We start from the raw sequence: 57,671 nt of genomic DNA on the forward strand, positions 1-57,671 counted from the left end.
TTGCCGACGGTGCACAGCGCGGTATTGCCCGCCGTCACGCCCGACAGCGCGACGGATTTCTTCGGCTTGAATGCGCCCGCGCTTGCGGTGCTGTTGTCTGCTTCGCTCATGAATTTGTCTCCTGAAACAAGGGTTATTTCTTCGCTGCGAACAATTGGTCGAGCTTGTCTTCGTAGGCGTGATAGCCGAGGTATTTGTACAGGTCGGCGCGCGTCTGCATCGTTTCGACGGCGGCCTTTTGCGTGCCGTCGCGCTTCACTGTCTCGTAGAAGTTCAAGGCCGCTGCGTTCATCGCGCGATACGCGCCGCAACAATACAACGCGATGTCGACGTTCGCATCCTTCAGTTCATCGACGGTGAAGAGCGGCGTCGAGCCGAACTCGGTCAGATTCGCGAGGATCGGCACGCGCACCGCAGCCTTGAAGCGGCGATAGTCATCGAGCGATTTCATCGCTTCGGGGAAGATCATGTCCGCGCCCGCTTCGACATACGCGACGGCGCGCTCGATCGCCGCGTCGATGCCTTCGGCGGCGGCCGCATCGGTGCGCGCCATGATGACGAACGAATCGTCGGTGCGCGCATCGACGGCGGCTTTCACGCGATCGACCATTTCGCCGGTCGGCACGACTTCCTTGCCCGGACGATGCCCGCAGCGCTTCTGTCCGACCTGATCTTCGATATGTACCGCCGCCACGCCCGCCTTGATGAACGAGCGGATCGTGCGCGCGATGTTGAATGCGCCGCCCCAGCCGGTGTCGATATCGACCATCAGCGGCAGCGACGAGGCGTCGGTGATGCGGCGCGCGTCGATCAGCACGTCTTCCATCGTGCTGATGCCGAGGTCGGGCATGCCGAGCGAATTCGCGGCCACGCCGCCGCCCGACAGATAGAGCGCCTTGAACCCGACGGCTTCGGCCATCTTCGCGGCGTAAGCGGTGATCGCGCCGACGACCTGCAGCGGCGATTCCTCGCGGACGGCCTGGCGGAACCGCGCGCCGGCGGTCTGTGCGGACTGGATTTCGGAACTCACGTTTGTCTCCTGAAAAAGTGCTGCATATAAAAGCAACTACCTTGCCAGCTTGCGATATTTTTCTAACTCGTTGATTTTTAGTGATTTAGACGTTTCGGCTCCCAGCGCTTGATTTCACGCCTGAAATTTCCTGTTTCGAAACTGAAATCCGTAGCGCATACTGGATTTTTTTGCGCAGACGATCATGCAAACCGAAACCGGGTCGCGCCCGCGCATCTGGGCGGTCGGCATCAGCCGGCTAAGGGATTTGTTCATCGATCTCGTCGACACCTACGCCGATCGCGCCGAACTCGATGTCGTGGCGCTCGGCTTCGAGGATGCCGCGAACAGCATCGAATCGGCGCGCGACGGCCGGCCGGATGTCGTCGTGGCGGGCGGCTCGAACGGTGCTTATCTGAAGAGCCGCGTGTCGGTGCCGGTCGTCGTCATCAGTCCGACCGGCTTCGACGTGATGCATGCGCTCACGAAGGCGCGGCGCGAGGGCGCGAGCGTCGCGCTCGTCACGCACGGCGACACGCCCGCGGAAATTCGCCGCTTCCTCGCCGTGTATGGCATCGACGTGATTTGCGCGTCCTATCGCTCGGCGCAGGACGCCGAAAACCTCGTGCTCGATCTGCGCGATCGCGGCGTCGATGTGGTCGTCGGCCCCGGCCTCGTCGCGGATCTGGCGGCGGACGCGGGCATGAGCGCGGTGTTTCTGTATTCGCGCACGTCGGTCGTCGCCGCGTTCGAGACGGCGCTCGAAGTCGCGCAGGCGATGCGCCGCGAAGTCGCGCGGCGCAATCGGCTCGACAACCTGTTGCAGCATCTTCGCGATGGCGTCGTCGCCGTCGATGCGCTTGGCCGCATCGAAGCGATCAATCGGCGGCTCGCCGCCGCGCTCGGCATCGCGGATGCGTCGCGCGCCGTCGGACAGGCGTTGCTCGATGTCGCGCCCGAACTCGACGGCGTGCTGCCTTCCGCCGACGGCGACGTGTTCGGCGCGGTGCGCGGCGTGAGCTACGCGATCCATCGCGGACCGCTCGCAAGCGATGGCGCGTCGGGCGGCACGATCTTCACCTTCCAGGAATCGCGCGCGGTCGAGCGGCTCGACCGGACGCTGCGCTCGCGGCAGGGCGCGCAGGAATTCGTCGCGCGTTATCGGCTGGAGGATGTCGTCGGCGAATCGGAGTCGATCGAGCGCGTGCGTTCGCTCGTGCGCCGCTACGCGAAATCCGACGCCACCGTGCTGATTCTCGGCGAAAGCGGCACGGGCAAGGAGATGGTCGCGCAGAGCATGCATCGGCTGAGCCGCCGCAAGGACTTTCCGTTCGTCGCGATGAACTGCGGCGCGTTTCCCGAAGCCCTGCTCGAAAGCGAGCTTTTCGGTTACGAGGAGGGCGCGTTCACCGGCGCGCGCAAGGGCGGCAAGGCGGGGCTGATCGAGGCGGCGCATCGCGGCACCTTGTTTCTCGATGAAATCGGCGAGATGCCGCCGTCGCTGCAAAGCCGGCTGCTGCGCGTGCTGCAGGAGCGCGAAGTGATACGGCTCGGATCGACGGAGCCGACGCGCGTCGATATTCGCGTGATCGCGGCGACGCATCGCACGCTCGCGCAAGGCGTCGCCGATGGTTCGTTTCGCGCCGATCTTTTTTATCGCATCAATATTCTGAGCATCGCGTTGCCGCCGTTACGCGCACGTTCCAGCGACGTCCTGCTGCTGGCGACCGCGCTGCTGACACAGGCCGCGCGGCGCGACAAGGCGCTTGCGTCGCGCGTGCCCGATCGCGAAGCGGCGGCGCGCGTGCTCGCGCCGCTGGAAGATGCGCTGTGCCGATATCCGTGGCCGGGCAATGTTCGCGAGTTGCAGAACATCGTCGAGCGTATCGCGGTGGAGTTATCGGATCGGGATGCGCCCCTTGCACTCGCGCTCGACGAACTGGAAGCGATCGCGCCCGAGCTGTTCGAGGACAAGTCCGACGCAAACGCGGACCGCTCGCTGCGCGATCTCAGCCGATCGGTGGAAGCCGATCAGGTCCGCGCATCGCTGGCTGCGTTCGGCGGCGATCGCGATGCCGTCTGCAAGGCGCTCGGCATCAGCAAGACGACGTTGTGGCGAAGGCTCAACGCGAAGCCGAAAAGCTGACGAGCCGCGTAAATGTGTCCGTAAGCTCGCGCTGCTAGCATCTCCTCTCTTTCCCAATCCAGAACCTAACGAACTCATGAAAAAGGCTGTCATTGCTGTGTTTGCCGCTGGTGCGGCATTTTTTTCCGTCGCTCCGGCTTTCGCCGCTTCGCACAATCACCATCAGGTTTGCCACAAGGTCAAAGTGCATCATCACTGGGAACGCCACTGCAAGTAAGCGCGTTCCGCAGCCGAAGGCGATGAGCCGCGTTCGCATCTTCCGACGGGGCTTTTTTTCGTCTCGCGACGCCGCGATCGCGCCGTGAAAGCGCGCTGTTAACAGTCGCCGTCGCCTATACTTTTTTCGAAGTCAATCGATATCCATACTGCGGCTTTCCCGAACGGAAGCGCTGTTGCTCATGCGCCATTGCCGCCTTGTCCTGCTTCCTCTCTGCCTCTTTATGCACGCAAAGAAAACGCGGCGCGTCAATACGTGCGGCCGCTTCACTTTCATTCGATGAGGACACCATGGCTACCTACATCATGCTGCTGAATTGGACCGATCAGGGCGTGCGTACCGCGAAGGACACGGTCGATCGCGCGCGCGCATTTCGCGAAGCGAGCAAGGCGATGGGCGCGACCATCGGCGCACTGCACTGGACGCTTGGCGCATACGATCTCGTTACATCGTTCGATGCACCCGACGATGAAACCGCGACGCGCCTCGGCCTCGCGCTCGGCGCACTCGGCAACGTCCGATCGACGACGATGCGCGCGTTCGGCGAAAGCGAGATGGAACGCATCGTCGGGGGATTGAAGTGAATCGGATAACTTAATAACGCATCGACCTCTGCATTTCGTGTGCCCGGGCGCGGCACGGTCATTGCGCAACTCATGATCGAGCAGACGGAAACGCCTGCGTCCTAATTTCCAGTCCGATCAAGGAGGGACGGATCATGAACAAGGCAATTGGCACACTCATCGCGGCTTTAGCCGCGGCGGCACTGTCGAGCGGCGTTTATGCGCAGACGGCGGGAGGATCGAGCGGCTCGACGGGCAGCACCGCCAGCCCGGCGAATCAGGTGAACGGCGCGACGGGCGGATATGGCACGCCGGGCACCACCCATTCCGGCAGCGGCATGGCCGCCAAGCCCAATAGCGGCTTGCCGAGCAGCACGAACAGCACGACGAAGTCCGACGCGCCCGCGCCGAAGAGCAACAACACGCTGGCAACGCCGAGCGTCGTATCGCCGGCAGCCGGCCAATAACGCCGTATGAAAGACGGCGACCCATGCATCGGGTCGCCGGGCGTTGTGCGCTGCAATGCGTAGCAGGCGGATGTCGCAAGTTGCGACATCCGCATGGACAGGACTTCGGCAGGGTGTCCGATTTTGCGACAAACCCTGCCGATGCCGTCATCACAGAACGCGAAGGCCATCCACGCAGGCTCACGCGATGCCCCCGCTCGCATCGCGATTGGCGTGGTCCTTGCTCTTATCCCGGCGCATCGCTTCGGCGAAGCATCGACGATAACGAACAAGGAGACATCACGTGAAGGCTGCCGTGCTGCATGAGTACGACGAAACGTTGTCCCGCGACGAATTCGTCCGCTATCAAGACGTCCCCACTCCCGAAATCTCGCGGCCCGACGATGTGATCGTCCGGATCGGCGGCGCGGGTGTGTGCCGGACCGATCTGCATATCGTCGAAGGCATCTGGCGCAGCAAGGTCGATATCGCGCTGCCCTACATCATGGGCCACGAGAACGCCGGCTGGGTCGAGGCGGTCGGGCGGGGCGTCGAAAGCGTCAAGGTGGGCGATCCGGTCATCTGCCATCCGCTCGTCACGAGCGGCCACTGTCTCGCGTGCCGGCGCGGCGACGACATGCACGCGACCGAAAGCCGTTTTCCCGGCATCAACGCGAACGGCGGCTATGCCGAATATCTCGCGACCGGCGAACGTTCGCTGATCCGCCTGCCGTCCACGCTCGCGCCGAAGGACGTCGCGCCGTACACCGACGCGGGCCTCACTGCCTATCGCGCCGCGAAGAAGGCATCGCGTCATCTTTTGCCGGGGCAGTTCGCCGTCGTGATCGGCGCGGGCGGTCTGGGTCACATCGGCATTCAGGTGCTGAACGCGCTGTGCGCGGCGGAGATCATCGTCGTCGACCGATCGGAGACCGCCCTCGCGCTCGCGAAGGAATGCGGTGCGCATCATACGGTTCAGGGCGGCGACGACGCCGTCGAGCGCGTGCTCGAACTCACGCAAGGCAACGGCGCGGAAGCCGTGATCGATTTCGTCGGCGAAGGCAACGCGATCGCGCAAGGTCTCGCGATGACGCGCAACGCGGGCTTCTATTACATCGTCGGCTACGGCGGAAAGATCGACATTCCGACGATCGACATGATCACGAGCGAAAAGACCATCGTCGGCAATCTGGTCGGCACGTATCCGGAACTCGTCGAGCTGATGGCGCTGGCCGATCGCGGACTCGTCCATCTCGCGACGCGCGAGTATCGACTGAGCGAGGCGAATCAGGCGCTGCGCGACCTGCATCACGGCAAGGTGAAGGGACGCGCGGTCCTCATTCCGTAACGACCGGCCGGCCTCGCGACAGACGAGGCCCGCAAGCCAGGCTTTCAGCGGAGAACGCCATGACTGCGCAGGGCCAACCCACGCCCATATCGGAGCGCGTGCGGCTCGTGATCGAGCTCACGTGGATCAATTCGGAGCATCTGCGAAGCAAGAGCCGTTTCGCGGGCGTCGAAATCGAACTCGAAAGCGCGCTGGCCGCGAGCCGGCCCGAAGCGCGCACGTCGCTGCAATTGTTGCGCATCGAAATGCTGCGCGATCAGCTTTGGGAGGCGGACCGGGCGCTGAGCGCGCTGGAGGAAGAGCGCGCGCGTCTGGAGGCGGCGCTCGCGAACGCGGAGGCGGCGACGCGCACCGCGCATGGCCGCGATCCGCGATGAACGTAAGCGCGCCCACGCCGCTCGTCGAGCTGCTCGGCGCGTGCTGGACGGCGCACGCGAGCGTGACGGCGGCGACGTGGAATGTAGGCGGCACTCACGCGGGCTTCACGCTCGGCGATGGAACGCTCGTGCTCGCGTCGGGCGAATGGGAAGGCGGTCCGCAACTCAAGGCGCACGAGACGCGCGGCGTCGAGTTGATCAAGGCCACCGCGCCGCCGCCGCCGCTCGCGCGCTTTGCGATACACGATGGCGCGAGCCTCGGGCTCGCCGCCGATGCCGATGGCGGCTTTCTGAGCGCGGGCGATGACGGCAGGCTCGTGCAGATGGACATCGATGGCAATGTGCGCCAGCTCATAGCGCAGCACGGCCGACGAATCGATCACGTCGCCGTTTCGCGCTCGGGCGTGCGCGCGTATGCGAGCGGCGCGCTGGTGCGGCTCATCGGCGCGATGGAAAGCGAGTTGACGCTGCCCGCTTCATCGACCGCGCTGATGTTCGCGCCCACCGCGCAGCGACTCGCCATCGCTCACGCGGGCGGCGTCACGCTGTGGGATACGCGCGCCGCGACGTCGCGGCTCTTTGCGTGCGCCGGATCGCCGCGCGCGATCGCGTGGAGTCCCGATGGCCGGTATCTCGTCGCGGGCACGGAAGGCAACGCGCTGCACGGCTGGCGTCTTCCCGATGGCGACGATATCGAACTCGGCGGCTATGCGCTGCAGCCCGGCTCGCTGTCGTTCTCGGCGGACGGCCGCGTGCTCGTCACGAGCGGCGGACCGCGCGCGGTGTGCTGGCGCTTCGATCCGCCCGATGCGGATGATCGTCCGCGCGAATGCGGCGTCGCGGGCAGCGCGCCGGTGAGTGTCGTCGCGTGTCATCCGTCGTTGCCGCTGATCGCGGTCGGTTATCGAAGCGGCGCGGTGCTGTTGTGCCAGCCCGGCGGCGCGGACGTGCTGTTCGTCCGGGCCAACGGCGGCGCGGCGATATCCGCGCTTGCGTGGGCGCCCGACGGCGGGCGTCTCGCCTATGGCACCGAAGCCGGCGAGATCGCGCTCGTGTATTTGCCGCACGCGTTATTCCGCATTTCAGGTTCGCATTAGACGCTCGAGGGAGACGGAGATGACGACCGATGCATCCACGAAGGAAGCGTTTTTCGAGCCGCTCGGCGCGCTGTCCGACGACATGATCGCCGCGCATGGCCGCGACTTCGCGATGGGCGCGCTGATACTCGCCGCGCGTTTCATCGCACAAGGTCAGCCGGTCGCGGATGCGGCAAATGCAAGCGCGAGCAAGATCATCGTCGACCATTGAGTGATGTCGCAATTCGGGACACCGTAAGAAATTCGATCGTCGCGTTCCACGACACAAGCGCATCGAAAACCGATGAAACGGCGTATTCGCGGATGGCACGCTTGTCGCTCTTCATGCTGCCGTGCCGATGCAAACGGCGCAATCGCCCTGTAACCGGACAAGGAGAGCTCGATGTCAGAAGCATTAACGCTCAACAAGATCACATCCCAGCGAGGCATCAGTATCGGCGAGGCGGCAAAACGCGTCGCCGATCTCGGCTGGACACCCAGTTACGTTCAGGAAGCGATGACCTTCCCGACGGACTACAAGATCAGCAAGGCGCCGCGCGATCCGATGAAGCAGGTGCTGCGCTCGTATTTCCCGATGCAGGAGGAAAAGGACAACCGCGTCTACGGCGCGCTCGATGCCGCGCTGCGCGGCGACATGTTCCGCAATGTCGAACCGCGCTGGGTCGAATGGATGAAGCTGTTCCTCGCGATCATTCCGTTCCCGGAAATCTCGGCCGCGCGCTCGATGGCGATGCTGGGCCGTCTCGCGCCCGGCGAAGAACTGCGCACGGGCTTCACGATGCAGATGGTCGACGAGTTCCGCCACTCGACGATCCAGATGAATCTGAAGAAGTGGTACATGGAGAACTACATCGATCCGGCGGGTTTCGACATCACCGAAGCCGCGTTCGGCAAGTGCTACGCGACGACCATCGGACGTCAGTTCGCTGAAGGCTTCCTGACCGGCGACGCCGTGACGGCCGCCAACGTGTACCTGCAAGTGGTCGCGGAAACGGCGTTCACGAATACGCTGTTCGTCGCGATGCCGTCGGAAGCCGCGCGCAACGGCGACTACGCGCTGCCGACGGTGTTCCTTTCCGTGCAATCGGATGAGAGCCGTCACATCGGCAACGGCCATTCGCTGATGATGTCGGTCATCAACGACCCCGACAATCATCTGCTGCTCGAACGCGATCTGCGTTACGCGTTCTGGCAGAACCACGCGATCGTCGATGCGGCTATCGGCACGTTCATCGAATACGGCACGACGGACCGCGACAAGAAGAAAGAGTCGTATGCGGAGCTGTGGCATCGGTGGATCTACGAAGACTATTACCGCACCTACATGCTGCCGCTCGAAAAGTACGGCATCAAGATTCATCACGACGATGTCGCCGCCGCGTGGGATCGCCTCGTCAAGAAGAACTACGTGCACAAGGTCGCGCAGTTCTTCTCGGTCGGCTGGCCGGTGAACTTCTGGCGCATCGAGGCGCAGACCGAGAAAGACTTCGAGTGGTTCGAGCACAAGTATCCCGGCTGGTATGCGGAGTTCGGCGAGTACTGGAAGTGGTACGCGAAGAAGAGCGTGCCCGGCCAGACCAACATGCTGTTCGATCAGGAGAACGGCTACGTGTATCCGCATCGCTGCTGGAGCTGCCTCGTGCCGTGCCTGATTCGCGAGGACTTCTGCGTCGATGAAGTCGACGGCAAGCTCTACACGTATTGCTCCGAGCTATGCCGATGGACGCACAAGGTCGCGTTCGCGTCGGAATACGAAGGCCGCCCGACGCCCGCGATGGGCCGTTTCAGCGGGCGCCGCGAATGGGAAGAGGTCTATCACGGCTGGAACCTCGCGGATTGCATCAAGGATCTCGGCTTCGTGCGCAGCGACGGCAAGACGCTCGTGCCTCAACCGCATCTGCGTTTCGACAACCGCGACATGTGGACGCTCGATGATGTGCGCGGCCACACGATCCAAAGCCCGATCGTGCTGATACGAGAGATGACGCCGGAGCAGCGCGAGAAGCACATCGCGGAGTATCGCGCGGGCTTCACGATCAATCCGTGCAATTGACCGATGCGAGGGAGGCGCGTATGAGCGGCGATGAGTCTGTGACGCACACGGTCCGCTTCGAGCCGGTCGGTGTGGAGATGTCGGTCGAGGAAGGCGAAACCGTGCTGGAAGCGGCGTTCCGTCAAGGCATCGCCGTCATGCACGGATGCAAGGAAGGGCAGTGCAGCAGTTGCAAGTCGTTGCTGGTCGAAGGCGACGTCGAGATGAAGAAGTATTCGACCTTCGCACTGCCCGACTACGAGAAGGAATCGGGTCACGTCTTGCTTTGCAGGACGCTGGCCTACAGCGATCTCACCGTCGAACTGCTCAACTACGACGAAGACCTGATGCGCCGCTCCATACCCGTCGCCGAATACGACGCGACCGTCACGAGCATCGCCGCGCTCACGCACGACATCAGGCTGCTCGAAGTGGAACTGAGCCGTCCGTTGCGTTACTGGGCGGGGCAGTACGTCGATCTGACGCTGCCATCGGCGGGCATCACGCGCTCTTTCTCGATGGCCAATCCGCCCGATGGCGAACGGCGCCTCTCCTTCATCATCAAGAAGTACCCGAACGGCGCGTTCTCGTCGCGGCTCGACGAAGGTCTCAAGCCCGGCGACCGGATGATCGCGAAAGGTCCGTACGGCACCTGCTTTCGACGCGAGGATCAGCCCGGCCCGATGGTTCTCGTCGGCGGCGGATCGGGGATGTCGCCGCTGTGGTCGATCTTGCAGGACCACGTCGCGAGCGGCGAAGAGCGGCCCGTGCGCTTCTTCTACGGCGCGCGCACGCGCCGCGATCTGTTCTATCTCGACGAGTTCGCGGACTTCGCTGACAAGCTGCCGGACTTCCGCTTCATTCCGGCGCTCTCGAACGCCGAACCCGCCGACGAGTGGACGGGCGAGACGGGCTTCATCCACGAAGTCGTGAGCCGCACGTTGCGCGACGAAGCGCTCGCAGGCGATATCGATGCCTACACGTGCGGTCCCACGGCGATGATCGACGCCGTGATCCCGGTGCTGCAAATGGCCGGCGTAGAACCGGAACGGCTGTATTTCGACAAGTTCACGCAGGCGGTCCGATGACGGCCCGTCGCCCTGATATTCGCTGATCGGAAAGGAGACATGACATGAGTACGTCGACGGAGCAGTCATCGCCGCTTAAGTCGGGCGCTGCGGGCGCGGCGCAGTTCGTGGGCTGGGACAGCCGCAAGTACAACTATTTCGAACCGAAAGGACGCAAGGCAAGCCATTACGAAGACATGACCGTCGACGTGCAGCCAGACCCGAAGCGCTATCTCATTCAGGACTGGATACTGCAATTCGCCGACGGCACGCCGACCTATTCCGAAACGTGGACCGCCGCGCAATGCTCGGACTGGCACACGTTCCGCGCGGTCGATGAAGAATGGGAGCGCACGCACTATCAGCGCCAGTCGACCATCGTCGGAATGATTACGAACGCGATCGGCAATGCGCGGCGCTCGGGCGCGGTCAAGCGCTTCGACAAAGCCTGGGTGAAGGTGCTCGAACATCATCTCGGCGCGTACAAGCACGCGGAATTCGGGCTCGGCACGGCGACCATGCACGCGCAGCGCTACGGCTACACGCAGATGATCAATAGCGCGATCCTGACCAATGCATCGTACAAACTGCGCTTCGCTCAGGACTTGACGTTGTATCTCGGCGAGATCGCGCTCGATCTGCCGGGCTTCGATCTCGACGCGGGCAAGGAGCACTGGCTCAACGATCCGATGTGGCAGGGCACGCGCCGCGCGATCGAAACCATCGGCGGCGCGACCGATTACCTCGAAAAGTATTTTGCGGTGAACGTCGTGTTCGAGCCGCTCGTCGGCGATCTCTTTCGCAGCGGCTTCATCATGCAAGTGGCTGCCGCGCAGAACGACTTCGTGACGCCGACCGTGGTATCCGCCGCCGAAGGCGACTACGAGCGCAATCTCGCCAACGCGGTCGAGCTGTTCCACATGCTCGCCAACGATCCCGCGCATGGCGATGCGAACCGCGCGCTCTTCGGCGCGTGGCTCGACAAGCATGGCGCGCTCGCCGCCGATGCCGCGAAGCATCTTCAGCCGATCTGGTCCATTCCGCACGCGAAAGCCGCGCAATACACCGACGCCCTGAGCAGTTCGGTCGAGCGCGCGCAACTGATCGCGAAGGAAGTCGGCATTCCGTTTTCGCTCTCCATTCAAGCCTGAATCCACCGCGAACAGGAGCCGCTCATGTCAGTGCATACCGACAACATCTTCAAGCCGATCAAGGATCTTCGCTTCGATCAGACCATCTCGCATCAATGCGGCGTCACGATGAACGACAGCGTCGAGGCGCGCGCGATTGCGGAACTGATGGCGACGAAGCCGGGCATCACCGTGACGTATCTGCCCGCGATGATCCGCATCGACGGACAGGGAAAGATCGAGTTCAAGATGGGCGAAATCAGCGACGTGCTGGGCCGCGAGATGACGCCACATCTGTTCGAGATATCGACATCGACGCATTACGGACGGATGGTGATGATCGACGACGATACCGTCGTGCTGTTCGGCAACATGGAAGACGCAATGGCCTACGAATGAAAACGTTCGCGGGTGCGCCCGCGAGCGACAACCCCACGGAGACAGCAACATGTTCAGAACCCAGGACGGCGAGGACATTTTCATCATCGACGGGCACGTTCATCTTTGGGACGGCAGCAAGGCGAACGTGAAGAACGTGCATGGCCAGCAGTTCATCGACTGCTTCTATGCGTATCACAAGAACCTGAGCCCGAAGGAATACCTGTGGCCGAAGGAAAAGTTCGACCAGTACGGCGAAGCGGTCATGTATGAAGACCTTTTCGTCACCGGTTACGACGACATGGCGATCTGCCAGCCGACCTATCTGACCGACTTCTACAAGAACGGCTTCAATACCACCGAAGCGAACTATGTGGTGAAGAAGAAGTATCCGCATCGGTTCATCGTGAACGGCGCGTTCGATCCGCGTGACGGCGAAGCGGGGCTCGAACGTCTCGAGGAGCTGGCGCAGTTGTACAAGATTCAGGGCGTGAAGCTCTACACGGCCGAATGGCGCGGCGACAGCAAGGGCTACAAGCTCTCCGATCCGGGCGCGTACCGGTTTCTCGAACGCTGCGAGAAGCTCGGCATCAGGAACATTCACGTTCATAAAGGACCGACGATCCTGCCGCTCAATCGCGATGCGTTCGATGTCGCCGATATCGACGACGTGGCGACGAGCTTCCAGAACCTGAACTTCATCGTCGAGCATTGCGGCTTGCCGCGTCTCGATGACTTCTGCTGGATCGCCACGCAGGAGACGAACGTGTATGGCGGCCTCGCGGTCGTGCTGCCGTTCATCCACACGCGGCCGGAATACTTCGCGCATGTGATTTCGGAGCTGCTGTTCTGGATCGGCGAGGACCGCATTCTCTACGGCAGCGATTACGCGATCTGGTCGCCGAAGTGGCTCATCGACAAGTTCATGGCGTTCGAGTTGCCCGAATCGGTCGCGAAGGAAACGGGCGCGAAGCTGTCGCTGGAGGCGAAGAAGAAAATCCTCGGGCTGAATGCGGCGCGTCTGTACGGCATCGATATCGAGGCGCAGAAGAAGCTGCTCGAACAGACGCCGCAAAGCGCGGTCGCGCACGCATGAGCGCCGCGAGCGCGGTGAGCGAACCGGCGGCGCAAGTGTGGGAGCGGCTCGCATCCGTCATCGATCCGGAACTCGACGAGTCGGTGACGGAGCTCGGCTTCGTCACGTCCGTCGATGTCGATGCCGATGGCGGCGTGAGCATCGCCTTCCGGCTTCCGACGTACTGGTGCGCCGCCAATTTCGCGTATCTGATGGCGGCGGACATGCGCGCGGCGATCGCGGATCTGCCGTGGGTGACGGGCATCGGCATGACGCTCGACGAGCACATGTACGCCAACGAGATCAATCGCGGCATGGCGCAGAACCTGTCGTTCCGGCAGGCATTCGGCGATGCCGCGAACGACGATCTCGACGCGGTGCGGCAGACATTTCTCGTCAAGGCGTTTCAGCGCAGGCAGGCGGCGTTGCTCGCGCATCTGCTGGCGAGCGGGCGCGAAGCGGAGGCGCTCGTGCGGCTCACCATCGGCGAGCTTGCATCGCTTGCCGACGAGCCGGAACGCGCGCATCTGATCTCGCGTTACATGGAACGGCGTCACGTATGCGGCGGCGCGATGGACGAAGCGCAGCCCGCGTTCATCGACATGCACGGCGCGCCGCTCGATCCTGCGACGCTCGGCGCGTATCTGCGCGAGTTGCGGCGCGTGGGCGTCAACGCCGAGTTCAACAGCGCGCTATGCCGCGGTCTTCTTGCGGCGCGTTACGACGATGTCGAAGAGAAGCCGGTTCGCTTCTATCCGCGAACGCGCGATGCATCGACGATACGGACATAAATCGAAAGACAGGAGACAGGAGCACACGATGCCGAACATCATGTTGCATGACGAAGAAGCGCGCGCGGCGCTCGGCCGGGGCGTGGGCAAGCTCGCGCGGGCGGTGCGCGGAACGCTCGGGCCGAAGGGCATGAACGCGATCATCGACCGGCCGATCGGCTCGCCGATCATCTCGCGCGACGGCGTGAGCATCGCGAGCGAGATCGAGCTGGAAGATCCGTTCGAGAACATCGGCGCGCAGGTCGTGCGGGAAGTGTCGAAGCAGACGAACGACGTCGCCGGCGACGGCACGACGACCGCCACCGTGCTCGCCGATGCGCTCGTGCAGCAGGGCCTCGAATGTCTCGCGGACGGCGCGAATCCGGTCGAACTCGTGCAGGGCCTCGAAGCCGCGGTGTACGAAACGATCGACGCGCTCAAGCGTTCCGCGACGCCGCTTTCCGGACCGGAAGAAGTGCGCGCGGTCGCCGTGGTGGCCGCCAACGACGAATTTACCGGCGGTCTCGTCGCCGAGGCGCTGGAGCGCGTGGGCGCTGACGGCATCGTCGATGTCGAATACGGCTCGACCGTCGAGACGCGGCTCGAAGTGGTGGAAGGCATGGCGTTCGACCGCGGCTATCTTTCGCATCACATGGTGACGGATATCGAACGCATGCAGGTCGTGCTCGACAATCCGCTCATTCTGATGACGGATCAGCGCCTGCAAAGCCAGAACGACATCGCCGCGATTCTCGCGCTCGCGAACGAGCACAAGCGCGCGCTCTTCATCATCGCGGAGGAAGTCGCGCCCGCGTGCGTCGTCACGCTGCTCGCCAATCGCGACAACGGAGGCTTCGGCGTCGCGGCGATTCATCCGCCCGAATACGGCCACTGGCGGCGCGCGATGCTCGAAGACATCGCGATCGTCACCGGCGGGCGCGTCATCGCGCGCGATCTCGGCGGCCGGCTCGACGCCATCGACATGCGCGACTTCGGCAGCGCGCGCCAGGTGCGCGTGTCGTCGAATCAGACGATCATCACGGCGGGCGCGGGCGACCCCGCCGCCGTATCGGCGCGACGCCAGCAGGTCGCGCGGCAATATGACATGGCGCCGGAGAACGTCGAGCGCGACAAGTTCGAAGTGCGCCTCGCGAAGCTCTCGGGCGGCACCGCGATGATCCTCGCGGGCGGAGCGACGCCCGTCGAGCAGAAGCGCCGGCTTCATCTGATCGAGGATTCCATCAACGCGGCGCGCGCGGCGATTGCCGAAGGCGTGGTGCCGGGCGGCGGCACGGCGCTGCTGCGGGCATCGGCGCAACTCGACGGATTGATCGCGCGAAGCCACGGCGCCGCGCAACTCGGCGCGATGCTGCTCAAGCGCGCGCTCGCGAAGCCGTTGTTCACGATCGCGTCGAATTGCGGACTGGACGGCGCGTCGATCGTCGCGCAGGTGGCGAAGGCGGATCGCGCGACCGGACTCGACGCGCGCACCGGCGAGATCGCCGATCTGGCCGCGCGCGGGATCATCGATCCCGTGAAGGTGAGTTACAGCGCCGTGCGCAACGCGGCCTCCGTCGCCGCGCTGATCCTGACGACGCAGACGCTCATCGCGAAGAAGCCCGACATCACCGATCCGACGGCGGGCCCGGCGCTCGGCGCGGGCGCGGAGCTGCTCGGCCGCAAGTAGCGCGCGCTGCTGCGCTGCGACACAGCGCGCGGCGCCAACGGGGGCGTTTTCCCCGAGAGGATGGGAGACGCACGAGGTCTATACTCAGCGGACTGTGCTGCGCAATCGCCGGGCCAAGCCGGCGAATCCCGATGCAGCAGCCCCCGCGAGTCGCGCCGACGCCCGCCGCAAGAGCGGGCCGCGCTCCACCTCGCACGGAGGAGACACATGACGAGGCGCCTCATCGGTATGCCGGCTGGCGGCGGTCGCGCGAGCGACCCCTTCGTCGCCGGGTGGACGCGGCCCGACGCAAGCGCCGCCGATCACTCCGACACCGACACCATGCTCGCCTGGGAGCGTTTTCTCGCAGGCGAGATCAGCACGGCCGCGCCGACCGAACTCATCGCATCATGGAAACGAAGTCTGCAATCGGGCGTGAATCCGACCTCGGGGGCAGCGCCGTTCGCCGTGCATGGCGATGCGATCAACACGCTGCGCTGGCGGCATCGCGAACTGCTCGCGGCGTCCGACCGGCTTTTCACGGCCACCGCCGATCTCTTCGCGGATTCGTATTCGATCCTTCTCTTGACCAACGCCGACGGCGTGATTCTCAAGGCGGCCGGCGATCTGCGCACGCTCGACGCCGGCGAAAAGATCCATCTGATGACGGGCGGCGACTGGCGCGAGGCATCGGCCGGGACCAACGGAATCGGCACGGCGCTCGCCACGCGTCAGCCGACTTACGTGCACGGCTCCGAGCACTTCTGCGAAGGCATCAAGGCATGGAGCTGCGCCGCCGCGCCGATCTGCGAACCGGGGACCGGCGCGGTGCTCGGCGTGCTGGACATATCGGGGCCGCCATCGACGTATCAGATCAACAATCTGACGCTCGCCGTCACCGCCGCGCGCCAGATCGAAATGGTGCTCGCGGAGCAGGTGGCGCGCGAGCACATGCGTCTGCTGGCGTTCTGCTTGCAGCGGCTTTCCTCGACGGATGCCGCCGGGCTCATCGCCATCGACCGGCACGGACGGCTCGTGCACACGACGGCGCGCATCGCGTTGCCGGTCAATCCGGGCGAGCGCTTTCCCGGCATGGGCGAGCATTTTCCCGTCGAGGACTGGGCCAATCATCTGCCGCAAGGACTGCGGCCCGAGTGGTTCAATCCGGTCGTCGCGGACGGCGAAGCGATCGGCGCGATGCTGATCGTGCCGCAGCCTTCCGGCCTCTCGAATGCGTCGCGTCTTGCGGGCGGCGCGCGCCGCGTCGGGCCGCAAGTGCAGCCGCGCGGCGAAGCCGACCCGCAACGCAACCGCTTTGAGCAGATCATCTGCCAGAGCGCGGCGATGCAGCGCGCGATCGAACGCGGACGGCAGCTTGCGCGACGGCGCGTGCCGGTGCTGATCGAAGGCGAAACGGGCGTCGGCAAGGAGCTGTTCGCGCGCGCGATCCACGGCGAGGAATCCGACGAAGGACCGTTCGTCGCCTACAACTGCGGGGCGGCGTCGAAGGAACTGATCGGCGCGGAACTCTTCGGCCACGTGCGCGGCGCTTATACGGGCGCGACGGCGGAAGGACGTCCCGGACGATTCGAACTCGCGCATGGCGGAACGCTGTGCCTCGACGAGATCGGCGAATTGCCGCTGGAACTGCAGCCGGTGCTGTTGCGCGTGCTCGAAGAAGGGGTGATCTATCGGCTCGGCGATACGCAGGCGCGTCGCGTGGATGTGCGCCTGCTCGCCATGACGAATCGCAATTTGCGCGAGGAAGTCGAGTGCGGGCGATTCAGGGCGGACCTTTACTATCGCGTCGGCGTCACGCGGATTCGCATTCCGGGCCTGCGCGAGCGCGATGGCGACGTCGATCTGCTGATCGATCACTTCAACCGCTCGCTCGCGCTGCGTCACGGCGTGCCGGCGCGGCAGTTTCCCGACATCGTGATGGAAGTGCTGCGCGCCTATTCGTGGCCGGGCAACGTGCGCGAGTTGCGCAACGTGGTCGAGAACCTGTTGCTGACATCGAATGACGAGCGCGTCGCGCTGGTCGAGCTGCCGCCGGAAGTGCTCGATGAATCGCCGACCGTGCGTGACACGGTCATGTCGAACGCGACGCCCGGCGCGGGCAGCCTCGAGGAAACCGAGCGCTTCGCGATCGCGCGTGCGTTGCGGCATGCGCAGGGCAACATGGCGCAGGCGGCGCGCGCCCTAGGCGTGTCGCGCAGCACGCTGTATCGCAAGATGGAGCAGTATCGGCTTGCGGTCGACGAAAAGCGTTCGTAGCGCAAGCCGTTCTCGGATATCGCCAGCGCGCCCCGCCCTTACCGCAGCGAATAAAAAGTAACACCCGGTAAGGTTTGACGCGAAGTGTGCATTCATCGGGCATTCGATCTGTCGAGGCATGCCATATCGTTCGATACGGCGACTCAATCCGCCGACGCCCAATGAACGAACACATCTCCGAGAACGAACCAAACATGAATACACAAAAGAAGCTGCACAGCCCATCCATCGACTTGCGGCGCTGCGCGCGTCTCGTTGCGTGCGTGATGTTGACGTCGCTCGGCGCGATGACTGCATCGCATGCCGCGAGCTTTCGCTGTCCGCATGACGCGTCCGCGTCGGAGCGGCTCGTCTGTGCGGACCCGGAACTTTCATCGCTCGACGATAAGCTGGCCGCCGTTTTCCGCGAGGCGCACGACGCGACGACCGACGCGACCGCGCTCGATGCGGATCGCGTGGCGCAATGGCAATGGCGTCAGCGCAACTGCAAGGACAAGGCGTGCGTGACCGACTGGTACACGCGCCGCATCTCCGAGCTGCAAGCGGACGTCGCGCACGGAAAGAAGCAGACTGCCGAGCACATCAAGTACGGCATCGCCGAACAGCGGCTTGCGCCGTCGGCGGAAGCGGCCGTGCTTCGGATGAAAGGGCTGGACGGCGGGAAGGATGAACCGGCCGGCGCTGAATCGAAGACATCGGCCGATGTCGAAAAGAAGAGCGCCGTCGTCGGACAGGTGAACGTCGAACGGCTTCGCGCGGCGTCATCCGCACACTACGAGACCGCTGCTGCCGCTCCGTTGATGAACGCGAACATCACGCACAATCCCGCGCTTTCGACGCCATGCAAGAGCGACTGCGCGCAGCGGCAAGTGCGTATCGCTTTCTAGTTTCGGCTTGATCCGGTGAAGGGCGACGTGGAGGAACGCGTCGCCCCGAGCGCGTCAGCAGGCCAGCGCGCAGTAGATTCCGCCGAGCGTGCCCGCCGCGCCCAGACCCATTCCCAAAGCGATGTTTCCTACGGTGGTGGCGCATCCGCCGAGCATGAAGGCGAGCAGCAACGCGATGAGGGAAGTAATGAGTTTGCGCATGATGTAGCGATTCGGTTTGCGGTAGGCGGGAGAGACGTCTTCGACGTGCGGCATACGAGGCACGAGGCCGGAGCCGATCGTAGCAACGGCCAGTCGCATCCATTGCGCGGAAAAGACGTGGAAGCAGCGCGGCTCTTACCAACTATTTCGTGTTCCGCATTGACCGATGACCGCACCGCTGGCGGATAGGAGCCGTCGGCTTCTGTCATCATGGAGTCGCTTAGGCGAATCCAGGGGTGTCATGTCAGATCTCGAGCATGAGAACGAAATCCGCGAAAATGCGATGCACGAACGCGCCGCGAGCGAGGAGCACGACGAATCGGCGGTCGGCCGCACCGGCCCGCTGAACGAAGCGGCGCTCCTCGGGCGCAAGACGCCGCCGTGGCCGGATTCCGCGGCGGCCAATCCCGGTCAGCACGCGCCCGCCGGCAAGCCCGGCACGATGCGCGCATTGGCCGGTCTGCTGTTCGGCCTCGCGCTGCTCGTCGCGGGGAACGGCCTGTTTCAGACGCTGATTCCCTTGCGCATCCTTCAGTCGGGCTATTCGACGTTCGTCACGGGGCTGATCCAGTCGAGCTATTACGCCGGATTCATATTGGGCGCGGTCGTCAATCGGCGGCTGATCGATCGCATCGGTCAGCATCGGACGTTCGTCGCGTTCTCGGCGGCGGCCTCGATTCTCGCGCTCGCTTTCGGCGCGGCGCAGTCGCCCTGGGTGCTGGGCGGCGTGCGCCTTCTCACGGGCGTCGCGTTCATGGGCTTGTACACGTCCGTCGAAAGCTGGCTCAACGGCACCGTCGACAACGAGAAGCGCGGCCAGGTATTCGGTCTGTACGCGGCGATCAACTATCTGGCAGTGGGCAGCGGCCAGTTCCTGCTGAATGTGGGCGCGGGGTCCGGCGCGCAGCAGTTCTCGATCAGCGCGGCGCTCTTTGCGGCGGCGGTGTTGCCGGTCACGTTGATGGAAGGCTGGCCGGTGAAAGTGAACGATGCGAATCTCGATCGCGTGCCCGCGCGAAGCTGGGGAGAGAGCCTTCGCGAAATGATGGCCGTGGCGCCGCTCGGCGTGCCGGGCTGCATACTGACCGGCTTCATCTACAGCAACTTCTATGCGCTGATGCCCGTCTATCTGCAACGCTCGGGCTTCACGACGGAGGAACTCGCGACGTTCATGGGCGTTGCGCTGATCGGCGCTTTGCTGCCGCAGTTCCCGATGGGACGGCTGTCTGATCGCATCGACCGGCGGCGTCTGGTTCTATGGACCTCGTTGACATCGGCGGTGTTGAGCCTCGTGCTGTTCTGCCTGGATTTTCGCATCGTCACATGGTGCGCGACGCTGGCTTATGTCGCCGTGACGTTCACGCAATACGGGCTGATCGTGTCGCATGTGCAGGACCGCACGGAGTCGCATCTGCGCGTTGCAGTGTCGGCGATGCTGCTCGTGCTCTTTTCTCTCGGCGGCATGACGGGACCGACGCTGGCATCCGCGTTGATGACGCTCATCGGGCCGAGCGGACTGTTTCTCTTCAATGCGCTGTCGTGCGTATTGCTGGCGCTGAGTGCAAGGCACGCGCTTAGGCTATCCGCGCGGGCGGCCGGATGAAGCTCCCGTTATTTCCGCCCGGTCGTTGCTTCGCTCAGTCATAAACGATAACCTTGATTCGTTCGTGATCCGTCGAATGCTGGTCAACCGGAGACAACCGTCCCGTGAAGCGAGCCTGGTGTTTCTCCTGCATCGTCGCGTTGAGCGCGGTCGTCGGCGGTTGCAACAAGGACGGATCGCAAAAAGCCGCATCGGAAGCGGGCGCATCCGCGAGTCAGGCGGCGAGTCAGCCCGCGTCGGCCGCGAGCGGCGCGGCAGCGGCATCGGGCGCGCAGCCGCACGGCGCGCTCGCTGCCATCGCCCGCGCGCAGTTGCCCGCGGAAGCCGCCGAAACGCTCCGTCTGATCAAAGCGGGCGGCCCGTTCCCTTTCAGCGAGGACGGCGTCCTGTTCCGCAACAGCGCGACCTTGCTGCCGGAACATCCGCGCGGCTATTACCGTGCATACACGGTTCGCACGCCGGGTTCGGCGGATCGCGGGCAGCGCCGGATCGTATGTGGCGGGCCGCGCAAGCAGACCCGCGACTGTTACTACACCGACGATTACTACTCGAGTTTCAAGCGCATCACCGAGTAATCGAAGACGTAGTCCAATGCGCCCGTTGGATCAAACCGAACGCTTCGCCGTGGCGCGCGAGGTCTTCGCGACTTCGCCGCTCGCATCCAGCACGGCGCCGCCCGTTTCGCGCGCGGCGTCATTCGTCGCATCGGCCAGATTCGTGATGAGCTCGCCGGACGATTGCGCCGCCGTCTGCGCGTCATCGGCGGCGGCGTTCGCCATGTCGCCGAACTTGATGCCATTGCGCTCGTACTGATTACGCACTTCGCTCAGGATGTCGTCCTGCGTCGATGTGATGATCGACAGCACATGCTGGCCATACGATGCGGCCTTCTGAGGAAACTGCGCCAGCATGACCGATTGCCATCCGAGGACGTCGCCGGCGCCGGCTTCATCGCCTGCGCGCAGAAGCGCATTGCTTTCGTCGATGACCGTGCGAACCGTCTGCACGTTCAGTTCACCGAGCGCCTGCATGCCGCTTGCGAAGCGCCCCGTCATGTTGAGGAATGCCTGCAAATTGGCGCGCGCCAGCGACGGAACCTGATACGCGAAATAACCGGGATACTGAAACATTGACCGCTCCTTTTCAAAGTCGAATGTAAATCGGTAAAAGGAAATGCGGCGGCCGGACGCGGGCGATTCCGCGCGTTCCTGCACGCGCGGAATCGATGGGTTTGTACGTTGCGTCTGACCGGCTGACCACGATATGACAGTTACGTGCATATCCGATGAAAATACGGCGAGAAACGCCGATGTCATGCAGCCGTATTTCCCGTCTCAGACGTGAGCGATGCGCGGTGGTTCCCGCTTCAGCCAGTCGCGCAGCGGATCTGGTCCAGCGGGAAGCCGAGTTCGTTGGCGGCGTCTTCGAGGTCGCTCAATGCCTGGCCGAAGACTTCGCCGATTTCTTCCGTGCCGACGAATAACTTTCCCGACCATATGTGTCCCTGCGATGCCGGAATGGCCAGTAGCGTGATCTTGTCGTTGTCGTCGTGCATCGCGGTTTCTCGTGACCCGTGAGAGGAGAAGGCCTTGGTCGATAGCAGATGCATTATCGATCCGGCTGTGGGCCGAAAACTTAGCGGTCGGTCGTCCGTAACCCGTCCTTATGGAACACGACGCGTCGATGCTTTCGCGGAATGCTCGTTGCTGAAAGGAGCACGAGACTTCATTCATCCGAGGCAAGCATGGACGACTCCCAAACCGTCTATATCGGCAGCGAAGATCCGGACTCGCTCGACGCGCGCATTCTGTGCGACGAACGCTCGGCCTATCACGCGGCGCTGACGGGCGAAAGCGGGCAGCAGTGCGTGGCCGATGACGATCTGCGGAGCATCCGCGCGCGCTACGTGGTGGCGCGCAACGCGATGGGCGAAGCAATGGGATGCGGCGCGATCCGGCGGCAGAGCTATCACGCCGCCGAACTGATGCGGCTCTACGTTCGCCCGCAGTATCGCGGGCTGGAAGCGATCATCCTGTCGTATCTCGAAGAGGAAGCGCGTCTGCTCGGCTATCACACCGTCTGCGTCGTGACGACGCCGGGCGAGTCGAATGCATCGCGCTTTTGCGAAGCCAGCGGGTATCGCCGCACGCCGGCCGATGAGCGCGGCGCCGTGTGCTTCGAAAAAACGCTGCTCGATTCCGTCTGACTTTCAAAAGATGCATGCGGCATGCCGGTTGCTTTGCCGGTGAGCGCACATGCGCAACGCAAGCGCGAGCGGCGTAAATCGCGCAACCGGGAGGGAATCGTGGACGAACAGAAGGAGCAGGACCGCATCCGTCGACGTGCGTATGAGATCTGGGAGCGCGAAGGCAGTCCGGATGGTCGCGCCGAAGAGTTCTGGCAACAGGCGCAGGCGTCGATCGAAGCAGAGGATGGGCCGGATCAGTCCGGGCGCGAAGCCGAGGCACACGGCGACGCGACGATCAAGTAGCGTCGCGTCGCAAGCGCGCGCTCATTTCAGCAACGTCATCTGCAGCACCTTGAAGATCACGAGCCCGACGGCGATCACCAGATAGCCGCGCAGCACGCCCATCCAGATGCGCGTGGCGAGCGTCATTTTCTGCGGGGCGAGCGTGTCGAGCGGCGGCATGCGCCATGTGTCGCGTTGCGCGCGATCGACGCTCGTGTGCGTCGCTTGCGCCGTCTTCGTCGTTTGTGCAAAGGCGCCCACGCGACGCAGCAGCACGCTCGCCGCGAAGCCGGCGATCGCCAGAACGGTGCCGCCGGCGAGCACGCCGATGATCGTCTCGCCGCTGATGTCCGGATACATCACGGCGGCCGTCAGGATGATCGACAGCATCACGAGCACCCAGATGACCGAGCCCGTGAACAGGTTCAGCTTCTTCGAGTTGACCCACGGACCGAGCACGGCGCGGTCGTTGCAAAGCAGCAGCAGGAACACGGTCGCGCTCGGCAGCAGCACGCCCGCGAGCGTCTGCACCGCTTCGGTCAGCAGGCCGAGCGGGCTGCCCGGAATCAGCACGATCGCGGCCGCGAGCGCGACGATGCCGAAGTAGACCAGATAAAAGCCCTTCGCGTCGGCCACGCCGCGATGCAGCGAGTGCCGGATCTTGAAGACGTCGCCGATGGCGTACGCGGTCGACAGCGACACGGCCGCCGCGCCGATGATGCTCGCGTCGAGCAGCGCGACCGCGAACAGCGTCGCGCTCGTGCGGCCCGCGTACTTTTCGAGGCCGGCGATGACGCCGCCGGCATCGGTGAAGCTGCCGAACTCGGGATGCCCGGCGAACAGCGCCGCGGTGAAGCTCATCATCGCGACCGAGCCGATCAGCACGAACGCAATGCCGATCCACAAATCGGCCTTCTCGTACTTCATGAAGCGCGGCGTGATGCGCTTGTCGATCACGTAGCTCTGCTGGAAAAAGAGCTGCCACGGCGCGACCGTCGTGCCGACGATGCCGATCACGAGCAGCATCACGTCCGACAGCTTCGCGTGCGCGGGCCAGTTGGGCACGAGAAAATCGCGCGTCATCTGCGACACCGGCGGATGTATCGCGACGAGCACCGGCACGAGCACGAGGCTCAGCACGCATAGCACGACCGCGAAGCGCTCGAAGCGGCGGAAGTCGCCGGTGCTGACGGCGGCCATCGTCAGCGCGGCCGCGACGCAGACGCCCGCGACCTTGGGCAGCCCGAAAAAATCGAGCACGAACGTGATGCCGATGAACTCGGTGACGATCGTCAGCGCGTTGAGCAGGAACAGATCGATGACGCTGAACGCGCCCCAGAACTTGCCGAAGCGCTGGAAGATCAGCCGCGCATGGCCGACGCCCGTCACTGCGCCCAGACGCAGCACCATCTCCTGATTCACGTACAGCACGGGCACGAGCAGCAGCATGGTCCAGAGCAAGCTCGTGCCGTAGTTCTGGCCCGCCTGCGTGTAGGTGCCGAACGCGCCTGCATCGTTGTCGCCGACCATCACGATGAGGCCCGGCCCGAGTATCGCGAGAAGCGTGCGCAAACGCGCCCGCCAAGACCCGCGCGGCGCCGTGTCGTGATGCGCGATCGAGCCGAAGGCGCCGCGAATATCGCCGACGTGCGCATCGTCGAGCACGGCGCTGCGTGGCGGGACGCCCGGTGGAGAGACGTTGGTTGGCGTGGACATGATGCACCCCGTGGCAAATATTGTTTATCTGACTTCCGCCGTCCGGCCCGCGGATGACCGCATGCGCGCGCTTGGCGACAGGCGCGCGCGCACGGCCGACTGCGAGGCGGCGGCAGAACCAGACGGCGGACGCACGGCGGCATCACGCCATCTGGGGCGGATCGAGGTGCACGTTTGAGTGACTGGGAAGTACTACGGCGCGCACCGCTTGCCTGGGTGACAAACGGCGGCGTTGAAAAGGCGCGGACGTGAGTCGCTCAGGCGGAGATTTCGTTCGAAGGTCGACTACTGCAAGTGTCCAAGGCATTTGCCCAATCGTTGAAGATTGTGGATTTTATGGACCGCTTCAAAACCGCGTCAAGCGATGAATGTCCGTTGCGCGAAAATAATTCCGGCTCGCGTGGCGCTGAAATGTTTGCCCTTGAAGGCACGCGCGCGAACCTTTCAACGCGCGGCGTCGCCGTGCATACGGAAGCGCGGACTTCAAAAACCTCAGGCGCGTTTCGTTTATTCGGTGGATCGCACGCACGAGGCGCGCGACGGATGCGGACCGGGACGGAGGATCGTATGGTGACGGACATTTCGCTGCGCGGCGCTGCGAAGCGCGTCGGCTGAACGCGAGGCCGGTGCGCCGATGGCCAGCAACGATGCCGTAGCGCAGAAGCCGCTCGCGAGCGTCGACACGCCGCTCGGCGACGACCTGCGCTTTCTGAGCCTTTCCGCGTGCGCGGAACTCGGGCGCATGCCACGCATCGAGTTGACGCTCGTCTCGAAGCGCGCGGACCTCGACTTCAGCCGCATCCTCGGCAAGCGCGTGAGCGTGTCGCTCAACGTGCCGAAGGCGAAGCCGCGCGTGTTCGCCGGCTATGTCGTGGGCTTCCGGCAAACCGGCATGCGCGGACGGCTCCACATCTACGAGGCGGCGGTGCGGCCGTGGCTGTGGCTGCTCTCGCGGCGCAGCAATTGCCGCATCTTTCAGAACAAGACGGTCGAAGAGATCGTGAAGGCCGTGTTCGCCGATCCCGTCTACAAAGGGCTCGAATTCGGCGAGATCAAATGGAAGGCGAGCGCGCGCGCGCATCCGCCGCGCGAATACTGCGTGCAGTATCGCGAATCGGACTTCAACTTCGTGAGCCGGTTGCTCGAAGACGAAGGCATCTACTACTGGTTTCAGGACAAGGATGGCAAGGAGTCGCTGATCCTGACCGATACGCTCGCCGCGCACGAGAGCGTCGCGGGCTGCGAATCGCTGCCGTACGGCGCGGTGCAGGCGGCGGCGCCCGACATCGAATTCGTCAGCGAGTGGCGCACGCATCACGCGATCGAAACGCATAACTGGCTGCTCACCGATTACGACTTCAAGCACCCGTCGCGGCCGCTGCAGAAGCAGGCCGCGAAGCACATGCAGGGCTTCGACGCGTTCTCCGGGCTCGAACATTTCGACTATCCGGGCGGCTATGTGGAAGCGGATCACGGCGAGAGCCGCGCGAAGTCGCGTGCGGACGAATGGCGCATCGAAGGCAGCGTGCCCGACGATCCCGGCATCAACTGGCATCAGGTCGAGGCGCGCACCAACAGCAAGAACGTGCGCGCGGGCGCGCTGCTCAAGCTGACGCGGCATCCGCGCGCGGACCAGAACACGCAATATCTCGTGACGCGCACGCGTTACGAGATCGAACTCGCCGATTACGAAGCCTTCGACGGCGCGCAGGCGAATCGCTGCGAATGCTGGTTCTCCGCGATCGACGCGAAGCAGGCGTTCGCGCCCGCCCGCACGGCGCGCAAGCCGTTCGTGCAGGGACCGCAGACGGCGGTCGTGGTCGGGCCGGGCGGCGACGAAATCTACACCGATCAATATGGCCGCGTGAAAGTGCAGTTTTTCTGGGACCGGCAGGGCAAGCGCGACGAGAACAGTTCGTGCTGGATCCGCGTATCGCAGCCTTGGGCGGGGAAGGGCTGGGGCGCCATCGCGATTCCGCGCATGGGCCAGGAAGTGATCGTCGATTTTCTCGAAGGCGATCCCGACCGGCCGATCATCACGGGACGCGTCTACAACGCCGAACAGATGCCGCCTTACGATCTGCCCGCGAACATGACGCAGTCGGGCATCAAGAGCCGGTCGAGCAAAGGCGGAAGCGGCGCGAACTGCAACGAACTGCGTTTCGAGGACAAGAAGGGCGCCGAGCAGGTGCTCATTCATGCCGAGAAGAATCAGGACATCGAAGTCGAGAACGACGAGACGCACTGGGTCGGGCATGACCGCAAGAAGAACATCGATCACGACGAAACGACGGTCGTCAAGCACGACCGCACCGAAACCGTGGGCAACAACGAGAAGATCGACGTCGTGATGAACCGCACGGAAACGGTCGGCGTGAACGAGAGCATCACGATCGGCGCGAACCGCACCAAGACCGTGAAGGCGAGCGAGACCGCGACGGTTCTCCTGCAACGCACGCACAGCGTGGGCATCAACGAGACGATTACCGTCGGCGCGGCGCAGGAGGTGACGATCGGCGCGTTCCAGGTGGTGACGGTCGGCGCGTATCACACGGAGACGATCGGTGCGAGTCAGACGGTCAGCGTCGGCTCCGGCCAGACTGTCACGGTGGGTTCGGATCAGACCGTGAGCGTCGGCGGCAACCAGGCGACGAGCGTAACGGGCGATCAGTCGCTCAGCGTCGGCGGCGGGCAGACGGTGTCGGTCGCGAAGGACGCGAGCGAGTCGATCGACGGCGCGCAGTCGAGCACGGTGGCGAAAGGGCGCACGACGTCCGTCGGCGAGGATGACGCGCTCAAGGTGGGCAAGAACCTCACGATCAACGCGGACGAATCGATCAGTCTCGTTACGGGCGATGCCAGCATCGTCATGAAGAAGGACGGCACGATCCAGATCAAGGGCAAGGACATCAGCGTCAAGGGCAGCGGCAAGATCAGCGTGACGGCGGATAGCGACATCGTGATGAAGGGAAGCAAGATTCTTCAGAACTAGCGCGCCATGGTTCCCGTTTCGAGCGGCGATGCGATGACCGTTCGACATGGCCCGACACGACCGGCCTTCCCGCGTCCGGCAAGTCTTATATAAGACATAAGACATAAGACGTTTGACGCAACGCAGCGTGGCAATTAGAATAGCGGGCAACGCAGTGCCCAGAACATCCCGGCTTGTTTGCAAAGCCTTCACTGAAACGCAAAGGCAACGGTCCCCCCATGCTGGAAAACTTTCGTGCTCATGTAGCCGCGCGCGCCGCGCTCGGCATTCCTCCGCTGCCGCTGACGGCGCAGCAGACCGCCGAACTGGTCGAGCTGCTGACGAACCCGCCCGCAGGCGAAGAGCAGGCTCTGCTCGATCTCATCACCAACCGCGTGCCCGCCGGTGTGGACGAAGCCGCGCGCGTCAAGGCGGGCTTTCTTGCCGCCGTGGCCAAGGGCGAGACCGCCTGCGCGCTGATCTCGCGCGCGCGCGCCACTGAGCTGCTCGGCACGATGCTGGGCGGCTACAACATTCAGCCGCTGATCCAATTGCTCTCCGACGCCGAAGTCGGCACGGTGGCAGCGAACGCGCTGAAGAAAACCCTGCTGATGTTCGACCAGTTCCACGACGTCAAGGAACTGGCCGACAAGGGCAATGCCAACGCGCGCGCCGTGCTGCAAAGCTGGGCCGACGCCGAATGGTTCACGAGCCGTCCGGAAGTGCCGCAGAGCCTGACCATCACCGTGTTCAAGGTGACGGGCGAAACCAACACCGACGACCTCTCGCCCGCGCCGGACGCCACCACGCGCCCCGACATCCCGCTGCATGCGCTCGCCATGCTGAAGAACGCGCGTCCCGGCATCACGCCGGAAGAAGACGGCAAGCGCGGTCCGGTCAAGTTCATCGAATCGCTGAAAGAGAAGGGCCATCTGGTCGCGTATGTGGGCGACGTGGTCGGCACGGGTTCGTCGCGCAAATCGGCCACCAACTCGGTGCTGTGGTTCACGGGCGAAGACATTCCGTTCATCCCGAACAAGCGTTTCGGCGGCGTGTGCCTGGGCGGCAAGATCGCGCCGATCTTCTACAACACGATGGAAGATGCCGGCGCACTGCCGATCGAACTCGACGTGTCGAAGATGGAAATGGGCGACGTCGTCGAACTGCGTCCGTACGAGGGCAAGGCGCTGAAGAACGGCGAAGTGATCGCCGAGTTCCAGGTCAAGTCCGACGTGCTGTTCGACGAGGTGCGCGCCGGCGGCCGCATTCCGCTGATCATCGGCCGCGGACTGACGGCGAAGGCGCGTGAAGCGCTGGGTCTGGCTCCGTCGACGCTGTTCCGCCTGCCGCAGCAGCCGGCTGACAGCGGCCGTGGCTTCTCGCTCGCCCAGAAGATGGTCGGCCGCGCGTGCGGTCTGCCGGAAGGCCAAGGCGTGCGTCCGGGCACGTATTGCGAACCGAAGATGACCTCGGTCGGCTCGCAGGACACCACCGGCCCGATGACCCGCGACGAACTGAAAGACCTGGCGTGCCTCGGCTTCTCGGCCGACCTCGTGATGCAGTCGTTCTGCCACACGGCGGCTTATCCGAAGCCCGTCGACGTGAAGACGCATCAAACGCTGCCGAACTTCATCAGCAACCGTGGCGGCATCGCGCTGCGTCCGGGCGACGGCGTGATCCACTCGTGGCTGAACCGCATGCTGCTGCCGGACACCGTCGGCACCGGCGGCGACTCGCACACGCGCTTCCCGATCGGCATCAGCTTCCCGGCGGGCTCGGGTCTCGTCGCCTTCGCGGCCGCCACCGGCACGATGCCGCTCGACATGCCGGAGTCGGTGCTCGTGCGCTTCAAGGGCAAGATGCAGCCGGGCGTCACGCTGCGCGATCTCGTCAACGCGATCCCGCTGTACGCGATCAAGGCGGGCACGCTGACCGTGGCCAAGCAGGGCAAGAAGAACATTTTCTCGGGCCGCATCCTCGAGATCGAAGGTCTGCCGGATCTGAAGGTCGAGCAGGCGTTCGAACTGTCGGATGCGTCCGCCGAGCGTTCGGCCGCCGGTTGCACGGTGCATCTGAACAAGGAACCGATCATCGAGTACCTCAACAGCAACATCACGCTGCTGAAGTGGATGATCGCGCAGGGCTATCAGGACCCGCGCAGCCTGCAGCGCCGCATCAAGGCGATGGAAGCATGGCTCGCCGATCCGCAACTGCTGCAACCGGATGCGGATGCCGAATACGCCGCCGTCATCGAAATCGATCTGGCAGACGTTCACGAGCCGATCGTGGCCTGCCCGAACGATCCGGACGACGTGAAGACGCTGTCGGACGTGGCCGGCGCGAAGATCGACGAGGTGTTCATCGGTTCGTGCATGACGAACATCGGTCACTTCCGCGCGGCGTCCAAGCTGCTCGAAGGCAAGCGCGACATTCCCGTCAAGCTGTGGGTCGCGCCGCCGACCAAGATGGACCAGAAGCAACTGACGGAAGAAGGTCACTACGGCGTGTTCGGCACGGCGGGCGCGCGCACCGAAATGCCGGGCTGCTCGCTGTGCATGGGCAATCAGGCGCAGGTGCGCGAAGGCGCGACGGTTATGTCGACGTCGACGCGCAACTTCCCGAATCGTCTCGGCAAGAACACGAACGTGTATCTCGGCTCGGCGGAATTGGCGGCCATCTGCTCGCGTCTGGGCAGAATTCCGACGAAGGAAGAGTACATGGCCGACATGGGCGTGCTCAACGCCAATGGCGACAAGATCTATCAGTACATGAACTTCGACCAGATCGAAGACTTCAAGGAAGTCGCCGACACCGTGCAGATGTAAGCGTGCTGTCGGGCTACGGCGAGCGGTTTCGTCGTAGCGTCGCGCAATGGCGCCGCGGGCTGAATGCCCGCGGCGCTTTTTTTTTGCGCGAGGGTCGTCGAATGGATTACCTCATATGTGCGCGCCCGTTTTCTACGCGCGTTCACTTGTTCGCCCCGTATGTCGGCGACGCCAGAGTTTCATGATGACCTTATAGGCGACGATGGCCACAAGCAGGTCGACTGTCGTCATGGACAGAATGTAGAGCATCTCCGCATCCTCGACGCCCACTGAGTCAGCGATGACGAGCAGGACGTGCTGTTGCGATTCGGTCATCGGCAACGGATAAGTGTGCACGTAACGCACCGCCAATAGAAACAGGCCGCTGAAAAGCGCTACCTTGATTAGCTTACGGACAAGTGTTGCCAACAGTGATCACCTCGATCCAGCCATACGCTTGCAGTCCGGAAGTGCCTGCCGCAATGGATGTCGTCTGTAAAAGGGCTTGGCGAAGTCGTTGAAAATCTGCCCGGCTCTTTAGCGTAATGCAACCATATGAAACGCCTTGGCCACCGATCGGGTGAAGGCGAAAGTTGCCGCGCTTGATTCCATTTACCCAAGTCCAGTCATCGATCAGCCCGTCATCCCGGTAAAGAGCAAACCAGTCGCCGTGGCTGGATGGATTCCCGGTTACAGTGTTCCATGCGTCTTTCGCCCACGCTTGAGCTTGAGATTTGATCCCGCCGGCCGGACGCTCCACGATCCAATATTTGCCGGCAGGGATAGGGCCTGCTCCGCGCATCGCAGTGCAACCCCCGCGGTTGCGATAGTTATCGTTCCCGGAAAACGCCTGAAACGCCCCGACACCAGCCATGACAAGCGTCAGCATCGGCGCATTATCGACCACGAACTTTCCCCGCAGAGCCATCTCGTTCCCCCGAGCCTAGCGTTCCGTCCACGCGTCGGAGAACTTGATGTTGCCGTCCAGGTAGTGCCAGGTGATGTTGTCATACATGAGCGATACGGCCTCGACGTGATTGAGCGGGCTCATGCTGGCGATCTTCGTGTTCGCGAAACCGGGATGAACGCCGGCCACTTTCACGCCCTCCAGCAGCATCGTGAAGTAGTTTTCCTCCCGGCCCGCGTCATTGATCCGATAGAACCTGATCTCGGCAGATCGAAGGGTTTGCCCTTTGGCAACCGCTTTGTACAGATACGGGCTGGCCGCATCGAACTCTTTTTCGATCGACATGGGCGCGTGTATGCGCGTGCCGGTAATCCTGCCGGCGTTGCCATCGACCGGAAGCGTCAGGCCGTGTCCAAAGCCGATGATCTCGATGCTGCCCTCGCGCCCTTGCACGGAGACACTGCCCTTGATCGGCGAACCGCCATCGTCCTTCAGCCACATGTATGCGGGAATCGGCATGGTTGTTTCGCTTAATTCGTTTGGAAGCCGAAACAATGGAGTAAGACACATCAACAGCGCAATACGCTTATTCCTAACAAGGTCGATTGAGTGGCGAAGTAGACAGCGCATGATTTTGTCGCCGTCGCGGACGAAAACGAGCCGCCCCGATATCATCCCCAATCCATCAGCCCAACCCTGCCGACATCCATGGAAAAAGCTTTCAGCGACGCCGATCGCGAAGCCGTCTACCGCGCGATCCGCGAGCGTCGCGACATGCGTCACTTCGTCGGCGATCCGGTGTCGCCGCAGGTCATGCAGCGCCTCATCGACGCCGCGCTGCACGCGCCGAGCGTCGGCTTCATGCAGCCGTGGCGCATCCTGCGCATTACCTGCGCGAACCTACGCGCGCGGTTGCGCGATGCGGTCGAACGTGAACGCGTGCTGACCGCCGATGCGCTCGGCGAACGCCGCGATTCGTTCATGCGGCTCAAGGTGGAAGGATTGCGCGAGTGCGCCGAAGTGCTGGTGATGGCGCTGATGGACGGCCGCGAGCATCATGTCTTCGGACGGCGCACGCTGCCCGAGATGGACCTCGCTTCCGTCGCGTGCGCGATCCAGAACATGTGGCTCGCCGCGCGTGCCGAAGGGCTGGGAATGGGCTGGGTCTCGCTGTTCGATCCCGTGGAAGTTGCCGCGCTGCTCGACATGCCCGGCGGCGCGCGGCCCGTGGCCATTCTTTGCGTCGGGCATGTCGAACGCTTCTACGATGCGCCGATGCTCGAAAGCGAGCGTTGGGCGGCGCGCCGTTCGACAGAGGAATGCGTCTTCGAGAATACGTGGCCGTCTCGGAAGGACGGATGAATTTTTTCGCGATATCTGTCCATCGGCGCACGGCCCGCGCGTCATCGTGATGGCGCCCGGATGATCCGGCCGCATCGACCTTGTGACGGAGGCTCACATGCACTATCTGCTGATGATCTATTCGGACGAAAACCGCTGGAACCAGATGACCGACAGCGAGCGGCAGCAGGGCGTCGCCGCGTATCAGGCGTACACGGAATCGTTGAAGAAGGCGGATGCGCTCGTCGGCGCGAACCGCCTGCAGCACACGAGCACGGCCACGACGGTGCGGCTCGTCGACGGGAAACCGCAAGTGCTCGACGGGCCGTTTTCCGATACGAAGGAGCAGCTCGCCGGCTATTACCTGATCGACGTGCCCAATCTCGACGCGGCGATCGCGTGGGCGTCGCGCTGTCCCGGCGCGGCGCACGGCCTCATGGAAGTGCGTCCGGTGTGGACCGCGCCTTACGATGCGCCATCCGCCGGATGAGCGAGCCCGCTGACGGCGCGAGCGCGGTAGCGGAATTGGTCGCGCGACGCAGCTACGGCAAGCTCGTCGCGCTGCTGGCGATGCGTACGCGCGACGTCGCCGCAGCCGAGGACGCGCTCGCCGACGCGTTCGCGGCCGCGCTCGCGGACTGGCCGAAGCGCGGCTGCCCGGCGAATCCCGAAGCGTGGCTGATGACGGTGGCGCGCCGCCGGGCGATCGACGGCGCGCGCCATCGCCGGGTCGGTGAAGACGTCGCGCATCAACTGACGATTCTCTCCGGCGAAATCGACGAGCACGAAGCCGGCGCATTGCCCGACCGGCGGCTCGGGCTGCTGTTCGCGTGCACGCATCCCGCGCTCGAGGCCGCGATCCGCACGCCGCTGATGCTGCAAGTGGTGCTCGGGCTCGAAGCGAAGACGATCGCTTCCGCGTTTCTCATGTCGCCCGCCGCGATGAGCAAACGCCTCGTGCGCGCGAAGAACAAGATCCGCGAAGCCGGCATTCCGTTCAGCGTGCCGGAGCGCGAAGACTTGCCGGGCCGTCTCGACGCGGTGCTCGAAGCCGTGTACGCGGTGTATGCCGAAGGATGGACGGATCCGCTCGGCGGCGATGCCGCGCGGCGCGATCTGACCGGCGAGGCGCTGTTTCTCGCGCATCTGCTCGTCGACTTGCTGCCCGATGAACCGGAGACGCTCGGCCTTCTTGCGCTGATGCTCTACGCCCAGGCGCGATGCGACGCTCGACGCGATGCGGCCGGCGACTACGTGCCGCTGTCGGCTCAGGATCCGTCGACATGGAACGCGCCGATGATCGACGCAGCCGACAGGCTGCTGCGGCGCGCGAACGCTTTCAACGCGATCGGACGGTTTCAGCTGGAGGCCGCGTTGCAGTCGGCGCATGTGCATCGCTGCCGCACGCATCGGCCGAACTGGGACGAGATCGTGCAGCTCTACGATGCGCTGTTCGGGATCGCGGCGTCGCCGGTGGTGGCGGTGAACCGCGCGCTCGCGCTGGCGGAACGGGACGGCGCGCGGGCGGCGCTCGATGCGCTCGCGCCCTACGCGGACGATCCGCGCCTCGCCGACTATCAGCCGTATTGGGCGGCGCGCGCCGATCTGCTCGCTCGCGTCGGCGCGACGGACGAGGCGCTCGCCGCCTACGATCTCGCGATCGGACTGGAGCGCGATCCGGCGGTGCGCCGGTTCTTGCAGCGCAAGCGCGCCGCGGTGTCAGCGGGCGGGCGATGAACGCTCGGTTCCAGGCGTCGCGGGCTGCGCCGCGTTTCGCACATGCGTCAGATCGACCACGTTGGTTCCGTCGCCGTGATCGTATCCATCGATGTGGGGCAGCGCCGGCACGGTGTCGTCCTTCTCCAGCCAGTTGTCGCTCTTGTACGTGGCCGAGCGCGCCTGCATGTAGCCGTAGCGATCCGCGGCGATCGCCTGAAGCTGCGACGCGTCGCGAACGATCACCGGCCTCAGGAAGATCAGAAGGTTCGTCTTCTGCCGGCTTTTCGTCTCGTGCCTGAATAGCGATCCGAGCACCGGAATCTTCGAAAGCCACGGGATTCGGGAATTGCCGTTCGTGTAGTTGTCGCTGATCAGTCCGCCGAGCACGACGATCTGGCCGTCGTCCGCGAGAATGGTCGTCTGCAGCGAGCGCTTGTCGATGCTGTAGCCGCCCGCCTGATCCGCCGTGCCGTTCTGCACGCTCGAATCTTCCTGATAGACCTGCAGCGTCAGCGTTCCGCCCTGATTGATCTGCGGCTTGACGTTCAGCATCACGCCGACATCCTTGCGGTCGTACGTGTTGAACGCCGATACCGATGACGAGCTCGTCGTGTTCGTCGAATAAGACCCGGACTCGATGGGAACATTGGTGCCGACGAGAATGCGCGCCTCGTGATTGTCGAGCGTGACGAGGCTCGGCGTCGACAGCACGTTGACATCCGAGTTCGACTGCAATGCGCGGAACAGGCCCTTGGTGCCGAGGATATTGCCGAATCCCGCGACCAGGCCGACGTTCGTCGTGGTCGCGGCGACGGACTGCAGCCCCGCAGCCGTCAGCCATTCGATGCCGAATTCGCCTTCCTTGTCGGAAGCCACTTCGATGATGAGCGATTCGATATACACCTGAACCTTGCGCTGATCGAGCCGCGCTATCACGGTGGCGAGGTTTCTGAACACCGGTTCGGGCGCGGTGATGATGAGCGAATTCGTGGACACGTCCGCGACGACTTCGCCGCTTCCTTGCTCGTCCTTGTCATCGCCCGAGCGCGATTGCATCCCGCCGAAAGGGCTTTTCGAGGAAGACGCCGACGATGACGTCGCGCTCACCGACGATGCCGAATCCGTGCCGCCCGGCAGCGGCGGCAGCGTGCCGTTGCTGCTCGGAAGCCCCGACGAGCTTTGATTGCCGCCGCCGTTGCCCGAGCCCGATTGCGAATCGCCGCCGCCTGTCTGGCCGAGAATCCGTCGCAGCGTCTTGGCGATATCGGTGGCGTCGGCGTTGCGCAGGCTGACGATATGAATGTTGCCCGGCGCGCGCGTCGGCGTGTCCAGCTTGACGATCAGCGATTCGGCGTCGGACAGCCGCGCGGCGCCGCTCGACCGAAGCACGACCGCGTTGCTTCTCGCGTCCGGCGTGACGACGACCTTCTGCGTCGGATCGCTGTTGCCGATGCCGTTCAGATCCAGCAACTTCTGCGCTTGTTGCGAGACGGCCGTCGCATCCGCGAAATTGAGCTGCACGACCGCGATATGCGGGCTCGACGCCCCTTCGATGCCCGCGATGATCGACGCGATCCTGCGCACGTTATCCGCATAATCGGTCACGATCAGCGTGTTGTTGCTCGGGTTGGCGGCAATCGTGTTGTTCGGGGAAATCAGCGGCCGCAGCGTCGGCAGGATACTGTTCGCGGACTCCCTGCGAAGCTGAAATACCTGCGTGACGATCTGATCGCCCTTCGCGACAGGCTGATTGCCGACATAGGTCGGCACGCCCTGAACCTTCGCTTCCGATTCCGGCACGACCTTGAGTACGCCGTGATCCTGCAATAGCGCGAAGCCCTGCATACGCAATGCGGATTGCAGCGTCTTGAGCGCTTCGTCTTCGGGAACCGGATTCTCGGAGACGAGATCCAGTTGTCCCTTCACGCGCGGATCGACGATGATCGTCTTGCCCGTGGCGAGTCCGATCGCGCGCACGACCTCGTTTATATCGGCATGCGAAAAATTCATCACGACGGCGGCGAACGGCACACGCGGATACGCAACGAGGAAAGTCATCCCCGCGACGAATGCGGTTCTTGCAAGAGATCGCGACAGGGCGCGGCGAAAACGGTCTTGGATCGGGAGAGTTGTCAAATCGGCGGGCGATGTAGTTGGCTTCAGCGCAGACAGGAAATACAGGCAAAAAAGCGCGCTGCGGGGACTATACGTGCCGTTCGATGACTAAAGGACTACAGGTAAGGTTTCGATAGGATTGCAGATCCGTTCAAGGCGCGCGATGACGTTCCACTATCACAAGATGTTTCGCAATCCTTCTTTAGAGCGAAGGCACTCGCACCGATCGACGACACAACCTGTTTCCCGGAGAAATAGTTGGTAAGAAGATCGTCGCGTGCGAGTGCCGGGCGCGCTTACTTGGCCGCGCCGACGAGCTTGAACGAGTCGAAAGCGGGATCGATGGGCGTGTGGCCGATATGCGTCAGCGCTTCCGCGACGAGCGGCTCGCACGCGCTGTAGTCGGAGTTCATGCTGTCGACGTGCGCCTGGGGAAAGTTCACGGACAGCACCTTGCCGCCCCAGCGCTCGGTGGTCGCGGTCATGCTGCACTTGCCGGCGCCGCCGATCTTCAGATCGAGCAGGATCACGTTCATTTCGAACGCCGCATCCGAATTCGAGAAGTTCCACTGCATCACCATGCGGTCGCCCGGCGTATTCGTATCCACGAGTTTCATCGTCTTGTCGGGAATGCCGACCGCTGCGACGAGATCGAGAACATTCGATCCGATGAGCGCGCCGGAATCGCTGCGCGCCTCATGTGTCCGGTAAGCCGCGCATCCGGAAAACAGCGTCACGAACACCAGAAAAATCAGGGTAAAAGGCCGCACGACAACTCCTCCGTCGAAGTAGATGGAATCCCGCAATTGGAAGAAATGCAGAGTGGGCGCCGTGAAAACGGGCGCGCAGACGGGAACCAGCAAGAAGGCGACCCAGGCGGCCGCGCGGCGCGTTTGTCTCTCGCCGATTGCCTTTCGGAATATTTCGCGGCGGTCCGCGTGAGGTATTAACTACCGCTTCATCAACGTCCATCGGGCAAAGTCGCCGCGACGGGCATCAAGAATCCGTTTGCGCCGCCGACATATCGTGCATGGCCTCCGGTGCCACACACGAATAGCCCCCGCGAATTGCGAGGCTCATCACCGCCGGACGCCGCAACGTCAAAGATGCGCGCGCAGCCAGTCCCATGCGAGCGGCCCGCAGATCACGCCCCACGTAAGCAAGCCGATGACGATGGCCACCGTGACCGCCGCGCTGCCGCAGTCCTTTGCGCGTCCGGAGAGTTCGTGACGTTCGAGCGAAATGCGGTCGATCGCCGCCTCGATGCTCGAATTGATCAGCTCGACGAGCAGCACGAGCAGCACCGAAGCCGCGAGCAGCACGCGCTCGGCGGCGCCCACGGGCACCGCGAACGCGATCGGCAGCAGCACGGCCGCGACGCACACCTCCTGGCGAAACGCGCTCTCCTCGCGCCAGGTCGCGGCGATGCCGTCGCGCGAATGGCGCAACGCGAAAAGGCCGCGCAGCAGGCCGCTGCGCTTGACTGCGGGCTTCGCGATCCGCTCGGCGTGGCCGGATTTTTCGGATGCGGAAGACGTAGCGGATGAAGAACGGGATCGAACCATGTCGCGATGTGGCGCTTTTTTTGATGAAGGACGGCTGAGGTGATACAAATTGTCACAAATTATGCTACTGTTGCGTCCGCTTTTCAGCGGCAAAGGCGCGTCATCGCACAGACCGGCGCGATGAACGCAGCAGCCGCGCGACCGCACCCGCGTCGCGGATCACGCACGCCCCGACGCCTCGCTTCGTGCATCGCACGCTTGCCCCGACTCTTTCCCGCTCTTGCTGCATTCGTCCCGGTTGCCGCGCGCGCCGCTCGCCTGGCGATCCGATTGTCGTTGCGCCTCCGTCACGATGCCATAGCGGGCAGCGCGGCGCGCGGCCGTGAATTCCGTAGCTGACTCGCCGATGAAACCAGTCGTCTCGTTCTGCCTCTCGCTGGCGATGGCCGCCAGTGCGCTTTTCGCCGGCGTCTGCGCCGAAGCGGCGCCGCCGGCCGTCAATCCGGACGCCGCTGCCAGCGCCGACGCCGGCTCGATCCACGTCCCGTTCTCCGCGCTCGGCGCGTATCAGCCGATGCATCTGCGCGGCCTCGAAGATACGCGCTCGATCGTGCTCGGCGTGCGGCTCGACCGCGTCGTGACCGGCGCGCGCCTGCGTCTGCGCTACACCTACTCGCCCGCGCTCCTGTTCGCGCTGTCGCACGTCAAGGTGTCGATCAACGGCGAAGCGATCGCCACCGTGCCGTTCGACAAGGAGCACGCCGGCGCGATGCTCACGCAGGACATCCCGCTCGATCCGCGCCTGCTCACGGACTACAACCAGTTCGGGCTGCGCTTCATCGGCCATTACACGCTCGATCATTGCGAGGATCCGGCGAACACGGCGCTGTGGGCCGACATCAGCCCGACGAGCGAATTCATCCTCGACACCGCGCCGATCAGGCTGCCCAACGATCTCGCGCTGCTGCCCGCGCCGTTCTTCGATGCGCGCGATGTGAGCCGTCTCACGCTGCCGTTCGTGCTGCCCGCATCGCCGGACAGCGCGACGCTCAAGAGCGCGGGCGTGCTCGCGTCGTGGTTCGGCGCGCTCGCGGATTACCGTCAGGCGCGCTTCCCGGCGATGAACACGCTGCCCCCGAACGACCACGCGGTCGTCGTCGGCACGCGCGCGCAATTGCCGGCGGGTCTCGCGCTGCCCGATATCGACGGGCCGACGATTCTCGTCGCCGACAATCCGGCGTCCAAGGATCGCAAGCTGCTCGTCGTGACCGGCCGCAACGGCGCCGAAGTCGACGATGCCGCGTATGCGCTCGTGCTCGGCCGCACGGCGATGTCCGGCGATGCGGCGAAGGTCGCGCATGTCGACATCGGCCAGCCGCGCGAACCGTACGACGCGCCGCGCTGGATGCCGACGAATCGCCCGGTGCAGTTCAAGGAACTCGTCGACGACGTGTCGCAGCTTCAGGTCGCGGGCAGCGAGCCGGAGCCGATCCGCCTGAACCTGCGCGTGCCCGCCGATCTGTTCTCGTGGAACAGCGTCGGCGTGCCGCTCAATCTCAAGTACCGGTACACCGCGCCGACGGTGCAGAACAACTCCGCGCTCGCCATCGACATCAACGAGCAACTCGTGAAGTCGTTCCGGCTGCCGCCCGCCAAAACCGATGACACGCAAGGCCGCCTGCAATTGCCGCTGCTTTCGGGCGCGCCGGGCGGCACGGCCAACGCGCTGGACATTCCGGCGTTTCGCGTCGGCAGTTCGAACCAGCTGCAATTGCGCTTCAACCTCGATTCGCAGAAGCAGGGCCTGTGCGCGGGCGTGCCGACCAATCCGGCGCGGGCGGCGGTCGACCCGGATTCGACCATCGACTTCTCCGGCTTCGTGCATTACGCGCAACTGCCGAATCTCGCGTACTTTGCGAACAGCGGTTTTCCGTTCACGCGCTACGCCGATCTGTCGCAGACGGCCATCGTGATTCCCGCGCGTCCCGCCAATGCCGAGATCGAAGCGATGCTGACGATGCTCGGCCACATGGGCCAGTGGACCGGCTTTCCGAGCCTGCGCGTGACCATCGCGCGTCCGGACGATGTGCCCGCGCTCGCGCAGAAGGATCTGCTCGTGATCGGCGGAGCGCCGTCATCGCCGGTGTTTTCGCGCTGGCACGATGCGCTGCCGCTGTCGATCGCGGGTTCGGCTGCGGGAACGCCGTCGAAGGAGGGCATCGCGCGGGCGTCGTTCTCGGTCGGCGAGCATTGGCGCGATGGCGCGCGCGTCACGCACGGCGGCGCATCGCTGGATCAGAACGGGCCGCTCGCGGCGCTGATGGGCTTCCAGTCGCCCGGAACGAAGGGGCGCAGCATCGTCGCGCTCGCGGCGACCGGCGACGGCCATCTCACCGATCTGCTCGACGTGCTCGAACGCGCGGATCGCCTGTCGCAGATTCAGGGCGATGTCGCGCTCGTGCGGCACGGCGGCGTGGACAGCGCGCGCGTCGGCGAGACGTATGTCGTCGGCTACGTGCCGTGGTACGCGAAGCTGTGGGGCCACGCGATCCGTCATCCGGCGCTGCTCGGCCTCGCCGGCGCGCTGGCGGGCCTGCTGCTCGCGATCGCGGCGTTCGCGGCGCTGCAGGAACTGGCCGCGCGGCGCCGGGGTATCTGAGCGATGAAGGCTTCGGGCGTAAAGCGCGCGATCGTGTCCGGCGCGCTTGTCGTGTTCGGCGCGAATGCAGCAGCGACGGATCTGGCGTCGCCATCGGCGTGCATGGATTCGTGGCCGCGCTGGGACGCCTTCAAACGCGACTTCATTTCGAAGGAAGGCCGCGTGATCGACGTCGGTTCCGCCGACGAGCGCACGGTCTCCGAAGGCCAGTCCTACGCGCTTTTCTTCGCACTCGTCGCGAACGACCGCGCGAGCTTCGACACGATTCTCCACTGGACCGAAGACCGGCTCGCGCGGGGCGATCTCACGTCGCGGCTGCCCGCGTGGCTCTGGGGCCGCGACGACGCCGGCACGTTGCGCGTGCTCGACGGCAACGCGGCGTCCGATGCGGACTTGTGGATCGCCTACGCGCTCCTCGAAGCGGGCCGCGCGTGGGGCGAGCGCAGCTACACGGCGCGCGGCGCATCGCTTGCGAAGCGCGTGCTCGACGAGGAAACGGCCACGCTGCCCGGCCTCGGCCTCACGCTCTTGCCCGGACCTCTGGGTTTTCATCCGTCAGCCGATACGTGGCGCGTCAATCCGAGCTACGCGCCGTTGCAGGTGATTCGCGGCATCGGCGCGAGCCTGCCCGATGACGCGCGCTGGACGCGGCTCGCGGCATCGAGCGCACGCATGCTGATCGACACCGCGCCGCAGGGCTTTGCGCCGGACTGGGCGCTGTATCGCGCGAACCGGGGTTTCGAGCCCGACGAAGAGACGCACGCCGAAAGCGCCTATAACGCGATCCGCGTGTATCTGTGGGCGGGCATGCTCGCATCCGACGATGAAGCGCGCGCGCGCCTCCTCGCGCATTTGGCGCCGTTCGCCGCGTATATCGACGCGCACGGCGCGCCGCCCGAGCGCATCGACACGCGCGACGGCAAGCCCGGCCCGAACGACGGCAACGCGGGTTTCTCCGCCGCCGCCGTGCCGTTTCTCGACGCTATCGGACGCCCCGAACTCGCGGATGCGCAAGCGGCGCGCGCGGCGGGGGCATCGGCGCCGGGGTACTACACGAGCGTGCTGACGCTCTTCGGCCTCGGCTGGCGCGAGGGCCGCTATCGATTCGCGGGCGACGGAACGTTGCGCACGGCGGCATCGGCATGCGGAGCGGCGAAATGAAGCGCGCGCCCCGGACGAAGGCGACGTTGCTGCGCGCGGCGCTGATGTCGGCGAGCGTCGTGTGCGCGACGCAGACGCATGCCAGCGAGGCATCGACGGACGCGCTCGCCGAGCGTCTTTACGGCACCGCGCGCGCGTGGGCCAACAAGCATCGCGACGATCTCGCGTTGCAGGCGATCGACAAGGCGCTGCTCATCGCGCCGGACGATCCGCGTCTGAACGCCGAGCTCGTGCGTATCCAGTTGCGGCTCGGCCAGGCGCAGAAGGCGCAGGCCACGCTCGCGCGCATGAAAACGCGCGCGCCCAATGCGGCGCTCACGCAGCAAGTCGACGACGAATATCGCGTCGCGGTCAGCGGCCGTCAGGAAATGGCGGCGATCCGCCTGCTCGCACGCAGCGGCCAGTCGGACGAGGCCGCGCGCCGCGTGAGCGCGCTCTTTGCGCACGGCGCGCCGTCGGGCCCGCTCGGCGCGGAGTACTACCAGATCATCGCCGCGACGCCCGCGCGACGTGCCGAAGCGCTCGCGGCCTTGCACCGGCGCATCGCGGACGATCCCGCCGACGTCGATTCCGCGCTCGTCCTCGCGCGTCTGCTCAACAGCAGCGACGCGACCCGCGCCGGAGCGAACCGCATCGCATGGAATCTCGCCACGCGCACCGACACCGACCGCAACACCGCGCTCGACGTCTGGCGTCACGTACTGCAATCGGCGGGCGCGGACACGGCATATCGGCAGGCGCTGCACGCGTACCTCGAACTCGTGCCCGACGACACCGAGTTCAAGGATCGCGCCGATCTGCTCGACGCGCGCATCGAAGCGCAGCGCAAGCTCGAACGCGATCCCGATTACATCGCCCGGCAGCGCGGTCTGGCGGCGCTCGCTCGCGGCGACCTGAACGCAGCCGCGCCGTTGCTCGCGCGCGCGGCGGCCGCCCGTCCGGACGATGCGGAAGCCGTCGGCGGATTCGGTTTGCTGCGCATGCGCGAAGGCAATCGCGACGAAGCGCGCGCGCTGTTCGAACGCGCGGCGTCGCTCGCGCCGGACAACCGTGCGAAGTGGCTGGGCCTCGCGCGCACGGCGCGCTTCTGGGGCACGCTCGCGCACGGCCGTGACGCCGCGAACGCAGGCAAGCCGAAGGACGCCGAACGCTACGCGCGCGAGGCGCTCGCCATCGAGCCGGATAGCGCCGATGCCAAGCTGCTTCTCGCCGATGCGCTGCTCGCACAAGGCGACTGGCGCGCCGCCGAACCGATGCTGCGCGCGCAGCTTGCGGGCCGCGAGCCGAGCCTGTCGGCGCTGAAGAGCACGCGTGCGCTGCTCGAGTCGACCGGACGCGCCGATGAAGTCGAGCCGCTCATCGCCGCGCTGCAAAGCCGTTTCACCGCCGCCGACGATCGCCAAAGCCTGATCGCGATGCGCGCCGATATGGTCGCGAACGAGGCGCAGCAACTCGCCGCGCGCGGCCAGAACGGGCCGGCGGCGCAGAAATACGAGGCGTCGTTGCGCATCGAGCCGGATCAGCCGTGGACGCGCTTCGCGCTTGCGCGGCTGTATCGGGATATCGGTTTGCCGCAGCTCGGCCGCGCCGTGATGGACGACGGCCTCGCGCGCTCGCCGAACGCCGCGCCGATGGCTTACGCCGCCGCGCTGTATCGCAATTCGATGGACGATTTGGCGGGCGCGCGCGCCGCGCTCGATGCCGTGCCGCAAGCCGATCGCACCGACGCCATGCGCGCGCTCGCCCGCAATCTCGACGCGCAACAGTCGCTCGCCGATGCCCGCGCCGCCTTCGCGCGCAACGACGCCGACGCTGCCGCCGCCGCGCTCGATCGCGCGCAAGCGCTGGCCGCGGACGATCCCAACCTGCTCGCGTCGATCGGTGCGCTGTATATCGATCGAGGCGACGCGGAGCGCGGCCTCGCGCTGCTGCGCGACTGGATGGCCGCGCATCCCGAAGAAACCGATGCTGACGTGCGCCTGCGCTACGGCGATCTGCTCGGCGGCGCGCGTCGCGAAGATGCGCTGTCGCAGACGCTCGCGCAAGTGCGCGCGGAGCCGAAGCTCACGCCGCGTCAGCAAGAGCGTCTGGAGGATCAGGCGTTGCGCAGCGTGCTGCGTCAGACCGACGATGCCATCGACGCCGCCGATTACGCGCGTGCGCGCCGTCTGCTCGATACCGTGAGCGACGCAGGCAAGCGCGACAAGCGCTACGCGTTCGAGCTCGCCGATCTCGCGCGCGCGCAGGGCGATTACGACAGCGCACGCGCCGCGCTCGCGCCGATGCTCGCGGCATCGCCCGACGATCCCGAAACGCAGCTCATGCTCGCGCGCGTGCTCGACGACAGCGGCGGCATCGGCGCGCGCAAGGAAGCGCTCGCGATCGTCCGCCGCGTCGCGGATGCCGCGCCGCCCGACGACATCGACACGCGCCTCTCTGCCGCGCGCCGTTTCGCCGCGCTGCGCCGTCCGCTCGATGCGCAGGCGCTGACGCAGCCGCTACGCGTCGCCTATCCCGAACGCGCGGACGTCACCGTGCAGGCGGGACGCGTCGCGGAGGACCTCGGCGAGTACGAGCAGGCGGCGTCGCTGTATCGGCTGTCGATGGAGCAGGAACGCGCGTCGGGCATCGCGCCGGCGTTCAGCGTGCCGGCCGGCTCGGCACGCGCGACCCCCGCAACGTCCGCCACGCCCGCGCGATCCGCACTCGACGATCTCGATCAGCGCCGCAATCCCGAAGTCGAAACGGCGTGGATACCGGCGTACAAGTCCGGCGATGCGGGCGTGTCGCAGTATCACGCGCAGCAGGTGCCGCTGTACGTGCAGATTCCGTATCGCTACGACGGGCATTTCTTCGTGCACGCGGACGCCGTGCATCTCGACGCGGGCACGCTCGACGTGAGCGGACTCACCGATCAGGCCGGCGCTTCGGCGCCGAGCCTTCCGTACACCATTCAGACCTTCGGCACGAACGCGGGTTTCTACGACGGCACGGCGGCGTCGGCGAACGCGCTGCGCCAATATCTGACGAACTCGCCCGTCACGACCGGCGATCTGCATCAGCACGCGAACGGTCTCGGCGGCGGCTTCGGCTATCTGTCCGATGCGTGGCGCGTCGATCTCGGCTCGACGCCGATCGGCTTTCCGGTGCATTACCTCGTCGGCGGCGCGCGCTACAAGTTCGATGCAGGTCCGGCGAGCCTGTCGATAGCGGCGTCGCGGCGTGCGGTCACGAGCAGCGAGCTGTCCTACGCCGGTCTCACCGATCCGCTCACGCACGTCGTCTGGGGCGGCGTGCGGCGCGACGGCATCGACCTGCATGTGAGCGTCGATGTCGGCAGGACGAACGTATTCGCCGATATCGGCGTGGCCGAGCTGAGCGGGCGCAACGTCGCGAGCAATCAGGAATTCACGCTGCGCACGGGCTTCACCGTGCCGGTGTATCGGCGCGCGACGATGCGCGTGCAGACCGGCCTCGTCGGCAATGCCTGGCATTACACCGACAACCTGCGCTACTACACGTTCGGGCAGGGCGGCTATTACAGCCCGCAGCGCTATCTGTCGCTCGGCGTGCCGATCGAATGGATGGGCAAGCGTAACGGCTTCACCTGGGACATCGCGGCGACGGCGGGCGTCTCGAATTCGTACGAGAAGAGCTCGCCGTATTTCCCGAACGGCCTGCCGGCGGTAGCGGGACTCTCGCCGGTCGATACGGGCAGCCTGATTTATCCCGGCGGCTCGACGCGTGGCGTGAGCTTTTCGTACGGACTCGGGGCGACGGTCGAATATCGGCTGAATCCGCAACTGGCGCTGGGCGCGCGCGTGTCCATCGACCATTCGCACGACTATGCGCCGAGCGCCGGGATGATCTACGCGCGCTTCGCGTTCTCGCCGCGCAAGGACGATTACCGCATCAGCCCGCAGCCGGTGCGGCTCTATTCGAGTTATTGAGGAACGGATTGCCGTGAACGACGAATCGAACCGATCCAGTGGCGCAACGAGCCTCATCGCCGCGTTTGCGCGCTTCGTGCGCGCGCGCGTCGCGGGCCGCGATGCCGCGCCGGGCCGCATCGGCGTCGATGCGCTTCCCGACGATCTCGCCGTGCTCGCGCCGGGCGCGCTCTACGCGGTGCACGTCGCGCCGCGTTCGCCCGAATGCGATGCGCTCATCTGGGCCACGGCGCGGGCCGCGAACACGCGCCATGTGAGCGTCGTGCTCGCGCGCGAGCGTGCGGAAGCGGCGGCGCGTGCGCGCGAACTGGGCTTTTCGGGCGCGGCGGCGCAAGGCTGGCCGCGCCGACTGAACGTGCTCGCGATGCCGAACGAAGCCGCATCCGCCGATGCCGATTCTGAACCGCCCGCTCTCGCGCTCGCGCGCCTTTACGGCGGCCTGCGCGCGCTCAAGCGCTTTGGCTTTCGCGCGAACGCGCTGTATATCGTCGAAGGCGCGGAGCGCTGGTTCTCGTGGCGCGATCCGGCGGCGCTCGCGCGCGAAGGACGGCTGTTGTCGAGCTGGTGCGAGACGCGCGGCATCACGATGATCCTGCTGCTCGGCGACGCCGCCAGCGATGACGATTTGGGCATCGACGAAACTCAGGCTTCGGCAAGCCGCAGCGAACTGAACGGCGCGTGCGCGGGCGTTGCGCGCGTGCGGCGCTCGCACGGCGAACTGCTGTGGCAAGTCGATTTCTGGCGCGCGGGCCGCGCGCTCGCCACCGGCGACGTGCACGCGTTGCGCTTCAACGAAGCCGGCCGTCTGAGCATCGCCGCGCCCGAGCGCGCGGGCGATGCGCGCCGCGATGCGCGTCTCGCGCCGGACGAAGCGCGCGTCGTCGTGAGCCGCGCGGTCGTCGGCGACGAGGCTTGGGTGCCGCGCGACTGGGAAGTGCTCGCGGACCGCGATGCGGTCGTCGCCGCCTGCGATGGCGCGCGCGGCGCGACCGTCGTGCTCGCGCATCGCAACGGCGCGCAGCTCGAAGCGCTGTGCGCCGCCGTGCACACGCTGCGCCGCCGCTGCGGACGCGCGCTCAAAATCGCCGTGGTCGAACGCGGCGAAGTGCTGCGTCATCAATATGAATTGCTGATGCTGAGCCTCGGCGCGAATCTCGTCGTCGGGCGCGACGTGCCGTTCTCGCGGCTCGAATCGCTGTTGCAGTCGCTGCAAGGCCAGCTCTACACGCGTCCGCTTTTGTCCGATTACCGCACGGCGCTCGCCGCGTCGCTCGCCGATGCCGCGCTCGGCTATCAGAACGTGGCGGCGTTCTGCGCGCAGACGCAAGGCGCGCTCGCACGCGGCGCGGTGCTGCGTCTGCCGCATGTGCTCGTGAAGCTGACGCTGCCGCCTGCGCTCGCTCACGTCGATGCGCTCGCGTGGTGCCGTCCGCGCCGCGCGGGCGATGTCTTCACGGCGGACGCGTCGCATCTGTACGTGTTCCTGTTCGGCTGCCGTCTCGCCGATGCCGACGCCGCGCTCGCGCGCATCTTCACCGTGCCGGTGGAGCGCGTGGCGAAGGACGTCACGTATCTGTCGGACGACGGCATCGGCGCGCAATTGCAGGCGCTCGAAGCGGAGAACCGGCGCGCGCCGTCGGCGGATTACAGCGATCTGTTCGCCGCGACCGCGCCCGTCATCGCGATGGAAGACAAGGCGGATGCGGCTACGGAAAGCGAATCCGTGCGCCGCTCGCGCGCCGAACTCGACGCGCTCGACGCCGTGCTGAACCAAGAAGCGCGCAGGAACGCGACCGACGAAGGTCCGTTGCATCCGCCCGCGCGCCGCGCCGTCCGTGCGCATATGCCGCTCGCCGAACCGGGAAACTGAAACGATGGACACCTTGCTCATTTCGATGCTGATCGGCGTGCTGGCCGGCGTGCCCGCGTGGATCGTCTGGCAGCGCGCGGGCGCGCGGCGCGGTCTCGTAGCCGCGCGTGGTTTCGATCCGCGCGACGCGGTGCCGTGCCGCATCGAGCCGGTCGTGCTCAACGCGCGTCTCGTCCCCGATGTCGATGCCGCGCCGAAGGACGCCTCCCGCCCATGAAAACCATCGCGCTCATTTCGACGGCGGGCGGCGCGGGCCGCACGACGCTCGCCGCATCGCTCGCGACGCTGCTCGCCCGGCGCGGCCGCGCCGTGGTCGCGCTCGACTTCGATCCGCAGAACATGCTCGGCGCGTATCTCGGGCTGGACGCGTTCGCGGCGGAAGGCATCGGCGGCGCGCTCGCCGATCCGTCGCGCAAGTGGCACGAATCGACCTGGCGCAACGAGGACGGCGTGCTGTTCGTGCCGCACGGCGGTCTCACGCCCGCGCGATCCGCCGCGTGCGAAGCGCGTCTTTGCGAGCATCCGCGATGGCTCGAACGCACGATCGGCGAGATCGGCTTGCCGGAGACCGGCGTCGTGCTGATCGATACGCCGCGCTATCCGTGCTCGCATGCGGATCACGCCGCGCGCGCCGCCGATCTCGTGCTCGCCGTGTGCCCGCCTGAGCCGGCTGCGTGCGCGACGCTCGTCGCGCGTTTGCCCGCGCTGCGGGAATCGTGCGCGGATGTGCGTCTCGTCGTGAATCGCCTGAATCCCGCCCGCGCGATGCAGCGCGACGCGCTCGCGATGCTGCGCGCCGCGACCGGGAACATGCCGCTCGCGCAACGCATTCATCTGGAAGCGTCGATGCCCGAGGCGTTTTCGCGCGGCGCGTGGATTGTCGACGAAGCGCCGCATCTGCAGGCGTCGCACGATCTGCACGGTCTCGCGCAGCACGTCGATGCGTGGCTGCCCGCGCTCACCGCGAGCGAGACGGCATGAAGCGCGAACCAGGCTCCCGCTCGAACCGCGCGATCGGCTGGATCGCGCGCGGGCTCGGCGTGCCCGACACGCGCTCGGCGTTCGACTGGTGCGTGCGTCTCTTCTTCAAGCCGCCGCGCGCGGGCAAGCGCGACATCGCGCGGGACATGCTGCGCGCGTTCGTGCTCGCGTGGGCGCGCGAGTGGGGCGTCATCGACGTGCGCAATCCTTGGGCGTGGCTGCTGCGCGCGTTCGTGCGCCCGCCGCGCGAAAACGCGAAGCCGCTCGCCGCGTATGCGCGGGCCGCGCTCGGCCTGATCGAACGCGCGCTCACGCCGCTCGCTCTCGCGCTGATGTGGATGAAGCGCCGCATCGATGCCGCCATCGACGGACTGCCGTGGGCGCGCTTCGGCGCGCGGCTCGAGGGCGGCGCGAATGTCATCGGCAAGAAGCGCTGGATGCTGCCCGCGCTCGTCGTGATCGGCGGATTGCTGTGGGCGGTCGTCGGCACGTCGCCGCTCGCGTCGGGAAGCCAGTTCGTGTTCTTCGTCGTGCTGATGATCGCGGCGCTCGTCATCCGCCGCATTCCGGGGCGCATGCCGGTGCTGATTCTCGCGTCGCTCGCGCTGCTCGTCACCGCGCGCTACGTCTGGTGGCGCACGACCGAGACGCTCGACTTCCGCACGCCCGGCGAGGCGATCGTCGGCTACGCGCTCTTCGGCGCGGAAGCCTATACGTGGATGATCCTGCTGTTCGGCTTCGTGCAGACCGCGTGGCCGCTCGAACGCGCCGTGTCGAAGCTGCCCGACGATCCCGCCGACTGGCCGAGCGTCGATGTCTTCATTCCGACCTACAACGAGCCGCTGTCGGTCGTGAAGCCGACGCTTTTCGCCGCGCAAGGCATCGACTGGCCGCGCGACAAGCTCAATATCTGGCTGCTCGACGACGGCCATCGTCCGGAGTTCGAGGCGCTCGCGCGGGCGGCGGGCATCGGCTACATCACGCGCGACGACAATCAGCACGCGAAGGCGGGCAACATCAATCGCGCGCTCGCGAAGACGCACGGCGAATACATCGCCATTTTCGATTGCGATCACGTCCCCACGCGCTCCTTCCTGCAAGCGACGATGGGCACCTTCTTCGCCGATCCGAAATGCGCGCTCGTGCAGACGCCGCATCACTTCTTCTCGCCCGATCCGTTCGAGCGCAATCTCGACACGTTCCGCCGCGTGCCGAACGAAGGCAATCTGTTTTACGGGCTCGTGCAGGCGGGCAACGATCTCTGGAACGCGACGTTCTTCTGCGGCTCGTGCGCGGTCATCAAGCGCGCGCCGCTGGAAGAGGTCGGCGGCATCGCGGTCGAAACCGTGACCGAAGACGCGCACACGGCGCTCAAGCTGCATCGGCGCGGCTATACGACGGCGTATCTGCCGACGGTGCAGGCCGCCGGTCTCGCCACCGAAAGCCTCGCGAGCCACATCAAGCAGCGCACGCGCTGGGCGCGCGGCATGGCGCAGATTTTCCGCATCGACAATCCGTTTTTCGGGCGCGGGCTGAACTTCTTTCAGCGCCTGTGCTACGGCAACGCGATGCTGCACTTCTTCTACGGCATTCCGCGCCTCGTGTTCCTCACCATGCCGATGTGGTACCTCTTCTTCCAGATGTACTTCATCAACGCGGCGGCGACGACCATCGCGGGTTTCGTGCTGCCGTACATCGTCATCGCGAACATCGCGAACTCGCGGATGCAGGGCAAGTTCCGGCATTCGTTCTGGGCCGAAGTCTATGAGTCGGTGCTCGCGTGGTATATCGCGCTGCCGACGACCATCGCGTTCTTCAGCCCGAAGCATGGCAAGTTCAACGTGACGGACAAGGGCGGGCGCATCGACGAGACGTATATCGACTGGGCGATGAGCAAGCCGTATCTCGTGCTGCTCGGCCTGAACGCGCTCGCGATGTCCGTCGGCATCGTGAAGCTGATCGCCGGCGCGGGCGACGAAGACGCGACCATCCTGATGAACGTGTTCTGGACGCTCTACAACCTCGTGATGCTCGGCGCGGCGGTGAGCGTCGCGCGCGAGGCGAAGCAGGTGCGCGTCACGCATCGCATCGCGATGAACATGCCCGCGACGCTCGTGCTCAACGACGGCAGCAGCATCGCGTGCAGCACGAGCGATTACTCGACAGGCGGGCTCGGGCTCGTCGTCGGCGAAGGATTGCTGTCGCTCGAAGCCGGCGACACGCTCGGCGTCGTCGTGAGCCGCGGCGAGCGGCAGTTTCACTTTCCGGTGCGCGTGACGCGCCTTTCCGGCACGCATCTGGGCGTGCGCTTCGATTCGCTCACGCTCGAAGACGAGCGCCGTCTCGTGCAATGCACGTTCGGCCGCGCGGATGCGTGGATCGAATGGGACGAGCGCACCGAAGACGACGCGCCGCTCAAGGGCCTGAAGGAAGTGCTGCTGATGGGCTTCGAAGGCTATGCGCGGCTGTTCGGCGGAGCGCGCCGCGCGCTGCTCGACAAGCTCGCGCTCGATGGCCGCCGCTACTGACAAGAAGAACGAAGATGACCTTCTGGAACCTGTATTTCATCATCAAGATCGCGCTCTTTTCGACGGGGCATCTGAAGCCGATATGGCTCGCGAACATCGCGTTCGCGGTGGCGCTCGCCGCGAGCTCGCCGCTGCGCTCGCGCATCTGGCGGGCGGTGCGGTTCGTCGCCGGGCTCGGCATCGGTTTGCCGCTGATGTATCGCGAGGCGAACGTGCCGCCGTTCGGCCGCATCGTCGAGGAATTCGGCAATCTCGCGACCTTCAGCTTCGGCTACTGGCTCGAGTTGCTGCCGCGCTTTCTTCCGCCGATGCTGCTCGCCGTCGCGCTCGGTCTGCTCGTCGCGTATCTCGTCGTCAATCGCTGGCTGCGCGTCGCGACCTTCGTGATGATCGCGCTCGTCGCGCTGCCGGTGTGGCAGGGCGCGAATGCGGTGCTCGCGCGCATCGAGGCGAAGCCGCAGGGCAATGCCGTTGCCGCAACTAACCGTCAATCCGCGGACCCCCTGGATTACAACGCGACGCTCGCGGCATTCAGAGCGAAGGAGTCGCAGCGACAGGTGAGCTTCGGTCATCTGTCGAGCGATCCGAAAGAGCAGTTCGACGTGATCGTGCTGCACATCTGCTCGCTGTCGTGGGACGACCTCGATGTATCGAAGCAGCGCAATCATCCGTTCCTGTCGCACTTCGACTATCTGTTCACGAACTTCAGCACGGCGGCGAGCTACAGCGGCCCGGCGGCGATTCGCGTGCTGCGCGCGTCGTGCGGACAGGAAGCGCACGCCGATCTGTACAAGGACGCGCCCGCGCAGTGTCATCTGATGGCCGATCTTGCGCAGGCCGGCTACACGCCGCAGGTCACGTTCAATCACGACGGCCACTTCGACAACTTCACGCAGCTCGTGAAGGAGAACATCGGCGTGCCGAACGTGCCTTTCGTGCCGAACACGGCCGCGCCCGTCGCGATGCACGCGTTCGACGGCTCGCCGATCATGGACGATTACGGCACGCTCGCGAACTGGTACGCAGAGCGCGCGCGGGAGCCGGGACCGGTCGCGCTGTACTACAACACGATCAGCCTGCACGACGGCAACCGCCTGCCGAACAACAAGATGACGAGCCTCGAGTCGTATCCGCTGCGCGTGGCGAAGCTGATGAGCGATTTCGACAAGTTCGCCGATCTGATCCAGCAATCGGGGCGGCGCGCGGTGATCGTGTTCGTGCCCGAGCACGGCGCGGCGCTGCGCGGCGACGCCAATCAGGTCGCGGGCCTGCGCGAGATTCCGACGCCGAGCGTGATCCACGGGCCGGTGGGCGTGCGGCTCGTCGGCTTCACGGGCAATCACGGCGCGACGACCGTCATCGATCAGCCGACCGGGCATCTCGCCATCGCGCAATTGCTGTCGAACCTCGTGTCGAACAGTCCGTTCAAGGCGGGCGTCACGCTGTCGCAATACGCGGCCAATCTGCCGCAGACGCCGATGATCGGCGAGAACGAAGGCACCGTCACGATGAAGACCGCGACGGGCTATGTCGTGAAGACGCCGGACGGCGTATGGGTGGATCAGAAATGAACACGCTGAACAAGGAAGCGCGCGACCGGCATGATGTCGTCGCGCTTGCGGAGCGCGTCGCCGGTCTCGACGCCGCGCGCTATTTCGATGCCGAAGCCGACGAGGAATTGCGCGCGGCGGTGACGCGCTGGCCGGTGCTCGCGCGGCTGATGGCGCTCGCGCCCGTCAGCGCCGACGACGATCAGCGCGCGATGAGCGGTTGCGCGACGGCGCCGTCATCGGCGTGATCGCGCGGGCGTCGATGGGCCGGAATCGCTCGTGTCGTACAGACGTTCCGGAATGAACAACGTGCCGATGCCGCTCGGAATGAACACCGCGCCGACGAGCAGAAAGCTCACGCCGAACGAGAACTGCGTCGCGATATGGCCGAGCGCGACAGGCGACGGCCCTCGCAGCACGAATGAAGCGCGTTCGGACTATTTCGCCGCCGTCTCCTGCACTTGCGCATCCTTGCGCCAGCCGCCGCCCAGCGCCGTGTAGAGCGTCACCATGTTGGTCTGTTGCGCGGCGCGGTCGGTCACGAGCTGGGTTTGCGCGCTGAACAGCGTGCGCTGCGCCGTGAGCAAAGTGAGGAAGCTGTCCAGGCCGCCGCGATAGCGCGCATTGGCGATGTCGTAGTACTGCTGCGCGGCATCGACATACTGAAGGTCCGCGGCGGTCTGATCGACATACGTGGCGCGCGCCGCGAGCGCGTTCGACACCTCCTTGAAGGCGGTCTGGATCGTGCCTTCGTACGCCGCGACGTAGATGTTCTTCGAGATCGTCGCGGAGTCGAGCGAGGCGCGCAGACTGCCGAACTGGAAGATCGGCACGCTGATCGACGGCTCGAACGCCCACGCGCCCGAACCCGCCTTGAAGAGCGACGACAGCCCGTTGCTCGCGACGCCGCCCGTCGCGGTCAGCGAGACGGTCGGGAAGAACGCCGCGCGCGCCGCACCGATATACGCGTTCGCCGACTTCAACGCATGTTCCGCCTCGATGATGTCGGGCCGCTCCGTCAAGAGCGTCGAAGGCAGGCCCTCGGGCACGGCGGCGAAGAGCGGTTCGTCGGGCAAGGCGCGATCGTCGGGGAAGCCGTCGGGCAACGGGCAGCCGATCACCGCGATCAGGTTGTTGCGATCCTGCTCCACCGCGCGCCGATACGCGGCGAGATTCGCCATTGCGCTCGTCAGCGATGTGCGCGCGGACTGCACGTCTTCCATCGAGCCGCTGCCGAGATTGGCCGCGCGCAGCGTCGTCTCGTAGGTGTCGCGATACGAAGCCACCGTGCGTTCCGTCACGTCGAGCAGGGCGCGATCCGCGAGCCATGTCAGATAGTCGGCCGCCGTGGTCGAGATGAGGCTGATCTGCGTGCTGCGGCGCGCCGCGTCCGTCGACAGATACTGCTCCAGCGCCTGATCCTTCAGGCTGCGGATGCGGCCGAAGAAGTCGATTTCCCACGCGCTCGTGCCGAGTTCGAGGCTGGTGGATTTCGTCGTCACGCCCGACTGGTGCGACGCGCTATGCGTGCCCGTCGCCGTGATCGACGGCCCCAGTTCGGCGCGCACGATCCGATACTCCGCCTCGTATTGCGCGACCTTCAGCGCGGCTTGCCGCAAGTCGCGGTTGTTCGTCAGCGCAAGCTCGATCAACTGACGCAGATACGGATCCCGCACGAACGAGCGCCAGTCGGACAGCAGGTCGGCAGCCGATGCCTGTTGTTGCGCGCTCGTCGATTCGTACTGCGGATAGGACGCGGGCATCGGTGCGGCGGGCCGCTCGTAGTGAGGCTCGAGCGTGCACGCGCCGAGCGCGAAAACCGTCAGCGTCGCCGCGACGATGCGGCAGACAGCGAAGCGCTTATTCATGAGCGGCTCCTTCCTTCTTCCTGTTTCCGAAGCCCCGAATCAGCACGAAAAATACTGGCACGAAGACGATGGCGAGCAGCGTCGCGGCAATCACGCCGCCAAGCACGCCGTTGCCGAGACTCTCGCGGCTCGATGCGCCCGCGCCGCTCGCGAACGCCATCGGCAGCACGCCGAAGCCGAAGGCGAGCGAGGTCATCACGATGGGCCGCAAGCGCAGATGCGCCGCTTCGATCGCCGCCTGACGCACGCTGTGACCGCGCTCGTGCAGGGACTTCGCGTACTCGACGATCAGGATCGCGTTCTTGGTCGCGAGTCCGATGGTCGTCAGCAAGCCGACCTTGAAATAGATGTCGTCGGTGAAGCCGCGCAGATGCGCCGCGACCAGTGCCCCGACGATGCCGAGCGGCACGACGAGGATCACCGAGAACGGCACGGACCAGCTTTCGTACAGACCCGCGAGACAGAGGAACACGACGATCAGCGAAAGCGCATAGAGATACGTCGCCTGCGAGCCCGCGAGCTTCTCCTGATACGACTGGCCGGTCCACTCCATCGCAATGCCTTGCGGCAACTGCGCGACGAGCGCTTCGATCGCGTTCATCGTGTCGCCGCTGCTGACGCCTTGCGGGCTTTGCGCGGTCATCTCCATCGAAAGGCTGCGGTTGTAGCGTTCGACTTGCGGAGAACCGGTCGTCCAGTGGCCCGAGGCGAACGACGAGAACGGCACCATCTTGCCGTCGTAGCTGGTCGTGCTCGTCGTCGTATTGCTCGATGTCACGAACCATTTGCCGATATCGGCGGGCATCATGCGATATTGCGGCAGCGCCTGAACATAGACTTTCTGGATGCGCCCCGTGTCCACGTAATTGTTCACGTAGGTCGAGCCAAACGCGGTCTGCAGCGTGTCGTTGATATTGGATGCGCTGACGCCGAGCGCCGACGCCTTCAGGTAATCGATATCCACGGCGTACTGCGGCACGTCGGCCATGCCGGCGGGACGCATACCGGTGATCTTCGGATCCTTCGCGGCAAGAGCCAAGAGCTTGTTTCTCGCGGCGACAAGCTGATCGTGACCCAGACCGGCCATGTCCTTCAGTTCGAAATCGACACCGCTGTAACTGCCGAGACCTTGCACGGCGGGCGGATTCATCACGAAGACCTGTCCGGCGCGCAAGCTGCGAAAGTGCGCGTTCGCGGCGCCGACGATCTCCGCCGCGGACTGGCCTTTGCCCTTGCGATCCTTCCAGTCCTTGAGCTTGACCATCGCCATCGCCATGTTCTGTCCGCTGCCCGACACGCTGAAGCCATCGAGCATGACGACGTTCTCCACTTCGGGAAGCGCCGTGAAATACGACTCGACCTGCTTCTCCACGACGTTCGCCTGCACGCTCGAGCTGCCCGCGGGCAGATTGACGATGGTCATCAGCGTGCCCTGATCCTCATCCGGCAGGAACGACGATGGAAGCTGCCAGTACAGCAGCGCGGCCACGCCGCAGATCGCGGCATACGCGGCCATCCAGCGCAGCGGGCGCGCAACGAGGCGCGTCACTACACGCTCGTAACGGCGCGTGCCGCCTTCGAATGTGCGCTCGAACCACGCGAAGAAGCCGCGCCGCTGATGTTGCGGATCGACCGGGCGCAGCAGCGTCGCGCACAGCGCGGGCGTGAGCGTCAGCGCGAGCAGCACGGAGAGCACCATCGCCGATGTGATCGTGAGCGAGAACTGACGATAGATCTCGCCCGTCGAGCCCGACATGAACGCCATCGGAATGAACACGGCCGTCAGCACGGCGGTGACGCCGATCAATGCGCCGCCGATCTCGCCCATCGCCTTGATGGTCGCATCGAGCGGCGACAGGCCTTCGTTCAGCAACCGCTCGACGTTCTCGACCACGACGATCGCGTCATCGACCAGAAGACCGATGGCCAGCACCAGCGCGAACAGCGACAGCACGTTGATGGTGAAGCCGACCGCGGCGATCAGCGCGAACGTGCCGAGCAGCGCGACCGGCACGACGATGGTCGGAATGAGCGTCGCGCGCAGGTTGCCGAGGAACAGGTACATCACGAGGAACACGAGCACGACGGCTTCGAAGAGTGTCGTGATGACCTCGGAGATGGACGCGGATACGAAAGGCGTCGTGTCGTGCGGAACGCTCAGTTGCACGCCGCCCGGCATCTGCTTCTGCAACACCGCGAGTTGCGCGCGCACGGCCTTCGCGACCGACAGCGCGTTCGCGCCGCTTGCGAGCATGATGCCCATCGCGGCGGCGGGCTTGCCGTTCAGACGCGACGTCATGTCGTAGGAGTCGCCGCCGACTTCGACCGTGCCGACATCCTTCAGATACACGCGCGAGCCGTCCTGATTGACGCGCAGGAGAATGTTGGCGAACTCGTCCGAAGTCTTGAGAAAGCCGCGCGTCACGATGGTCGCGTTGATGGCTTGCGTCTTCGTCTGCGGTGCGCCGCCGATCTGCCCGACGGAAAGCTGCGCGTTCTGACTGTCGATGGCGGTCGTGACATCGCTCGGCATCAGGCCGACGCTGCGCAGCTTGACGGGATCGAGCCACACGCGCATCGAGTGCTGCGCGCTGAAGAGCGTCACTTGCCCGACGCCGCTGATTTGCGTGAGCGGATCCTGCACCCGCGTCGCGAGCAGATTGCCGAGATCGACGGTGTTCATGCGGCCGTCCGTGGACGTGACCGATACGACCATCAGGATGTTGCCCGCGGTCTTGCTGACCTGAATGCCCTGTTGCTGAACGGCGCTCGGCAGCGATGCGTTCGCTTCCTGCACCTTGTTCTGCACCTGCATCGCGGCGACGTCCGCGTTGGTGCCCGACTTGAACGTCAGCGTGATGGTCGCCGTGCCCGCCGAACTGCTCGTCGACGACATGTACATCAGATTGTCGATGCCCGTCATGTCCTGCTCGATCACCTGCGTGACCGTGGTGGCGAGCGTATCGGCGGATGCGCCCGGATAGGTCGCGGTGATGCGGATCGACGGCGGCGCGACGTTCGGATATTGCTCGACGGACAGCGTGCGGAGCGAGAGCGCGCCGATCAGCATCACGACGATGGCGATGACCCATGCGAGCACGGGCCGGTGAATGAAGAAACGGGAGAGCATCGTGCGTCAGTCTCCCTTGGCGAGCTGCGCTTGCGCATCGCGTTCGACGGGCGAGACCTTCATGCCCGCGCTCACCACCTGCAGATTGTCGGTGGCGATGCGCTCGCCCGCGCGCAGGCCGCGCGTCACGATCCAGT

The 57,671-nt window shown here is 65.2% G+C and carries 51 protein-coding genes (1 of these 51 running past the window's edge); 36 read left to right on the forward strand and 15 right to left on the reverse strand.

Annotation, left to right across the window (positions count from 1 at the left end; translation table 11 throughout):
* Positions 1-133: 133 nt before the first annotated feature.
* Positions 134-1,030 carry a methylisocitrate lyase gene (prpB, locus tag NCS02_RS33480; RefSeq protein WP_008345869.1) on the reverse strand — a complete coding sequence of 299 codons (897 nt, stop codon included), beginning with the start codon at positions 1,028-1,030 and terminating at the stop codon, positions 134-136.
* 184 nt (positions 1,031-1,214) lie between these two features.
* Here prpB and prpR point away from each other — a divergent pair, with 184 nt between their 5' ends.
* The 17 genes from prpR (at position 1,215) to NCS02_RS33565 (ending at position 18,485) form a co-directional block, all read left to right on the forward strand.
* Positions 1,215-3,155 carry a propionate catabolism operon regulatory protein PrpR gene (gene prpR / locus NCS02_RS33485; protein ID WP_175982212.1) on the forward strand — a complete coding sequence of 647 codons (1,941 nt, stop codon included), beginning with the start codon at positions 1,215-1,217 and terminating at the stop codon, positions 3,153-3,155.
* A 76-nt stretch (positions 3,156-3,231) separates the two neighbouring features.
* A complete protein-coding gene (locus NCS02_RS33490) occupies positions 3,232-3,372 on the forward strand; it encodes a hypothetical protein (RefSeq protein ID WP_167561871.1) in 141 nt (46 codons plus the stop codon).
* Between the two features lie 290 nt (positions 3,373-3,662).
* Positions 3,663-3,956 carry a GYD domain-containing protein gene (locus NCS02_RS33495; protein ID WP_008345865.1) on the forward strand — a complete coding sequence of 98 codons (294 nt, stop codon included), beginning with the start codon at positions 3,663-3,665 and terminating at the stop codon, positions 3,954-3,956.
* A gap of 134 nt (positions 3,957-4,090) precedes the next feature.
* Complete coding sequence (locus NCS02_RS33500; protein ID WP_250523626.1) at positions 4,091-4,402, forward strand: hypothetical protein; 312 nt, start codon at positions 4,091-4,093, stop codon at positions 4,400-4,402.
* Positions 4,403-4,685: 283 nt separating this feature from the next.
* Positions 4,686-5,729: an NAD(P)-dependent alcohol dehydrogenase gene (locus tag NCS02_RS33505; RefSeq protein WP_175982210.1), complete on the forward strand. Its 1,044-nt coding sequence runs from the start codon at positions 4,686-4,688 to the stop codon at positions 5,727-5,729.
* A gap of 59 nt (positions 5,730-5,788) precedes the next feature.
* Entirely contained in the window at positions 5,789-6,106 is a 318-nt protein-coding gene (locus NCS02_RS33510) for a hypothetical protein (protein ID WP_008345862.1), read from the forward strand.
* Entirely contained in the window at positions 6,103-7,203 is a 1,101-nt protein-coding gene (locus NCS02_RS33515) for a WD40 repeat domain-containing protein (RefSeq protein WP_250520496.1), read from the forward strand. Before NCS02_RS33510 ends, NCS02_RS33515 begins: the two co-directional genes overlap by 4 nt.
* Positions 7,204-7,222: 19 nt before the next feature.
* Positions 7,223-7,414, forward strand: a complete 192-nt coding sequence (locus NCS02_RS33520) for a hypothetical protein (RefSeq protein ID WP_250523627.1) — start codon at positions 7,223-7,225, stop codon at positions 7,412-7,414.
* 171 nt (positions 7,415-7,585) lie between these two features.
* Positions 7,586-9,256, forward strand: coding sequence for an aromatic/alkene/methane monooxygenase hydroxylase/oxygenase subunit alpha (locus NCS02_RS33525; protein ID WP_250523628.1), 1,671 nt, complete (start codon positions 7,586-7,588; stop codon positions 9,254-9,256).
* A 20-nt stretch (positions 9,257-9,276) separates the two neighbouring features.
* Entirely contained in the window at positions 9,277-10,323 is a 1,047-nt protein-coding gene (locus NCS02_RS33530) for an NADH:ubiquinone reductase (Na(+)-transporting) subunit F (protein ID WP_175982208.1), read from the forward strand.
* A gap of 44 nt (positions 10,324-10,367) precedes the next feature.
* Entirely contained in the window at positions 10,368-11,453 is a 1,086-nt protein-coding gene (locus tag NCS02_RS33535) for an aromatic/alkene monooxygenase hydroxylase subunit beta (protein WP_008345854.1), read from the forward strand.
* Positions 11,454-11,477: 24 nt separating this feature from the next.
* Positions 11,478-11,831 (forward strand): MmoB/DmpM family protein, encoded by a 354-nt coding sequence (locus NCS02_RS33540; RefSeq protein ID WP_008345851.1) that lies wholly within the window; start codon positions 11,478-11,480, stop codon positions 11,829-11,831.
* Positions 11,832-11,880: 49 nt separating this feature from the next.
* On the forward strand, positions 11,881-12,906 hold the full coding sequence (locus tag NCS02_RS33545; protein ID WP_008345850.1) for an amidohydrolase family protein: 1,026 nt from the start codon (positions 11,881-11,883) through the stop codon (positions 12,904-12,906).
* The gene (locus NCS02_RS33550; RefSeq protein WP_250520498.1) at positions 12,903-13,676 is read left to right on the forward strand and encodes a metal-sulfur cluster assembly factor; all 774 of its coding nucleotides are present in this window, start codon (positions 12,903-12,905) and stop codon (positions 13,674-13,676) included. Before NCS02_RS33545 ends, NCS02_RS33550 begins: the two co-directional genes overlap by 4 nt.
* 28 nt (positions 13,677-13,704) lie before the next feature.
* Complete coding sequence (locus tag NCS02_RS33555) at positions 13,705-15,342, forward strand: molecular chaperone GroEL (RefSeq protein ID WP_250520499.1); 1,638 nt, start codon at positions 13,705-13,707, stop codon at positions 15,340-15,342.
* A 207-nt stretch (positions 15,343-15,549) separates the two neighbouring features.
* Entirely contained in the window at positions 15,550-17,598 is a 2,049-nt protein-coding gene (locus tag NCS02_RS33560) for a sigma-54-dependent Fis family transcriptional regulator (protein ID WP_175982205.1), read from the forward strand.
* Between the two features lie 194 nt (positions 17,599-17,792).
* Positions 17,793-18,485 carry a lysozyme inhibitor LprI family protein gene (locus NCS02_RS33565; protein ID WP_250520500.1) on the forward strand — a complete coding sequence of 231 codons (693 nt, stop codon included), beginning with the start codon at positions 17,793-17,795 and terminating at the stop codon, positions 18,483-18,485.
* A 54-nt stretch (positions 18,486-18,539) separates the two neighbouring features.
* Here the strand turns inward: NCS02_RS33565 and NCS02_RS33570 are convergent, their stop codons facing one another.
* Positions 18,540-18,785 (reverse strand): hypothetical protein, encoded by a 246-nt coding sequence (locus NCS02_RS33570; RefSeq protein ID WP_144403548.1) that lies wholly within the window; start codon positions 18,783-18,785, stop codon positions 18,540-18,542.
* Between the two features lie 142 nt (positions 18,786-18,927).
* On the opposite strand from NCS02_RS33570, the gene NCS02_RS33575 reads away from it, so the two are divergent.
* Positions 18,928-20,289 (forward strand): MFS transporter, encoded by a 1,362-nt coding sequence (locus NCS02_RS33575; RefSeq protein ID WP_175982203.1) that lies wholly within the window; start codon positions 18,928-18,930, stop codon positions 20,287-20,289.
* Positions 20,290-20,393: 104 nt separating this feature from the next.
* Entirely contained in the window at positions 20,394-20,864 is a 471-nt protein-coding gene (locus NCS02_RS33580) for a ribonuclease (protein WP_250459648.1), read from the forward strand.
* 30 nt (positions 20,865-20,894) lie between these two features.
* On the opposite strand, the gene NCS02_RS33585 is transcribed toward NCS02_RS33580, so the two are convergent.
* The gene (locus NCS02_RS33585) at positions 20,895-21,419 is read right to left on the reverse strand and encodes a phasin family protein (protein WP_250442174.1); all 525 of its coding nucleotides are present in this window, start codon (positions 21,417-21,419) and stop codon (positions 20,895-20,897) included.
* A gap of 236 nt (positions 21,420-21,655) precedes the next feature.
* Entirely contained in the window at positions 21,656-21,844 is a 189-nt protein-coding gene (locus NCS02_RS33590; RefSeq protein ID WP_250520501.1) for a hypothetical protein, read from the reverse strand.
* 189 nt (positions 21,845-22,033) lie between these two features.
* Here NCS02_RS33590 and NCS02_RS33595 point away from each other — a divergent pair, with 189 nt between their 5' ends.
* Positions 22,034-22,495: a GNAT family N-acetyltransferase gene (locus NCS02_RS33595; protein WP_008345829.1), complete on the forward strand. Its 462-nt coding sequence runs from the start codon at positions 22,034-22,036 to the stop codon at positions 22,493-22,495.
* A gap of 21 nt (positions 22,496-22,516) precedes the next feature.
* Entirely contained in the window at positions 22,517-22,780 is a 264-nt protein-coding gene (locus tag NCS02_RS33600) for a DUF2934 domain-containing protein (protein ID WP_008345827.1), read from the forward strand.
* A 21-nt stretch (positions 22,781-22,801) separates the two neighbouring features.
* Here the strand turns inward: NCS02_RS33600 and NCS02_RS33605 are convergent, their stop codons facing one another.
* A complete protein-coding gene (locus tag NCS02_RS33605; protein ID WP_250459646.1) occupies positions 22,802-24,475 on the reverse strand; it encodes an Nramp family divalent metal transporter in 1,674 nt (557 codons plus the stop codon).
* Positions 24,476-24,769: 294 nt separating this feature from the next.
* Here NCS02_RS33605 and NCS02_RS33610 point away from each other — a divergent pair, with 294 nt between their 5' ends.
* The 3 genes from NCS02_RS33610 to acnB all read left to right on the forward strand — a co-directional run bounded on the left by NCS02_RS33610 (position 24,770) and on the right by acnB (position 30,271).
* A complete protein-coding gene (locus NCS02_RS33610; RefSeq protein WP_144403549.1) occupies positions 24,770-25,090 on the forward strand; it encodes a hypothetical protein in 321 nt (106 codons plus the stop codon).
* Between the two features lie 19 nt (positions 25,091-25,109).
* Positions 25,110-27,467 carry a type VI secretion system Vgr family protein gene (locus tag NCS02_RS33615; RefSeq protein ID WP_250520502.1) on the forward strand — a complete coding sequence of 786 codons (2,358 nt, stop codon included), beginning with the start codon at positions 25,110-25,112 and terminating at the stop codon, positions 27,465-27,467.
* 218 nt (positions 27,468-27,685) lie between these two features.
* On the forward strand, positions 27,686-30,271 hold the full coding sequence (acnB, locus tag NCS02_RS33620; RefSeq protein WP_250523629.1) for a bifunctional aconitate hydratase 2/2-methylisocitrate dehydratase: 2,586 nt from the start codon (positions 27,686-27,688) through the stop codon (positions 30,269-30,271).
* Between the two features lie 132 nt (positions 30,272-30,403).
* Here acnB and NCS02_RS33625 read toward each other — a convergent pair whose 3' ends face one another.
* The 3 genes from NCS02_RS33625 to NCS02_RS33635 are packed head-to-tail and all read right to left on the reverse strand — an operon-like array spanning position 30,404 to position 31,676.
* On the reverse strand, positions 30,404-30,679 hold the full coding sequence (locus NCS02_RS33625) for a hypothetical protein (protein WP_250442176.1): 276 nt from the start codon (positions 30,677-30,679) through the stop codon (positions 30,404-30,406).
* Positions 30,660-31,178 (reverse strand): DUF2778 domain-containing protein, encoded by a 519-nt coding sequence (locus NCS02_RS33630; RefSeq protein ID WP_250437827.1) that lies wholly within the window; start codon positions 31,176-31,178, stop codon positions 30,660-30,662. The genes NCS02_RS33625 and NCS02_RS33630 overlap by 20 nt, the downstream gene beginning before the upstream one ends.
* 15 nt (positions 31,179-31,193) lie before the next feature.
* Positions 31,194-31,676, reverse strand: a complete 483-nt coding sequence (locus NCS02_RS33635) for an Hcp family type VI secretion system effector (protein WP_008345816.1) — start codon at positions 31,674-31,676, stop codon at positions 31,194-31,196.
* Between the two features lie 189 nt (positions 31,677-31,865).
* Between NCS02_RS33635 and bluB the strand changes: the two genes are divergently transcribed.
* The 3 genes from bluB to NCS02_RS33650 all read left to right on the forward strand — a co-directional run bounded on the left by bluB (position 31,866) and on the right by NCS02_RS33650 (position 34,235).
* Positions 31,866-32,519, forward strand: a complete 654-nt coding sequence (bluB, locus tag NCS02_RS33640; RefSeq protein WP_250520503.1) for a 5,6-dimethylbenzimidazole synthase — start codon at positions 31,866-31,868, stop codon at positions 32,517-32,519.
* A gap of 97 nt (positions 32,520-32,616) precedes the next feature.
* Positions 32,617-32,988 carry a YciI family protein gene (locus tag NCS02_RS33645; RefSeq protein ID WP_008345811.1) on the forward strand — a complete coding sequence of 124 codons (372 nt, stop codon included), beginning with the start codon at positions 32,617-32,619 and terminating at the stop codon, positions 32,986-32,988.
* Positions 32,985-34,235 (forward strand): RNA polymerase sigma factor, encoded by a 1,251-nt coding sequence (locus tag NCS02_RS33650; protein WP_250520504.1) that lies wholly within the window; start codon positions 32,985-32,987, stop codon positions 34,233-34,235. Before NCS02_RS33645 ends, NCS02_RS33650 begins: the two co-directional genes overlap by 4 nt.
* On the opposite strand, the gene NCS02_RS33655 is transcribed toward NCS02_RS33650, so the two are convergent.
* The 3 genes from NCS02_RS33655 to NCS02_RS33665 form a co-directional block, all read right to left on the reverse strand.
* Complete coding sequence (locus NCS02_RS33655) at positions 34,218-36,275, reverse strand: secretin GspD/PilQ domain-containing protein (protein WP_250437829.1); 2,058 nt, start codon at positions 36,273-36,275, stop codon at positions 34,218-34,220. The two genes, NCS02_RS33650 and NCS02_RS33655, sit on opposite strands and share 18 nt — an antisense overlap.
* 353 nt (positions 36,276-36,628) lie before the next feature.
* Entirely contained in the window at positions 36,629-37,102 is a 474-nt protein-coding gene (locus tag NCS02_RS33660; RefSeq protein WP_250520505.1) for a hypothetical protein, read from the reverse strand.
* 330 nt (positions 37,103-37,432) lie between these two features.
* Positions 37,433-37,897, reverse strand: coding sequence for a diacylglycerol kinase (locus tag NCS02_RS33665; protein ID WP_008345804.1), 465 nt, complete (start codon positions 37,895-37,897; stop codon positions 37,433-37,435).
* A 346-nt stretch (positions 37,898-38,243) separates the two neighbouring features.
* Here NCS02_RS33665 and bcsB point away from each other — a divergent pair, with 346 nt between their 5' ends.
* Genes bcsB through NCS02_RS33710 form a run of 9 tightly spaced genes read left to right on the forward strand, consistent with a single transcriptional unit; the run spans position 38,244 to position 52,784 of the window.
* Positions 38,244-40,496 carry a cellulose biosynthesis cyclic di-GMP-binding regulatory protein BcsB gene (gene bcsB, locus NCS02_RS33670; RefSeq protein WP_008345802.1) on the forward strand — a complete coding sequence of 751 codons (2,253 nt, stop codon included), beginning with the start codon at positions 38,244-38,246 and terminating at the stop codon, positions 40,494-40,496.
* 3 nt (positions 40,497-40,499) lie between these two features.
* Positions 40,500-41,657 carry a cellulose synthase complex periplasmic endoglucanase BcsZ gene (gene bcsZ / locus NCS02_RS33675; protein WP_250520506.1) on the forward strand — a complete coding sequence of 386 codons (1,158 nt, stop codon included), beginning with the start codon at positions 40,500-40,502 and terminating at the stop codon, positions 41,655-41,657.
* The gene (locus NCS02_RS33680) at positions 41,639-45,607 is read left to right on the forward strand and encodes a cellulose synthase subunit BcsC-related outer membrane protein (RefSeq protein WP_502800919.1); all 3,969 of its coding nucleotides are present in this window, start codon (positions 41,639-41,641) and stop codon (positions 45,605-45,607) included. The genes bcsZ and NCS02_RS33680 overlap by 19 nt, the downstream gene beginning before the upstream one ends.
* A 13-nt stretch (positions 45,608-45,620) precedes the next feature.
* The gene (gene bcsE / locus NCS02_RS33685) at positions 45,621-47,477 is read left to right on the forward strand and encodes a cellulose biosynthesis protein BcsE (RefSeq protein WP_239295266.1); all 1,857 of its coding nucleotides are present in this window, start codon (positions 45,621-45,623) and stop codon (positions 47,475-47,477) included.
* A gap of 4 nt (positions 47,478-47,481) precedes the next feature.
* Positions 47,482-47,694, forward strand: coding sequence for a hypothetical protein (locus NCS02_RS33690; protein ID WP_175982192.1), 213 nt, complete (start codon positions 47,482-47,484; stop codon positions 47,692-47,694).
* On the forward strand, positions 47,691-48,458 hold the full coding sequence (bcsQ, locus tag NCS02_RS33695) for a cellulose biosynthesis protein BcsQ (RefSeq protein WP_175982191.1): 768 nt from the start codon (positions 47,691-47,693) through the stop codon (positions 48,456-48,458). The genes NCS02_RS33690 and bcsQ overlap by 4 nt, the downstream gene beginning before the upstream one ends.
* Positions 48,455-50,986, forward strand: a complete 2,532-nt coding sequence (gene bcsA / locus NCS02_RS33700) for a UDP-forming cellulose synthase catalytic subunit (RefSeq protein ID WP_250520508.1) — start codon at positions 48,455-48,457, stop codon at positions 50,984-50,986. The genes bcsQ and bcsA overlap by 4 nt, the downstream gene beginning before the upstream one ends.
* A gap of 14 nt (positions 50,987-51,000) precedes the next feature.
* A complete protein-coding gene (bcsG, locus tag NCS02_RS33705; RefSeq protein WP_250520509.1) occupies positions 51,001-52,557 on the forward strand; it encodes a cellulose biosynthesis protein BcsG in 1,557 nt (518 codons plus the stop codon).
* Positions 52,554-52,784, forward strand: coding sequence for a hypothetical protein (locus NCS02_RS33710; RefSeq protein ID WP_008345789.1), 231 nt, complete (start codon positions 52,554-52,556; stop codon positions 52,782-52,784). The genes bcsG and NCS02_RS33710 overlap by 4 nt, the downstream gene beginning before the upstream one ends.
* Here the strand turns inward: NCS02_RS33710 and NCS02_RS33715 are convergent.
* The 4 genes in view from NCS02_RS33715 to NCS02_RS33730 are tightly spaced (at most 18 nt apart) and all read right to left on the reverse strand, a layout consistent with a single transcriptional unit that may run on beyond the window.
* A complete protein-coding gene (locus NCS02_RS33715) occupies positions 52,773-52,955 on the reverse strand; it encodes a hypothetical protein (RefSeq protein ID WP_250437835.1) in 183 nt (60 codons plus the stop codon). The two genes, NCS02_RS33710 and NCS02_RS33715, sit on opposite strands and share 12 nt — an antisense overlap.
* Before the next feature lie 18 nt (positions 52,956-52,973).
* Complete coding sequence (locus NCS02_RS33720; RefSeq protein WP_250520510.1) at positions 52,974-54,404, reverse strand: efflux transporter outer membrane subunit; 1,431 nt, start codon at positions 54,402-54,404, stop codon at positions 52,974-52,976.
* Positions 54,397-57,534 carry an efflux RND transporter permease subunit gene (locus tag NCS02_RS33725; RefSeq protein WP_250520511.1) on the reverse strand — a complete coding sequence of 1,046 codons (3,138 nt, stop codon included), beginning with the start codon at positions 57,532-57,534 and terminating at the stop codon, positions 54,397-54,399. Before NCS02_RS33725 ends, NCS02_RS33720 begins: the two co-directional genes overlap by 8 nt.
* 6 nt (positions 57,535-57,540) lie before the next feature.
* Positions 57,541-57,671: the 3' end of an efflux RND transporter periplasmic adaptor subunit gene (locus NCS02_RS33730; protein WP_250520512.1), read on the reverse strand. The gene runs 1,063 nt beyond the window's last position; only the last 131 of its 1,194 coding nucleotides appear in the window; its start codon lies beyond the right edge, outside the window — the gene reads right to left on this strand; it ends in the stop codon at positions 57,541-57,543.

It is taken from the genome of Caballeronia sp. NCF2, from assembly GCF_023631205.1.
GTDB lineage: Bacteria > Pseudomonadota > Gammaproteobacteria > Burkholderiales > Burkholderiaceae > Caballeronia > Caballeronia zhejiangensis.

Bases quoted from the DNA above. Each gene is read 5' to 3' on its own strand.
- NCS02_RS33665 (WP_008345804.1), bottom strand. From the start codon at position 37,897: ATGGTTCGATCCCGTTCTTCATCCGCTACGTCTTCCGCATCCGAAAAA.
- prpR (WP_175982212.1), top strand. From the start codon at position 1,215: ATGCAAACCGAAACCGGGTCGCGCCCGCGCATCTGGGCGGTCGGCATC.
- NCS02_RS33720 (WP_250520510.1), bottom strand. From the start codon at position 54,404: ATGAATAAGCGCTTCGCTGTCTGCCGCATCGTCGCGGCGACGCTGACG.
- NCS02_RS33595 (WP_008345829.1), top strand. From the start codon at position 22,034: ATGGACGACTCCCAAACCGTCTATATCGGCAGCGAAGATCCGGACTCG.
- bluB (WP_250520503.1), top strand. From the start codon at position 31,866: ATGGAAAAAGCTTTCAGCGACGCCGATCGCGAAGCCGTCTACCGCGCG.
- NCS02_RS33655 (WP_250437829.1), bottom strand. From the start codon at position 36,275: ATGACTTTCCTCGTTGCGTATCCGCGTGTGCCGTTCGCCGCCGTCGTG.
- NCS02_RS33530 (WP_175982208.1), top strand. From the start codon at position 9,277: ATGAGCGGCGATGAGTCTGTGACGCACACGGTCCGCTTCGAGCCGGTC.
- NCS02_RS33520 (WP_250523627.1), top strand. From the start codon at position 7,223: ATGACGACCGATGCATCCACGAAGGAAGCGTTTTTCGAGCCGCTCGGC.
- NCS02_RS33545 (WP_008345850.1), top strand. From the start codon at position 11,881: ATGTTCAGAACCCAGGACGGCGAGGACATTTTCATCATCGACGGGCAC.
- NCS02_RS33615 (WP_250520502.1), top strand. From the start codon at position 25,110: ATGGCCAGCAACGATGCCGTAGCGCAGAAGCCGCTCGCGAGCGTCGAC.
- NCS02_RS33725 (WP_250520511.1), bottom strand. From the start codon at position 57,534: ATGCTCTCCCGTTTCTTCATTCACCGGCCCGTGCTCGCATGGGTCATC.
- NCS02_RS33495 (WP_008345865.1), top strand. From the start codon at position 3,663: ATGGCTACCTACATCATGCTGCTGAATTGGACCGATCAGGGCGTGCGT.
- NCS02_RS33570 (WP_144403548.1), bottom strand. From the start codon at position 18,785: ATGCGACTGGCCGTTGCTACGATCGGCTCCGGCCTCGTGCCTCGTATG.
- NCS02_RS33575 (WP_175982203.1), top strand. From the start codon at position 18,928: ATGTCAGATCTCGAGCATGAGAACGAAATCCGCGAAAATGCGATGCAC.
- NCS02_RS33510 (WP_008345862.1), top strand. From the start codon at position 5,789: ATGACTGCGCAGGGCCAACCCACGCCCATATCGGAGCGCGTGCGGCTC.
- NCS02_RS33605 (WP_250459646.1), bottom strand. From the start codon at position 24,475: ATGTCCACGCCAACCAACGTCTCTCCACCGGGCGTCCCGCCACGCAGC.
- bcsB (WP_008345802.1), top strand. From the start codon at position 38,244: ATGAAACCAGTCGTCTCGTTCTGCCTCTCGCTGGCGATGGCCGCCAGT.
- NCS02_RS33550 (WP_250520498.1), top strand. From the start codon at position 12,903: ATGAGCGCCGCGAGCGCGGTGAGCGAACCGGCGGCGCAAGTGTGGGAG.
- NCS02_RS33515 (WP_250520496.1), top strand. From the start codon at position 6,103: ATGAACGTAAGCGCGCCCACGCCGCTCGTCGAGCTGCTCGGCGCGTGC.
- NCS02_RS33540 (WP_008345851.1), top strand. From the start codon at position 11,478: ATGTCAGTGCATACCGACAACATCTTCAAGCCGATCAAGGATCTTCGC.
- NCS02_RS33710 (WP_008345789.1), top strand. From the start codon at position 52,554: ATGAACACGCTGAACAAGGAAGCGCGCGACCGGCATGATGTCGTCGCG.
- bcsG (WP_250520509.1), top strand. From the start codon at position 51,001: ATGACCTTCTGGAACCTGTATTTCATCATCAAGATCGCGCTCTTTTCG.
- NCS02_RS33525 (WP_250523628.1), top strand. From the start codon at position 7,586: ATGTCAGAAGCATTAACGCTCAACAAGATCACATCCCAGCGAGGCATC.
- NCS02_RS33635 (WP_008345816.1), bottom strand. From the start codon at position 31,676: ATGCCGATTCCCGCATACATGTGGCTGAAGGACGATGGCGGTTCGCCG.
- acnB (WP_250523629.1), top strand. From the start codon at position 27,686: ATGCTGGAAAACTTTCGTGCTCATGTAGCCGCGCGCGCCGCGCTCGGC.
- bcsQ (WP_175982191.1), top strand. From the start codon at position 47,691: ATGAAAACCATCGCGCTCATTTCGACGGCGGGCGGCGCGGGCCGCACG.
- NCS02_RS33645 (WP_008345811.1), top strand. From the start codon at position 32,617: ATGCACTATCTGCTGATGATCTATTCGGACGAAAACCGCTGGAACCAG.
- NCS02_RS33585 (WP_250442174.1), bottom strand. From the start codon at position 21,419: ATGTTTCAGTATCCCGGTTATTTCGCGTATCAGGTTCCGTCGCTGGCG.
- NCS02_RS33630 (WP_250437827.1), bottom strand. From the start codon at position 31,178: ATGGCTCTGCGGGGAAAGTTCGTGGTCGATAATGCGCCGATGCTGACG.
- NCS02_RS33490 (WP_167561871.1), top strand. From the start codon at position 3,232: ATGAAAAAGGCTGTCATTGCTGTGTTTGCCGCTGGTGCGGCATTTTTT.
- NCS02_RS33535 (WP_008345854.1), top strand. From the start codon at position 10,368: ATGAGTACGTCGACGGAGCAGTCATCGCCGCTTAAGTCGGGCGCTGCG.
- bcsA (WP_250520508.1), top strand. From the start codon at position 48,455: ATGAAGCGCGAACCAGGCTCCCGCTCGAACCGCGCGATCGGCTGGATC.
- NCS02_RS33500 (WP_250523626.1), top strand. From the start codon at position 4,091: ATGAACAAGGCAATTGGCACACTCATCGCGGCTTTAGCCGCGGCGGCA.
- NCS02_RS33590 (WP_250520501.1), bottom strand. From the start codon at position 21,844: ATGCACGACGACAACGACAAGATCACGCTACTGGCCATTCCGGCATCG.
- NCS02_RS33555 (WP_250520499.1), top strand. From the start codon at position 13,705: ATGCCGAACATCATGTTGCATGACGAAGAAGCGCGCGCGGCGCTCGGC.
- NCS02_RS33680 (WP_502800919.1), top strand. From the start codon at position 41,639: ATGCGGAGCGGCGAAATGAAGCGCGCGCCCCGGACGAAGGCGACGTTG.
- NCS02_RS33560 (WP_175982205.1), top strand. From the start codon at position 15,550: ATGACGAGGCGCCTCATCGGTATGCCGGCTGGCGGCGGTCGCGCGAGC.
- NCS02_RS33565 (WP_250520500.1), top strand. From the start codon at position 17,793: ATGAATACACAAAAGAAGCTGCACAGCCCATCCATCGACTTGCGGCGC.
- NCS02_RS33650 (WP_250520504.1), top strand. From the start codon at position 32,985: ATGAGCGAGCCCGCTGACGGCGCGAGCGCGGTAGCGGAATTGGTCGCG.
- NCS02_RS33600 (WP_008345827.1), top strand. From the start codon at position 22,517: ATGCCGGTTGCTTTGCCGGTGAGCGCACATGCGCAACGCAAGCGCGAG.
- NCS02_RS33690 (WP_175982192.1), top strand. From the start codon at position 47,482: ATGGACACCTTGCTCATTTCGATGCTGATCGGCGTGCTGGCCGGCGTG.
- bcsZ (WP_250520506.1), top strand. From the start codon at position 40,500: ATGAAGGCTTCGGGCGTAAAGCGCGCGATCGTGTCCGGCGCGCTTGTC.